General features: G+C 31.5%; 29 protein-coding genes and 1 tRNA gene. 17 read left to right on the top strand and 13 right to left on the bottom strand.

Annotated features, from left to right (window positions below; all coding sequences use genetic code 11):
* Window positions 1-66 precede the first annotated feature (66 nt).
* Window positions 67-273, bottom strand: a complete 207-nt coding sequence (locus HY951_15065) for a hypothetical protein (GenBank protein MBI5541384.1) — start codon at window positions 271-273, stop codon at window positions 67-69.
* A 307-nt stretch (window positions 274-580) separates the two neighbouring features.
* Here HY951_15065 and dndC point away from each other — a divergent pair, with 307 nt between their 5' ends.
* The 5 genes from dndC to HY951_15090 are packed head-to-tail and all read left to right on the top strand — an operon-like array spanning window position 581 to window position 7871.
* Window positions 581-1936: a DNA phosphorothioation system sulfurtransferase DndC gene (gene dndC / locus HY951_15070; protein MBI5541385.1), complete on the top strand. Its 1356-nt coding sequence runs from the start codon at window positions 581-583 to the stop codon at window positions 1934-1936.
* Complete coding sequence (gene dndD, locus HY951_15075; GenBank protein MBI5541386.1) at window positions 1917-4034, top strand: DNA sulfur modification protein DndD; 2118 nt, start codon at window positions 1917-1919, stop codon at window positions 4032-4034. The genes dndC and dndD overlap by 20 nt, the downstream gene beginning before the upstream one ends.
* A complete protein-coding gene (locus tag HY951_15080) occupies window positions 4024-5601 on the top strand; it encodes a DndE family protein (GenBank protein ID MBI5541387.1) in 1578 nt (525 codons plus the stop codon). Before dndD ends, HY951_15080 begins: the two co-directional genes overlap by 11 nt.
* Window position 5602: 1 nt before the next feature.
* Window positions 5603-6946 carry an ATP-binding protein gene (locus tag HY951_15085; GenBank protein MBI5541388.1) on the top strand — a complete coding sequence of 448 codons (1344 nt, stop codon included), beginning with the start codon at window positions 5603-5605 and terminating at the stop codon, window positions 6944-6946.
* Window positions 6939-7871: a hypothetical protein gene (locus HY951_15090; GenBank protein ID MBI5541389.1), complete on the top strand. Its 933-nt coding sequence runs from the start codon at window positions 6939-6941 to the stop codon at window positions 7869-7871. Before HY951_15085 ends, HY951_15090 begins: the two co-directional genes overlap by 8 nt.
* An 8-nt stretch (window positions 7872-7879) precedes the next feature.
* Here HY951_15090 and HY951_15095 read toward each other — a convergent pair whose 3' ends face one another.
* From HY951_15095 to HY951_15105, 3 genes are all read right to left on the bottom strand, one after another.
* A complete protein-coding gene (locus HY951_15095; protein MBI5541390.1) occupies window positions 7880-8050 on the bottom strand; it encodes a hypothetical protein in 171 nt (56 codons plus the stop codon).
* Between the two features lie 141 nt (window positions 8051-8191).
* Window positions 8192-9457: a site-specific integrase gene (locus HY951_15100; protein ID MBI5541391.1), complete on the bottom strand. Its 1266-nt coding sequence runs from the start codon at window positions 9455-9457 to the stop codon at window positions 8192-8194.
* 237 nt (window positions 9458-9694) lie between these two features.
* Window positions 9695-9781 (bottom strand) — tRNA-Ser (locus HY951_15105).
* A gap of 379 nt (window positions 9782-10160) precedes the next feature.
* Here HY951_15105 and HY951_15110 point away from each other — a divergent pair.
* Window positions 10161-10433, top strand: a complete 273-nt coding sequence (locus HY951_15110; protein ID MBI5541392.1) for an HU family DNA-binding protein — start codon at window positions 10161-10163, stop codon at window positions 10431-10433.
* A 57-nt stretch (window positions 10434-10490) separates the two neighbouring features.
* Window positions 10491-11159 (top strand): RNA methyltransferase, encoded by a 669-nt coding sequence (locus tag HY951_15115; protein MBI5541393.1) that lies wholly within the window; start codon window positions 10491-10493, stop codon window positions 11157-11159.
* Here the strand turns inward: HY951_15115 and HY951_15120 are convergent.
* Window positions 11154-13958, bottom strand: a complete 2805-nt coding sequence (locus tag HY951_15120; GenBank protein ID MBI5541394.1) for a S8 family peptidase — start codon at window positions 13956-13958, stop codon at window positions 11154-11156. The two genes, HY951_15115 and HY951_15120, sit on opposite strands and share 6 nt — an antisense overlap.
* 179 nt (window positions 13959-14137) lie before the next feature.
* Here HY951_15120 and HY951_15125 point away from each other — a divergent pair, with 179 nt between their 5' ends.
* From HY951_15125 to htpG, 5 genes are all read left to right on the top strand, one after another.
* Entirely contained in the window at window positions 14138-14869 is a 732-nt protein-coding gene (locus HY951_15125; protein MBI5541395.1) for a response regulator transcription factor, read from the top strand.
* Between the two features lie 54 nt (window positions 14870-14923).
* Complete coding sequence (locus tag HY951_15130) at window positions 14924-16105, top strand: aspartate aminotransferase family protein (protein MBI5541396.1); 1182 nt, start codon at window positions 14924-14926, stop codon at window positions 16103-16105.
* A 130-nt stretch (window positions 16106-16235) separates the two neighbouring features.
* Window positions 16236-17129 carry a hypothetical protein gene (locus HY951_15135; protein MBI5541397.1) on the top strand — a complete coding sequence of 298 codons (894 nt, stop codon included), beginning with the start codon at window positions 16236-16238 and terminating at the stop codon, window positions 17127-17129.
* 74 nt (window positions 17130-17203) lie between these two features.
* On the top strand, window positions 17204-17740 hold the full coding sequence (locus HY951_15140; GenBank protein ID MBI5541398.1) for a response regulator: 537 nt from the start codon (window positions 17204-17206) through the stop codon (window positions 17738-17740).
* 174 nt (window positions 17741-17914) lie between these two features.
* Window positions 17915-19963 carry a molecular chaperone HtpG gene (htpG, locus tag HY951_15145; GenBank protein MBI5541399.1) on the top strand — a complete coding sequence of 683 codons (2049 nt, stop codon included), beginning with the start codon at window positions 17915-17917 and terminating at the stop codon, window positions 19961-19963.
* A gap of 95 nt (window positions 19964-20058) precedes the next feature.
* On the opposite strand, the gene HY951_15150 is transcribed toward htpG, so the two are convergent.
* Entirely contained in the window at window positions 20059-20586 is a 528-nt protein-coding gene (locus HY951_15150; GenBank protein MBI5541400.1) for a hypothetical protein, read from the bottom strand.
* Between the two features lie 317 nt (window positions 20587-20903).
* On the opposite strand from HY951_15150, the gene HY951_15155 reads away from it, so the two are divergent.
* The 3 genes from HY951_15155 to HY951_15165 all read left to right on the top strand — a co-directional run bounded on the left by HY951_15155 (window position 20904) and on the right by HY951_15165 (window position 33075).
* Window positions 20904-21491, top strand: a complete 588-nt coding sequence (locus HY951_15155; protein MBI5541401.1) for a hypothetical protein — start codon at window positions 20904-20906, stop codon at window positions 21489-21491.
* 13 nt (window positions 21492-21504) lie between these two features.
* A complete protein-coding gene (locus HY951_15160) occupies window positions 21505-27585 on the top strand; it encodes a gliding motility-associated C-terminal domain-containing protein (protein ID MBI5541402.1) in 6081 nt (2026 codons plus the stop codon).
* Window positions 27586-27867: 282 nt separating this feature from the next.
* On the top strand, window positions 27868-33075 hold the full coding sequence (locus HY951_15165; GenBank protein MBI5541403.1) for a T9SS type A sorting domain-containing protein: 5208 nt from the start codon (window positions 27868-27870) through the stop codon (window positions 33073-33075).
* Between the two features lie 139 nt (window positions 33076-33214).
* Here HY951_15165 and HY951_15170 read toward each other — a convergent pair whose 3' ends face one another.
* The 5 genes from HY951_15170 to HY951_15190 form a co-directional block, all read right to left on the bottom strand.
* Entirely contained in the window at window positions 33215-35488 is a 2274-nt protein-coding gene (locus tag HY951_15170) for a bifunctional (p)ppGpp synthetase/guanosine-3',5'-bis(diphosphate) 3'-pyrophosphohydrolase (GenBank protein MBI5541404.1), read from the bottom strand.
* A 112-nt stretch (window positions 35489-35600) separates the two neighbouring features.
* A complete protein-coding gene (locus HY951_15175; protein ID MBI5541405.1) occupies window positions 35601-37073 on the bottom strand; it encodes a gliding motility-associated C-terminal domain-containing protein in 1473 nt (490 codons plus the stop codon).
* Window positions 37074-37113: 40 nt separating this feature from the next.
* On the bottom strand, window positions 37114-38397 hold the full coding sequence (locus tag HY951_15180) for an insulinase family protein (protein ID MBI5541406.1): 1284 nt from the start codon (window positions 38395-38397) through the stop codon (window positions 37114-37116).
* Window positions 38398-38399: 2 nt separating this feature from the next.
* Window positions 38400-39638, bottom strand: a complete 1239-nt coding sequence (locus HY951_15185; GenBank protein MBI5541407.1) for an insulinase family protein — start codon at window positions 39636-39638, stop codon at window positions 38400-38402.
* Window positions 39639-39718: 80 nt separating this feature from the next.
* Window positions 39719-40345: a hypothetical protein gene (locus HY951_15190; GenBank protein MBI5541408.1), complete on the bottom strand. Its 627-nt coding sequence runs from the start codon at window positions 40343-40345 to the stop codon at window positions 39719-39721.
* Window positions 40346-40466: 121 nt separating this feature from the next.
* On the opposite strand from HY951_15190, the gene gcvP reads away from it, so the two are divergent.
* Window positions 40467-43367: an aminomethyl-transferring glycine dehydrogenase gene (gcvP, locus tag HY951_15195; protein MBI5541409.1), complete on the top strand. Its 2901-nt coding sequence runs from the start codon at window positions 40467-40469 to the stop codon at window positions 43365-43367.
* Window positions 43368-43440: 73 nt separating this feature from the next.
* On the opposite strand, the gene HY951_15200 is transcribed toward gcvP, so the two are convergent.
* The gene (locus tag HY951_15200) at window positions 43441-44256 is read right to left on the bottom strand and encodes a TonB family protein (GenBank protein MBI5541410.1); all 816 of its coding nucleotides are present in this window, start codon (window positions 44254-44256) and stop codon (window positions 43441-43443) included.
* Window positions 44253-45002, bottom strand: coding sequence for an energy transducer TonB (locus tag HY951_15205; protein ID MBI5541411.1), 750 nt, complete (start codon window positions 45000-45002; stop codon window positions 44253-44255). The genes HY951_15200 and HY951_15205 overlap by 4 nt, the downstream gene beginning before the upstream one ends.
* A gap of 163 nt (window positions 45003-45165) precedes the next feature.
* Here HY951_15205 and HY951_15210 point away from each other — a divergent pair.
* On the top strand, window positions 45166-45696 hold a 531-nt coding region (locus tag HY951_15210; GenBank protein MBI5541412.1), incomplete at its 3' end, for a thioredoxin family protein.

Genomic DNA, 45696 nt, shown 5'->3' on the forward strand with positions numbered 1-45696 from the left:
TCATCCCGAACAGCCAGTAAATACCATAGGCAATACCGCCAAGAACTCCTATTTTGAAAATGGTTTTCATTTGCGGATTTGGTTTTTGATGTAATCAATAAGAAGTTTTACCCCAAAGCCTACAAGGGCTGATATTGCTGCATAAAAAGCAACTTCAAACACACCTTGCAGGGAGATATTTGCAAATACATTATAATTTGATAAGGCTTTACCAACTCCTCCGAAGATACCGGAGAACGTTGTTATGACTGAATTTTGATCGTTGTGTGACATTTCTTTGTTGTTTTTCCCGATGTCGGGCGTTTATGTCTACAAAGTTCTGGCAGGGCGAAAGTGCGCTTTGATGATTCTTGAAAATTCGTGAATGAAAATGATGAAAAATGAATGTAAATGAAAATGCTTGAAAATGGATGAAAGAAATTGATAATTCTTGAATGAAAATGAACAAGATTGAGCAGAATAATTCTTTGTTATGAAATTTATTGTATATTTATATGTTATTATTTCAGATTACCAAACAGTTGCAATCTTGTTGGCACTCAAAGAAAAAGTATTAACTTTGAAAGTTTAATACGGAAATATGTCTAAAAGAATTAAATATATAATTTCAGAACTTGAAGACCAATATTTAATGGACGATGACTTTCAACGTCCTTGGATTATTGGTTTTAGTGGAGGGAAAGACTCTACTGCTCTTTTGCAATTAGTCTGGCTTGCTCTTAAAGAAATACCTCATGAATTAAGGAATCGAAAAATTTATGTGGTTTGTAATGATACATTGGTTGAAAATCCAATTGTTACAGATTATGTATTTGAGATTTTAAAAAAAATCGAACAAGCTGCTGTTGAACAAGGTTTACCAATCGAAGTACAAAAAACTATACCTCGTTTAGAAGATACTTTTTGGGTAAATATTCTTGGCAGAGGTTATCCTGTTCCAAATAATGCTTTTCGCTGGTGTACTGACAAAATGAAAATTAAACCCACTTCAAGATTTATCACAGATCAAGTAGCTGAAAACGGAGAAGCAATTATATTAATTGGAACAAGAAGTGCCGAAAGTGCAACAAGAGCAAAATCAATTAAAAAACATGAAATAAAAGGAAAGAGACTAACAAAACACCCTCACCAACACAACACATATGTGTATTCCCCAATAAAAGAGTTAATGCTTGAGGAAGTTTGGTATATCATAAATGCAATATCTTCGCCTTGGGGTGCTGATAATTCAAAACTTTTTCAAATATATGTTGATGCAAGTGCCGATGATTATGAATGTCCAACAATGGTTACAGATAAAAGCCATTCGTCCTGCGGACAAAGCAGATTTGGTTGTTGGACTTGCACTGTCGTAAAAGAGGATAAGTCAATGACAGCAATGGTTAGTAAAGGTTATCAATGGTTAAAGCCATTATTGGATTTAAGAGCAAGTATGGTTGAAGAAAGAAACATATCTAAAAATAGGATGCCAACAAGAAGAAACGGTCAATCTGCTATTTCAGAAGAAGGACATTATCAAGGAAATTATACACCTAAATACCGAGCAAAATTATTAGAACAAGTTTTAATTGCCCAAAGAGAAGTACAAATTGAAAAAACACATTTAGAACTTATAACAAATCAGGAATTAGTTGCAATTCAAGTTATATGGCATCGTGATTTATGTTTTGAATATAGAGTTTCAGATATATATAACAAAGTTTACAATAAAGAACTTGATATGAAGAAAAATGACGAAAAAATTCAAAAGGAGATTGCTTTACTTAAAGGAGTTTGTAGTGACCAAGCTTCTGATTTTGATTTAATACAAGAGCTTTTAATAATGCAAAAAAATAAAGCACTACTGAATCGAAAAAGAGGTTTAAAAGATGATATGGAAAGAGTAATTGAAAAGTACCTTAAAAAAGAGACAAAAAATGTACATAAAAGAAATTGAACTGAATAATTTCAGGATTTATAAAGGGAAAAACAAAATATCGCTTCTCCCTTCTGAAGATAAAAACATTATAGTAATCAGCGGAAAAAATGGTTTTGGTAAAACAACCTTTTTAATGTCATTAGTTTGGTGTCTCTATGGAAAGCAAATGGAAAAAGTTGATGAATTATATGAAAAAGAAATTAAAGATAAAGGAAATTATACAAAATACATTTCAAATAGCTTAAATAGAAAAGCATACGAGGAAGGACTTTCGGAATTTTCAGTTTCGGTTACATTTTCTGGTGTTAAAATACCAGATGTTACATGCAATGAAGTTACTATTAAACGTAGTTATAACATAGTATCAAATACTTCTGATAGGGTGGAAGTATTAATAGACGGTTATCAAAATCAACTGATTGAAGATTTAACAAAGGAAAATCAAAAAGGGGAAGAGATTTTTATTAGAGACTTTATATTACCAATTGAGATAGCAAAGTTTTTCTTTTTTGATGCTGAAAAGATTGTTTCACTTGCTGAAATTAACTCAAATAATCAAAGAAGGCAGTTAAGTAAAGCATATTCAGAGGTTTTGGGTATTCAAAAATATGAGGATTTAAAAGCTAATCTTGAAGAAAAACAAGATGAATATAGGCGACATTCTGCAAAACCCGAAGAAAAAGAAGAATTAAATCAATTGCATACAAACATTGAAAACACAAAAATTGAAATTGAAAAACTTGTTGGTGATATTGATGACTTAAAACACGAAAGAAATCAAAAAGAAAAGGAAACGGAAGATCTACAAAGACGCCTTATTAAAGAGGGTGATAAAATGACACTCGAAGAATTGAACTTATTAAAAGATGAACAATCTAAGTTAGAACAAAAGAAAATAGATGTTCAGGAAAGTTTAAAAGACTACTTTGATATTATTCCGTTTGCTCTTGCAGGTGAAACTTTAATGAATATAACAGAGCAATTGATAAATGAAAGAAATTTAACAGAACAAAAATATAAACAAGATGATGTAAATGCAAAAATCACGCAAATACGTCAAGACATTGAAAAAAGAAGAATTAATTTAGATTTTGTTTTAGATGTTAAAACAAGAGATTTTTATGAAGAGCAAATTAAACTTCTTGTTAAAAAGTATTTCTTTTCTGACGTCCCTGATGTTCCTGATAACTTTAACGCTTTACATGATTTTTCAAATTCTGAAACAAATGAATTGAATCAGTTGGTTAATTCTATTAAACATAGTTTTAAAGAAACTTTTTCAAGATTAAATACCGAATACTCATATTTAAAAAATCAATTAGATTCAATAAGTCGAAAAATTAGAGATGCAGAAAAAAGTGCAGAAGATGAATATATTTCCGAATTGAGAAGAAAAAAAGAAAGCTTAGACAAACGTATTCTATCTATTAGCAATGAACTTGAAACTATTAATCAAAAAATAGGAGAATTTAATAATCAAATAAAGATTTTCAAACAAAGACAAGAAATTTTAAGAAAAAAGATTGATGATTCAAGTGAATATTCTGAAAAAGAACAAAAGACAAAACAATTAATAACAAAATTACAAAACTTTATTTCTCTTTTTAAAGAAGAGAAAAAGAAATCTTTAGAAAGTAAAATGCTCAAAGGTTTACATACTTTAATGCATAAAAAAGATTTTATTAAAAGAATTGAAGTTGATATTAGTATTACTGGCGAAGATATTGATATAACATTGTACAATAAGAGCAATAAAATATTAGACAAAGGTTCTTTGTCTATGGGAGAAAGACAAATGTATGCTTCAGCTTTATTGAATGCTTTGGTTGATGAGTCAGATATCGAATTTCCAGTATTTATTGATAGTCCAATGCAGAAATTTGATGAACAACATGCTGAAAATATTATTAAGTATTTTTATCCAAATGTTTCAAAACAAGTTGTAATTTTTCCGTTAATAAACAAGGAATTGACTGAAAAGGAATATCATCAATTGTTGCCAAAAGTTTGTAGAACTTATCTTATTAATAATATATCTAATGAAAAATCAGTATTTATTGAAACAGAACCAGATAATTTTTTAACTATCTACAACGAAACTTACAATGCAAATTAATATAAGAACTTCAGAAAAGAACCAAGAAGTAGTTAGAAAATTAACTTCTAAATTACCTAATGGAACTAAAGAAAATGTTATTGCAAGGATAGCTTTAGGTTATTCTTTGCAAACAGGAAAAAAATTTACAGCAAACGATAATATTATATATGATTCAAAAGGTAAGGAATATAAAGATCATATTTTATTCGATGCTAAATACCGTGATTTTTTTATTGCAATGATTTGTCAACATTATGGAATATATAAAACTAATGACAATATTCCTAAATATGTTAAACTTCATATTGATCATGGACTTGAATTAATGGATGGAATCTTTCAAGATAATTTTAATTATACTTTTTTTGACTTCTTAGCAGAGCATATAGAGAAAGGGGCTTTGTCATTAACTGACTTGGTCGTTTCACTTGATGCAGTTAAAAACAATCAACAACATATTGAAAAATCTTATTATTCAAATCCTATTAAAATTGAAGTTGGTAAGAAAATCGACAATGGAGACCCTATACATGTAAGTTTAAACAATACGAGTAAATATAATAATTGTCATATTGCCGTAGCTGGAAATTCCGGAACCGGTAAAACACAATTTGCATTAGAGTTTCTCTCGCAAATTAATGAACAGTCAAATGGTCATGTTAATTTTATTTACCTCGATTTTAAAGGACTGAAACAAGAAGACATTAAAGAGTTAGAGCATTTTTTTAATTCCACAAAAACTGAATTTATAGATGTTCCACAAACTCCATTTCCAGTAAATCCATTGACATTTATTGATAATGTAAATGAGGTAAATAAAAACATGGGAATAGATAAATTTGTTGACATTGTTTGTAAATACTCAAATCTTGGAATTAAACAGAAAGGAAAACTGAGAGAAGCTGCACTTGAAGCCTTCATTGAACAAAAAGGAGGCACATATCCATCAATAAAAAAGATAAATGACCATTTACAAGAAATTGTAGGTGATAAAAAAGATACTCTTACCGAAATAATGGATGAATTAAGCAGATATAAGATATTTATTGACGATCCAAAAAATCAATCAAATTTTTTCGCAAAAAATCTATATCTTTCTTTATCGGGAGATTTATCAAATTCTGTTCGTTTTACCTCACTGTTTTTAATTATAAATTATATATACAACACTTTTATGAACATGGATAACAGTCCTGTTGAGAAAAGTATAAAAGCAATGAGGTATGTAATTTTAATTGACGAAGCACATGTGATTTTTAAAGAAAAAAAATATCAAAGTATTTTAGAAAAGATGCTTCGAGAGATAAGGTCGAAAGGAGTTGCTGTTGTTCTTTTATCGCAAGGAATTGAAGAATATAATCAACCCGATTTCGATTTTTCAACCATGTGTGAAATTGCATTTTTACTTGATATTAAAGATAAAAACTTAAAAGTAATGGAAAAATTTTTAGGTCTGTCGGGTAATAATAGCAAACAAATTGCAAGAAGTATGGAAAAGATTGCAACAGGTCAAGCAATTTCAAATAATAAGGAATTTGACGTTGCTAAATTATTTAAAGTTAATCAGTTTTGGGAAAGGAAATAATATGAATGAAAATATAATTCAAGGAAACCCCACTAAATCATTCTTTATTGGAATGATTACAAGGGATATTTCAATTAGAGATGCAATTATTGATTTGCTTGATAATTCAATTGATGGTGCAAATAATATTGACCCTGACAATTACGATGGTTTAGTTGTTGAAATTAACATAAATAAGGACGGATTTATAGTTAAAGATAACTGTGGTGGATTCTCTTTAGAAACTGCACAAAAATATGCGTTTAGATTTGGCAGACCTGACGATGCTCCAAAAACAGGTGGTTCAATAGGTCGTTTTGGTGTTGGAATGAAAAGAGCATTGTTTAAAATTGGTCAGAATTTTATTGTTGAATCAAAAACAGATTCAGACCATTTTAATGTCAGTGTTGATGTTAAAGAATGGAAAGAAAAAACGATAACAATCAAGGACAAAGATGGTAACACCTCTGAATTTGATGATTGGAATTTTAATTATAGCTTAATTAATGGGACAGCTTCAAATTTAAATAAAAACGGTACTTATATTCACGTATCTAATTTAAATACTGAGGTTGGTAGCTTTTTCAGTGATAATGGTTTTTTAAATGATTTACAAGAAGATATAGAGCGGTTATTAAATTTTAGTTTAGAAAAAGGGTTAACAATAATATTGAATGGTGTTAAGTTGCAAAAAAAAGGGATTGAAATATTTAATGATAAATCTAAACCATATTTTTTTGAAACAACTTTTAATAATGTTAAGATTAAAATTTTTGCAGGGTTAAGCTATGTTGGAGACCCCAATTCTTCAGGATGGTATATATATTGTAATGATCGTTTAGTTGTAGTTGCTGAGAAATCTGAAATTACTGGTTGGGGAACATTAAATATTCCTCGCTGGCATGTTGATTATGTCATGTTTAAGGGGGTTGTGTTTCTTGATTCAGAAGAAACAATGGACTTGCCACTAACTACAACTAAAAAAGGAATTGATGCCACCTCAGAAGTTTTCAAAAAAACTTTGTTTTACATGAGAGAAGGAATGACATCAGTTTTAAGCTTTTTAAAAGAAATCAGAAAATTAGATGATGCAAACGAATATAGAAAATTACTAGGGGAGCAGGAAGATAAAGTAACTGTACACAGTTTAAAAAAGGTCGTTTTTGAAAAAATAAGAACTTTTATTTTCCCAGTTATTGATTACGATGTAATAGCTGCAAAAAAAGAACAAGTTAGAATATCTTTTTCTGTACCTTATATTCTTGCAAACAATATAAAAAACAAAATTGGAGTTAAGAATTTCAAGGAAGTTGGTGAATATATTTTTAATTATTATGTAAAAATGGAAGAGTTTTCTGATGAATAGTCCAAAGAAATTAAATTATGAGATACGTCCGTTTAAATTTACTGAACGGAAAATGCTTTTATCGTGTTTTCAAAAAATTTGTAATTACTATAGAGGCGATTATCAGTATATTGGCTTTGGCGGTTTAGCGTTTACCGATTTTAAGTTATTCCATAAAGAGCTTCATATTAACGAATTAATAAGCATTGAAGGAGGAGAATTCTCAATAGAGAAATTACAATTTAATTCTCCCTTTTCATTTATCAAAATAAAAAAGTCCTTTTCAACAATCGCATTAAATGATATTCCCTTAAATAAAAAAACAATTGTTTGGTTAGATTATGATGGTACTTTAGATAACTATTTTTTTGATGACTTAACATTGCTATTTGGCAAGTTAATGGCTGGCAGTATTTATATAATAACTTGCAATAGAGAACTTAAATTTAGCGAGACAGGGTCTGAATATACGAAAGAACAATTTAAGGAAATATTTGGAAATAAGACCCCTTATGATATTAGTAATATTGACTTTTCTTCTGAAAACAATTATAAGACAATAAGAACCCTTTTGTTAGATCAAATATCTAAAATAATAATTGAAAGAAATAAAAATGAAAATCCTTTACGGTTTAACCAACTTTTTAATATTCTCTATGAGGAAAATAAAGGAGCTAAAATGTTTTCTTTTGGTGGTGTGCTAATGAGTGAAAATGAAAATATAACTGATTTAGATTTGAAGGATTTCGATTTTATTTCTCTAAATGACGAACCATATAGATTGAAAATACCAAATTTAACAAGAAAGGAAATCGATTTAGTAAATAATTATTTATTTTCTAATGAACAGAAATTATTATCAAAAAAGATTGTAAGTGAAACTGATATTGAAAAGTATAAAAAAACATATAAATATTTGCCAAATTATTATGATATAAGACTTTAATTATTCTTTTACGGTTTATCCAAAAACTCATAGATCATTTCAACTTGCCATGCAAGAAGTGGTCTTCTTTTTACTAATTTCAGTTTTTTTTCAATCGGTTTAATCCATTTGCGGAAAGTATTATGACAAATGCCGTATTCTTCTTCTAACTGCGTTTGTGTTTTTACTACTTTTGACATAAATATTTTCTTTTTATTCAAAAATACGGTGATTTGTTATTATTATTTCACTTGCCGTTTCTTATGCCTGAAATTTCAAATATTTTCACTTTACCTCAAAGATTAAAATAAAAAAAGCCCTGATTTCACAGGGCTTTTAATTTAATTTTGACATATGGGCGGAAAATGTAAACTCACCTTTTCGGTAGTAAATTTATCTTGTATTTTTTCCATATCAATACCAACTTTTTTATCTGAGAGTTTAGCATAATGTTGTGTCATTTTAATAGTGCTATGACCAAGCATTTTTGAAACGCTTTCAATAGGAACATCATTATTTAAAGTAACAGTTGTGGCAAATGTGTGTCGTGCAGTATGTGTTGAGATATGCTTGGTAATTCCACATATGTCTGCTATTTCTTTCAAATAAGCATTCAATTTTTGATTTGTATAAACCGGAAGCAAAACATCGTTGACAATGCAATACGGATTGTTTTTGTATTTTTCTACAATTTGCAATGCAATAGGTAAAAGTGGAATATGACTTATCATGTCTGTTTTCATTCTTCGGGTATGAATCCACAAACGTCCATTTTCATCTTTTACAACATTTTCTTGTTTCAGATTTTTAATATCAGAATATGCAAGACCAGTGAAGCAACCAAATAAAAATACATCTTTTACGAATTCTAAGCGTTCTATGCCGATTTTTTTATTCAGAAGACGTGCAAGTTCATCTTCGGTTAAAAACTCCTTATCGACCTTCTTTAAGCGTAATTTAAAATTTACAAATGGGTCATGTTTAAGCCATCCATTCCGAAAAGCGTTAAGAACAATTTTCTTAAAGTTTTTGATGTACTTCATTGTCGTATTATGAGCACAATTACGGACAGTTTTAAGGTAAAGTTCAAAACCCTTAATAAAGTCAGGATTCATCTTATTAATAAGCATATCATTTACCTTGTACTTTTCTTTAATGTAACTGCTTAAATGAAGTAAACAGGTTTCGTAACGTTGTACGGTTGCAGGTGCAAAATCCTTGTTCTTTAATGATAATAGTTTAATTGTTTTATTATGATCCTGAAATAATTCAACAATTTTCTTTTCATCATTAATAATTCCGAGATAAGAATTTTTTATAGTCCGAGCCGTAATCTCCCTATCCTTTTCCCTTAGCATTTTAACATGTTCGTTTAAACAGCCAACTACATGCTGCAAATGAGCATTTAACTCTTTTGCATCTTTTGATGTTCCGGCTGCACCATTTTTAGCAACACTCCATTTTTCGGGATAAATGTTACGAAGTGTAGCAAGTTCTTCATGCGTGTCATCTACTTTAATTTTTAAGTAAATTGGCACTTCCCCTGATTTAAGGGGTTTTGTCCGCTTAACGTAGAACGAAAAAGCGATTTTGTTTCTGGTTTCCATAAATCCTCCTTTTTTATAAGTTAAAATTACGTTAACCAGTTCGTTTTTAAAAATGAAAATATGTGAAAATCAGCGAATAAGCACCGGATTAGCTGGACTAAGGAAAAATGAAAAAGTCCAGCCAGACAACCAGTCGGATTAGGTTATTTCTTTCAAAAACTCCGCAGGGATTAAAAAGAAAAAAGCCCATGTCCGTTGGACTTTCGGGCTTTTTCAAGGACTTGCTCTTTGTGCTTGCGGAGAGAGAGGGATTCGAACCCCCGGTCCGATCGCTCGAACAACGGTTTTCAAGACCGCCGCATTCGACCACTCTGCCATCTCTCCAATGAGAATGCAAAAGTAATATTATGCTTTAAATATTCATATATAATTTCGTAAAAATATTAATTTTCATGAATAATTTTGATGATATTTACATATTATTCTACTATAGAGCAACTTATAGTAATGTTTTTTATACATTATATAACCTTTAAATGAAAATTACATACTTAAACCCATATATTACGGGTATCTTAAAATAAATATTTGCTACAACCCTTACAAACATTACATAAATGCATTTGGTTATTAACAAATTCCTGCATTTATCAACAATTTTACTTTTTTTTGACGAATATATTTGCATAACAGTCATACTGTTTTACATTTGTGTACAAATTTTGTTTTTAGTAATTATCATTAACCCTTAAATTCAAATTTTATGAACAAAGCTGAATTGATTGATGCCATTGCTGGCGACACAAAAATGACAAAAGCTGATGCAAAAAAAGCTATTGATGCTTTCATCGCTTCAACAACAAAAGCCCTAAAAAAAGGTGACCGTGTTGCTTTAGTTGGATTTGGCTCATTTGCAATTTCAAAAAGAAGTGCAAGAACTGGCAGAAACCCACAAACGGGTAAAGAAATTTCTATTCCTGCTAAAAAAGTAGTTCGTTTTAAACCAGGAAGTGAATTAACTGGCACAATCAAGTAATTTATTAAACTTTAGACTGGAGGGAGTATTTTATACTCCCTCTTTTTTTTTAGCTCTATGGAAAATACTCAAATAATTGAACTTTTATCGAAATTTGTTACAGAACAAAGGCTTAATACATTTAAAAAAGTTATTGAAAATAGAACAAACTACGTTACTGTAGTTTTAGAAGATATTTTTCAATCTCACAATGCCAGTGCTGTATTAAGAACCTGTGATTGTTTTGGAATTCAAAATGTAAATGTCATAGAAAACAGGAATGAATTTAAACCTAATCCTGAAATATCTTTAGGCGCATCTAACTGGCTTACAATAAACTCTGGGAATAATAAAGCAGCAAACACTAAAGAAACTCTATTAAAATTAAAAAAAGAAGGTTATAGAATTATTGCAACAACCCCACATCATAACGCAATACAATTAAATGAATTTGACATTAAGAAAGGAAAATTTGCATTACTTTTTGGAACTGAACTTACTGGTTTAACTGATGAAGCACTAAATCTGTCAGATGAGTTTGTTAAAATTCAGATGTATGGATTTACTGAAAGTTTTAATATTTCAGTTTCGGCAGCAATTTTTTTATCAAATTTAATTGAAAGAATAAAAAACACAGAAATAAACTGGCAAATTACAGATTCAGAGAAAGAAAAAATTCTGGCAGACTGGCTTAAATGCTCAGTAAAATCATCAGATTTAATAATTAATACAGCCCAAAAATTATAGTTTTACAACTATCATTTTTGAGAATACCTCCGAATTCGTATTTAACTTAAGCATGTATACTCCATCTGGTAATTTGCTTTCAATATAAATTCTGTTTTCTCCCGAATTAATTTTTATTTCATTTAGTGCAAATACTTCTTTACCCTGAATATCATATATTCTTACAACAGCCCTTGAATTTGAATTTGAGTTAAAAAATAGATTTAAACTACCGCTTGATGGGTTTGGATAAACATTTAGAAAATCTGTTTTATGTTTATTCTCAGTAATACCTGCATAAAGAGAATCGTAAAGTATTTGTGCATTTGCAGCTGCCTGCTCAATATTATATAGACTATTTGAAACTAAAATTGCAAAACTTAATCTGATTGAATCATTAGCCCCTATACCAAAAGGACCAAAACTAATTAGATTAGAAATATCATTTCCATTTGCAGTACTACCGGCAGAATCGCGATTAGATTTTAATGCCTGAAATAATTCAACATTCGTTAATCCATCATAAATATTAATTCCTCCATTACCTGTTGGAATATTATCAAAAGCATAATTATAGCCATTTTGCTCAGAAAGCAGCTTTATCCCTGTATATAAGTTCGTTAAACCAGTATACCAAGAATAAGCAAGACGCAACGACTGATTATAAAGTGACTTATTTCTGAGCAAATTAACAATATCCCAATCACAAAAAATTCCAGCATATAAGCTATCTAGGCTTTCATTTTTATTATTATAAATTGTATAATTTAGAAATACAAAATCAGATCTTTCAGGAGTACACCACTCAATTGCTTCCATCTTAACTTTTACATCTAATTTTAAAGAACCTGCCAACGAATCATTAAAAACAGCTCTCCACTGTTCTGAAGCATTTGCCATTGGACTAACAGGATGTAAGCCTTTAGATATAGAGAAATCATTACTTCCTTTAAAACATTTTAATAGTTTTGAGCTATTCTGTGCAATTGTAAAACCACCCTCATATAATTGAGTATCTCCATCATTATAGCGAACACCTGAGCCTTGTAAAGGGTAATAATTATTATAACCTAACTTGCCATTTGAAGTTAATGTAAGTGTAATGTTATTTGTATCAATATCAACATAACTTTTATTTATAACAATCTTAAATAATTGTTTGTCTGAATACAATGAATCTGTATACTGTATAGTAAATATAACTTCTTCATCATGCTCAGAATTTTCATCTACATAAAAAACAAAAGGCACAGAATTATTAGAAATGGTTTGCAATTTATTAATAACACCAAAATTATAAGAGTTGTTAATAAAGTGAACATTGTTACTATTTGAACTAATATTAACTTGCAAATTAGCTGTCGGTGACAAGTAATTTATAAAATCTCCAAGCATTTGAACTGTATCACCCGGCTTAATAAAATCACCTGAATTACTAACTAATCTGTAATTCATAAATTTAACTGAAGGTGGAAGTGAATCAGTTATTGCTCTGTATAAATTAATTCTTCCCCTTCCAAGCATTCCTGCATATTGTAAATTTCCAGGAATAGTATCTATATTATCACAAGTCATTCTTAATATTTCGCCTAATTGAATTGCGTTAATAGTATTTCCATACCATTTTTTTACAAGTGCAGCGCATGATGCAGTAATAGGTGAAGCAAAAGATGTTCCCCATCCAAAAGTATAACCATTATTCTTTGTCGTTAAATAAACATTATCACCTGGAGCACATAAATCTATTTGATTACCATATTGTGAATGATTCCATTTTAAATCAGTCTGATTTGTAGCAGCAACGCAAATTACATTATCAAACGCAGAGGGATATAAAACTTCATTATTAATATGTCCAGAATTTCCACCTGCAGCAATTACTAACGCGTTTCTGTTATATGTTGCATAATTAATAATATCCTGACCGAAAGGATGAGGGGTTTGCCCACCCCATGAACAATTAATAATCGAACAATTATGATCGGCAGCATAAACAATAGCTTCATAAGCCCTTATTAAAACTCCCGTTGAGTCAGTAATTTTTACAGGTAAAAATTTAGTAAAATAGCCTGGAGCTGCGATACCTTTTCCGTTATTTGTTCTTGCTGCAGCAAGACCACAAACATATACTCCATGAGGATCATTATTGAATCCATCTTCATTCCACTCAGGACTATTGTCATTATTACCCATATCCCACCCCCTGAAATTATCAACATAACCATCATGATCATCATCAATTCCATTAATGGGGTCATTATAATTATAATAAATATTATCTATCAAATCTTCATGCGCATTTTCGACCCCTGTATCTGTTATACCTATAACAATATTACTGTCACCTTTACATAGATCCCAAGCTTGAAATGCCTTAATATTTGTTAAGCAATATTGAACAACGACACCAGGATCATTAGTAGACACAAGTACCTTGGGTAAGTAAACCGGCTGACAATATTCGGTTTCTGACAAATTAGCAAATGCAGAAACAATTTTTGAAATATTGATGGTTGTATCAAATGTAAGTTCATATAAAGTTGTTAAATCAACCAATTTATTTCCATATTTATCTTTTGATGTTGTTGGAGCAGATACAAAAGGAAACGATTTATTTAATTTACAATTAAATGAAGTTATTAAATCGCTGTACTTGGTAATATTAATTTCAGTTAAATTACATGAAGATTTGTATTGAGGTTTAATTTTAAGAATAATTCTACCTTTTACAATAGGATCAGTTAATGTAGTGTTATCATTCTGAGAAAACAAATTCAAGGATAACAGTACTATAAAACAAATACTTATATATTTTTTCATTCTTAAAAAATAATTTATAACCAATTTACGAATGTTCCGTAAAAATAGAGAGTTTAATTTTAGCAAAATAGCTTTTTTTGTTCACGAGAATATTGTTATTAATGACAAAAGCATTTTTAAAATTGACTAATTCAAAATTATAGTTTATTTTTGTAATAATAAAGTAAATTTACCCTGTTATGAACTGTATTATTGTAGATGACGACAAAATGTCGCGAAAAGTTCTTGAAGAATTCGTAAAGCGCACTGATTCACTGAACCTAATTAACACATACTCCAATGCTGTTGAAGCAATTAATTCTTTAAAAAATTGTCAGGATCCTATTCACCTGATTTTTCTTGATATTGAAATGCCTGATATGAGCGGTATCGAATTTTTAAATACACTTAAAGAAGTTTCATCTCAAATAATAATAGTTTCAGCCAAAGACAAATACGCAATCACAGCTTTTGAATATGATGTAACAGATTATTTACTTAAACCTATTACTTACGCTCGTTTTTACAAAGCTGTTGACAAGGCATTTAAACGCATAGATGACATTATCTCAATTAAACGTCCATCAGATCAGAAAGAAGACATTGATGAAATTTTCATTAAAAAGAATTCTACTCTTGTTCGCTTAAAATATGACGATATACTTTATATTGAAGCTCTTGAAAATTACGTAATTGTAAACACATATACCGAAAAATTCACAATTCATTTTACAATGAAGTCAATTGAAGATAAATTACCTGTAAAGAAATTTAAAAGGGTACATCGTTCATTCATTGTAAATATTAATAGAATTAAGGGAATTGAAGATAATTCTATCATTATTAAACTCGAAGAAGGAATTAAACTATTACCCGTAGGAAAATCATATAAAGATAAATTACTTAGCGAAATTAATGTGATTGTTAAGTAGTTCCTCACTCCTACAATAACTTCTTATTTAAAATTGTTAATTATCTTTGTGCCTATGCAGGCATTAAAAGAATTATTTTTTAAACATATTGCACAAACTTCCGATAGCCCAATATTATTAGAAATTGAACGCGCTGAAGGAGTTTATCTTTATGACAATACAGGGAAATCATACATCGATTTAATCTCAGGAATTTCGGTAAACAGTATCGGGCATTCTCATCCCCAAATAATAAAGGCAGCCACTGAACAAATAAATAAAAACTTGCACCTAATGGTGTATGGCGAGTATATCCAGCACCCTCAGGTAATTTTAGCAACAAAACTTGCAGAGCTTACAAAATATAAACTTGATTCTGTTTACTTTGTAAATTCTGGAAGCGAAGCCGTTGAAGCAGCATTAAAACTGGCAAAAAGATATACTGACAAAAAAGAAATAATCGCTTGCGAAAATGCATATCATGGCAGTACTCATGCTGCATTAAGTCTTATCAGTCACAAAGAATACACAAAAAAATTTGAACCGTTATTAGATGGAATAGATTTTATCAGATTTAACCATCCCGAAGATGCTGAAAAAATAACTAAAAAAACTGCTTGTGTAATAATTGAACCCGTGCAAGGCGAAGCAGGTTATATACCTGCAACACCTGAGTTTTTAACAGCAATTAAAGAAGCATGTAACAAAACCGGAGCTTTATTAATTTTTGATGAAGTTCAGACAGGAATGGGAAGAACAGGTAGTTTTTTTGCTTACGAACAATACAGAATAATTCCCGACATCATTGTTTTGGCAAAAGCATTTGGTGGCGGCATGCCACTGGGTGCATTTATAGCTCCAAAGGAAATTATACAATGCCTTAGTAATAATCCTGCACTGGGACATATTACAACTTTTGGCGGACATCCTGTTAGTTGCGCAACTTCATTGGCTGCAATAAATATTATTGAAGAAGAAAAACTAATCAGCCAGATTGCAGAAAAAGAAAAAATCTTCCGACAACTGTTAAAACATAACAGAATTATAGAAGTTCGTGGTAAAGGTTTAATGCTTGCAATTCAACTCGACAACTTTAACACAGTAAAAAAATGTATTAGTTATTGCTTAGAAAAAGGAGTAATAATTGATTGGTTTTTATTTTGCGATTCTGCAATAAGAATATCTCCTCCTCTTGTAATTTCAAAAGCAGAAATTGAGTTTAGCTGTAAAACTATAATTGAATCACTAACATTTTAAAAAATTAACTTATCTCATTTTCCAAAATAATAGTGATTAAAATGACGTTAGTAATTATCTAAAAATACAATAATAGATTATCATACTAATTTCGTATTTTCGAATAAGTTTATTAGGAGTCATAAAAAACATGCAAGCAAAAAAAATTTATTTATTAATATTTTTCTTTTCTTTTTTATTTTCAATAAAAAACACAATTGCTCAGGAAACCGGATTTCATGAAAATGAGAACACATTGAAAGTTCTATTCGATTCATTATTTACGCGTGACGACACAAGGTTTTTAAGAACAGACTTTGAAAAAAACTCCTTAAATGATACTATTCAAAAAATATTTTCTAAAACACTTTTGCAAAAAAACTCTTTCGATTACCCTTTCGACTCTTTAAAACATACAGGTAAGATTTATTCTGCTGACAAAAATGTTAGACTCATAACATGGAACACTAAATTTAGTGATGGCAGTTTTAAATACTATGGATTTGTTCAGTATAAAAACACGAAAAAAAACATTGTTAACACATACACTTTAACCGACAAATCTGATTCAATAACAAAGCCAGAAAGTATGGCTTTAAGCTATTACAATTGGTTTGGTGCACTTTATTATGGAATACATGATTATACTGAGGGAAATAAATCTTTATATATTCTTTTTGGTTGGGATGGTAACAATTATTACACAAATAAAAAAATAATTGAAGTATTGTCATTTAATAATTCAGGGAAACCAATTTTTGGAAAATCTGTCTTTAAAATATCTAATAAACTTCAGAAAAGAATAATTTTCGAGCATTCTATTAAAGCCAGTATGACTTGTAAATATAATGACGTAGTTGAAGCTATTGTTTTTGATCATTTAAGCCCATCAAAACCTTCCGAAAAAGGGCAATTTCAGTTTTATGGACCAGACGGGTCTTTTGATGGTTTGCAACTTGTTAAGGGAAAATGGGTATTGGTTTCGGATATATTTGTAACTAATCCTAAAGTAAAGAAAAAGAAGATTAGTCAAAAAACACCTTAAAAGAACAAAGTTTATCATTTTTTTTATCAAATTTTTTACTACTTTACCATCCCCTAAAACTTTCTTAAAAGGAAATGGTAAACATAAAAGAATCAGACATTAACATATACCTTGTTGACGATGATGAATTGCTCAATAAGATACTAAGAACGAAATTTGAGCAGACTGGAGATTATAAAATATACTCCTTTGCCAGTGGAGAAGAATTTATTGAATTCATAAATAAAAATCCATTTAACAAAAGACAGATTCATATTGCTATATTGGATTACCTTTTTAAATCCAATGCTAACCCACAAGGAAAGAACGGAATCGAGATTTTAAAAAATATCAGAGTAATTAATCCTGACATTGAAGTAATAATGCTATCCGGCATTGACGATATCGATATTGCTACTCATGCTATTAAATGCGGAGCTGTATCTTTTATCAAAAAAAATGAAAATTCATTTTTAAGAATTCAGAATAATGTAAAATTTATTATTAGCGAAAAAAGACTTAAGCTTACAAAAAGTCAAAGTTTTTCTACTAGAGTTCTTTTTTTAACTTTAACAGTAATTGTAGCTTTATTAGGCATTTATTACGTTTTAACTGAATTTATTTTTAATTAAATCAGATTTTATTCTGCATTTATTCTACAGAAATTTTGACACATTATAAAATCGCTGCAATTAGCTATATTTAAGAATTTCAATTAAATTATTAATACCACTGACGTTCTGTCATACTTTATCACATGGCATATAGTTTGAAAATTGCCACACAAACTTTAAAATTCATATATTATGCAAAAAGGTTCAATTGGTGTATCCACCGAGAATATTTTTCCGATTATAAAGAAATTTCTTTACTCTGAACATGAAATTTTTCTTCGCGAACTAATTTCAAATGCAATAGATGCAACAAATAAGCTTAAAACTTTAGCATCACATGGCGAATACAAAGGCAATGTGGAAAACTTAAGAATTAATTTAAGTGTTAATAAAGATAATAATACTTTAACAGTTGCCGATAATGGTATTGGAATGACAGCTGAAGAAGTTGATAAATATATAAATCAGATTGCATTCTCTGGCGCAGGAGAATTTCTTGAAAAATATAAAGACAATGCTAATATTATAGGGCATTTTGGTTTAGGATTCTATTCTCTTTTTATGGTTGCAAAAAAAGTTGAGTTAACAACTTTATCATATAAAGAGGGATCAAAAGCAGTAAAATGGTCATGTGATGGCTCTCCTGAATTTACTCTTGAAGATACCGAAAAAACTGACGTTGGAACAACTATAGTTCTTTATCTGGATGACGAGAACAAAGAGTTTACTGAAGAATCTAAGATAAATGAACTTTTAACAAAATACTGTAAATTCCTGCCTGTTGAAATAGCATTCGGAAAAGAAAAAGAATGGAAAGACGGTAAATATGAAGATACAAACAAAGATCATATTGTAAACAACACAAGACCATTGTGGATTAGAAAACCATCTGAATTAAAAGAAGAAGATTACAATTCATTTTACAAAGAACTTTACCCAGCTTCTTTTGACGAGCCACTTTTCAATATTCACATGAATATTGACTATCCGTTTAACCTTACAGGTATTTTATATTTTCCAAAAATTAAAAACAATTTCGAAATCCAGAAAAACAAAATACAGCTTTATTGCAATCAGGTATTTGTTACAGATCAGGTTGAAGGTATTGTTCCCGACTTCCTGACATTACTTCATGGTGTAATTGATTCACCGGATATTCCGCTAAATGTTTCAAGAAGCTATTTACAAGGCGATCCTAATGTTAAAAAGATATCATCACATATTTCAAAAAAAGTAGCTGATAGACTTCAGGAATTATTTAAAAATCAACGCCCCGAATTTGAGAAGAAATGGGATGATTTGAAAATATTCATTCAATACGGAATGGTTTCAGATGAAAAATTTTATGAAAGAGCTGAGAAATTTGTACTTCTAAAAAACATTGACGATAAATGTTTTACACTTGAAGAATATGAAAAACTAGTAAAAGAAAACCAAACAGACAAGCATAAAAATGCAATCTATTTATATGCTACAAATAAAGAAGAACAATATACATATATTGATGTAGCAAAAAATAAAGGCTATGATGTTTTGTTTATGGATGGTCAGCTCGACCCACATTTTATAAATCAACTCGAAGGCAAACTTAAAAACACAATGTTTAAGCGCGTTGATGCCGACACAATTGAAAAATTAATTGAGAAAGAAGAAGTTAAAAAAGTTGATTTAACAGAAGACGAACAAATGGAACTTCGTCATATGTTTTTAGGTGCTTTACCTGAAAGTGATCGTTTCTTTGTATCATTCGAAGCACTTTCCGAAAACGATTCTCCTGTTTTAATTACACGCTCAGAATATATGCGAAGAATGAAAGACATGTCAGCATTAGGTGGTGGACATGGCATGTACGGTGCTTTACCTGACAGTTACTCATTAATACTAAATGCAAGTCACCCATTAGTAACAAAGCTCACTAAACAAAAAAATAAAGATTTAAAACAATCTCTGCAGGAATTCTCAACTGAACTTAATCCTCTTAAATTAGAAAAGATAAAATTGGATGAAACCATAAAAGGTAAAAAGGAAGAAGAAATTTTATCAACTGAAAAAGATAAAAAAGAGGAGCTTTCAAAACAAATTGAAGAAATTGAAGGCAAAAAACGAACAGTACTTGAGGATTTTGGAAAAAGTAATAAAATTGTCAATCAGCTAATTGATCTTGCACTCTTATCACATAATTTACTAAAAGGTGAAGCACTAAACAAATTTGTAAAAAGAAGTGTTGATTTAATAAAATAATATTTCATACCTAACAGGTTTAAAAATCTTTCAGGTATATATTAAATGAAAAAGCAAGCGAGAGCTTGCTTTTTCATTTAAATCTAAAGAGAATATTATTTATAAAACAAAGTATAAACTTCATTTTTAATGTAAACAATAGCTGTTTTTACAGGACTGGGATTAGTATTTACCCATTGTTCCATAATTTGTTTAGTAAGTTCTATTGCAGGAGCATCTTTATCAACATTTTCAGCAGAAATATTAATCAGCTTAATTACATTTTCTTTTGCACTGTTAGCAACCTCCCATGCCCTATCTGACATGTAAATTTGCTGCGAAAGATTGTGTTCAAACTCTGCACGTATTAAACTTAGCATTTCCATCTGTAGTTGAAGACTTTGCATTCCTGGGGCTTGCAATCTAACAATTAATGAATTTGGAGAAATTCTTTCCAGAAATAAAATAATCCTTTCATAAGCCTGTAACCTCACGGGTGTTATAAGTTTTAAATTTTGTTTATCCGTTTCATGAATTCTTCTTTTATTTTCATTATCAAGAAACATTTTCAGTACATAAAATACTGTAAAAAAAACAATTCCTCCTGTTACGATTACTAAAATAATTACAAATAATAAATTCATATTTGATGTTTTTTTGAATTATACAATATTAAGAATTAAAATTAATAAAATTTTGAATAAAAATTAATACACAAATACAATGATTAAAGGCGATTCATCAAAAAATACAAAAGTTAATTCAAAAAAGATTATTTAAAATTTGAAACTTTCAATTCACGTAAACGTTTAAATACCTGTCTTTTCTTTTTAATAATGAGTAAAAATACTTAATTTTGATAAAAATATTTTTAAAAATAGACAACCTTTGAATAAAACCATCGTCAAAAACTTATTAGTTTTTGAAATATATTTTTTTTGAAAATCTTAAACCTACTAATATGAAAAAAATCCTTTTTGTTGTTTTTGCATTAATAACCTACAGTTTTGGGTTTTCTCAAAATTCAGACGTAGAATTTAAATTTGTAAAAACCAATCCTGAAAATAAAACTAAAACTGCTATTTTTACAATACTTGGTGTTAAAGATGCAATACAGTCAGAATTAATTTCTACAAAAATTAAAAACATACCAGGAGTAGTTTCGTTTAAAATTTTCTATAACAGAAGGTGCGAACTAACTACAAAAAATGAATTAAAAATTAATGCAGATTTAATAAGAAAAACTTTACTACAGGAAAATGTCGACTATGATGTTTCTTATGTAACAGTTAACAACAAACTTACTCATGCAACTTTAATGGAATGGAAAGACAGTTATCCAATTATTGGTTATACCCCTAAACCAGTTCCGGGAAATGAGTGGGTTTACCCTTCAAGTTATCCTGTAATTACTTCAGATAAAAGAAGTAAAACTGAAGAAGCCAATTTACTTAAGGAAAAACAAAATTGGATTGAAACACATCCTGAAGAATATAAAAAGATGACAGGATTGGAATATCTTGATTACTCAATAAAACTTAATAAATAAATATTATCAAGCTATGAAAAAAATAATAACCCTTATATTTTTGGTTTCATTAAGCCAGATAATTTTTAGTCAGACATATCAAATCAATACCTATAACGGTCAGACAATTAACACCTGCTCAGGAACTTTTTATGATTCAGGTGGCGATGCAGGTAGCTATGCTGTAAGCGAAGACTATTCAGTAACATTTCATTCCAATAATGGCACTCAAATATACATCAGTTTTTTTAATACTGCTGGTACCTTTGATACTGAAGCGAATTATGATTACTTAGATGTATATGATGGACAAAACACATCTGCTCCATATTTAGGAAGAGCCACTGGAAATGAATTTTTTAGTGTAGCTTCACATTCAGGTTACCTACACTTTGTTTGGCATTCAGATGGTTCAGTTACTGCTACTGGATGGAAAGGTATTATTAGCTGCGTTTCTACCGGAAGTGGTTCACCTAGTGATCAGGATTGTTTAGGTGCAATTCCAATTTGTGGTAACTCTTATTATACAACTCTTTCATACTCTGGATCTGGAAATTATGGATATGAACTTGATGGTGTATCTTCTTGTTTAAGAGCAGGAGAAAAAAATGATGTATGGTATGTATTTAACGTTCAACAAGCAGGAAATTTAACATTTTCTATAATCCCAAACAGTGCTTCTAATGATTATGATTGGGCAGTTTATAATATAACAAATAATACATGTAACGACTTATTTTTAAATGATGCTCTTGAGGTTAGTTGTAACTATTCTGCCTTGACAGGTAGTACAGGATGTGCTACCGGAAGTACTTCGAATCATCAGAATGGAAGTGCATCCAGCACTAACTGGAATGCACCTATACCGGTTGTGGTTGGGCAAACATATGTAATTAATGTAAGTAACTGGAGTACTACGGGGCAATCCGGTTATACAATTGACTTTAGTTCAAGCTCCGGAACTGTAGTTGATGTTACACCACCATATTTGCAACAAATTACTAGTTCTCCTGCATGTGGTCAGAGTACAGTTACTTTTAATTTTAGTGAAAGAGTTTTATGTAGCTCTGTCCAAAACGGTGACTTTACTGTTACCGGACCAGGTGGACCTTATTCTATTACAAGCGTAAACTGCAATGCAGGAACAACTGAAAGTGAATCATTTACAATTACACTTAATCAAAATTTAACTGCTGGAGGTAGCTATAATTTAAACCTAGTAGGTCAGGTATCTGATGCTTGTAATAACCTTATTAACAGCAATAGTTTATCATTTTCTGTTTCCGGCGTAAGTGCAACTGCTACAATTAACAGTCACGTAAATTGTAGTGGTGGAAATAATGGAAGTGCAACTGCAGCTGGTAGTGGTGGTACACCTCCATATACATACTTATGGAGTAATGCAGCAACAACTGCAACTGTATCAAGTCTTACTGCTGGAACTTATACAGTTACTGTAAGAGACAATTTAGGATTATGTAACACCACAGCATCTGTTGTAATTACCCAACCATCTGTTTTAAGCTCATCAATTGTAAGAACCAATGTTAACTGTAATGGAGGAAACAATGGAACTGCAACAGTTAGTGCTTCAGGAGGTACTGCAGGATATACATACCTATGGTCAAACTCACAAACAACAGCTACAATTAGCGGATTAATTGCTAACAATTACTCTGTAACAGTTACTGATTCTCATTCATGCACATCTGTATCTTCAACAACAGTTTCACAACCTGCTGTAGTATCTGGTTCTATTTCTGCACAAACTAATGTTAATTGTAATGGTGGCAACAATGGATCTGCTACTGTACTTGCAGCTGGAGGAACTTCGCCATATACTTATCTTTGGTCAAACTCACAAACAGGAGCAACAGCTACAACTCTTATTGCAGGAACTTATACTGTCACAATTAGAGATGTTAACAATTGTACTGGTACTCAATCAGCAACGATCAACCAACCTACAGTATTAACCGCAACCTCATCAGCAACAAACACAAGTTGTAATGGTGGAAATAATGGAACTGCTACTACAACACCTTCAGGAGGAACAAGTCCATACTCATATATTTGGTTCCCAAGCGGTCAAACAACAGCAACAGCAACAAATTTAACTCCTAATAACTATAGTGTAACAATTACTGATTCACATGGATGTACTCTAGTTAAAACTGCAACTGTCGGACAACCTGGCGCAATTGGTTTAACAACTAGCAAAACAGATGCTACATGCGGAAACTCTAATGGAAGTGCTACTGTTAGTGCATCAGGAGGAACACCTTCTTATACCTATGCTTGGTCAAACAGTGGATCAACAGCAACAATAACAAATCTTTTAGCAGGTTCTTATACTGTTACTGTAAGGGATGCAAATAATTGTTCAAGTGTTTCCACAGTTTCTGTAAATAATACCGGAGCTCCATCTGTTTCATTAACTGCCTCTTCTAATGTATCTTGTTTTGGTGGCAGTAATGGCAGCGCAACAATTTCTGCAACAGGAGGAACCCCTGGTTATTCTTATCTGTGGTCAAACGGAGGAACCGGAACTTCTATATCAGGCGTAGTATCTAATAGCTATAGTGTTACTGTTACAGATGCTTTAGGTTGTCAGGCATCAACTTCAGTAAACATTACACAACCGACTGCTGTTTCTGCAACAGTTACAGGAAATGTAAGTCCTTTATGTTTTGGTGGGACAAACGGAACTGCAACTGTTAGTGCTTCAGGTGGAACACCAGGTTATACATATTTATGGTCAAATAGTGCAACAACTGCAACGGCAACAGGACTTGGTGCAGGATCATATTCTGTTACAGTATATGATTCAAGAAGTTGTTCTTCTACTTCCTCAACTAACATTACTCAACCATCGCAGCTTTCTTCTGTAATTTCTTCAACCACAAACGTAAATTGCAATAGTGGTTCTGACGGATCTGCTTCAGTTACTGCTTCAGGTGGTACAGTTAGTTATACATATTTATGGAGTAATGGAGGATCAACTGCAACAATAACTAATCTGGCTACAGGAAGTTATTCAGTTACAGTTACTGATTCGCACTCATGTACATCAACTACATCAACAACAATAAACCAACCTTCAGCTTTATTATTAACAATACCATCTGTATCAAATGTTGCTTGTAATGGTGGAAGTAATGGTTCTGCAACAGCAACTACAACTGGTGGAACTGCAGGATACACATATTCATGGTCAAATGGAACACCTACTGCAAACAATTCCGGATTAACTGCCGGAACCTATTCTGTTACTGTAACAGATAGTCACAGTTGTACAGCAACCAGTTCAATTAACATTTCAGAACCAACACTTCTTTCTGCTTCAGCCAGTCAATCACAACAAATAAGCTGTTTTGGTGGAAATAATGGAACAGCTTCGGCATCTGCTACAGGAGGTACTCCTTCTTATTCATATCATTGGTCAAATGGAAGTAATAACGCAAATACAGGTGGCTTAAGTAACGGAGTATATACTGTTACAGTTACCGACATAAACCTTTGTACGTCAGTTGCTACTTTAAATGTAGTTGAACCACAATTAATATCACTAAACTCAGTTACCGATTCTGTACTTTGTTATGGATTATCTACAGGACAAATTGATTTAACTGTTTCTGGTGGAACTTCACCTTTCTCTTATCTATGGAATGATAATTCAACTAATGAAGACAGATCAAATATTCCAGTTGGAACATATACTGTTACAGTTACCGACAATAATATTTGTACTTCTGTATATTCTGTTTCTGTTTATCAGTCGGCAAATTTAACAGCTACTTTTACAATAGCTGATGCTCACTGTGGTTTAAATGATGGAAGCTTAACTGTTAATGCTACAGGTGGAACACCAGGGTACTTATATCAATGGGATGCAAATGCTGCAAACCAAACAACAGCACTTGCCTCAAATCTTATCTCAGGTAGTTATAATGTAACTATTACTGACAATCATTCATGTAATTTTGTGTTTACAGGAAATGTATCTGACTTAAATGCCGCAGTTGTTGCATTTGATGTTACAACAAATAACCTTTGTTTTGAAGATTCACTTGGATTTGCACATTCTGTTGTTACAAGTGGTGGCACCTCGCCTTTCACTTTCTTATGGTCAAATGGAAGTGTTACAGACTCAATTTATAATGTAGCAGCAGGGACATATTCTGTCACTGTAACTGATGCAAATGGCTGTATTACTATCCAATCTGTTAATATTACAGAACCATCAGAATTGCAACTTTCTATCAGCTCAATTACTCCTATACTATGTTACGGAGGAAACAATGGAAGTGTAACTATTAATGTTACAGGTGGCACAAGCCCTTACTCTTATTTATGGAGTAACTTAGCTACAACCCCAACAATATCGAACTTAACTGCTGGCACATATCAATTAACAGTTACCGACTTAAATAATTGCATAAGAACATTTAGTGGCCCATTTACTGAACCAACGCAAATCAGTTCAGTAATTTTAGAACCAACTTTGCCAAAATGTTATAATAGTAACAACGGACAGGCAATAGTAATAGCAAGCGGTGGTACAGCACCATTTAGTTTTATATGGAATGATGCTTTAAATACACCTAATGATACAGTATCTACATTAGCAGGTAATGCAGATTATATTGTTACGATTACTGATATAAATAGCTGTACCCATACAGATACAGTTCATATTAATGCTCCTATTCAACTTAATATTACAGGAAATACAATTCAAGCTAACTGTAGTGCAAGTAATGGTTCTGCTAACATTGCTGTTACCGGTGGAACTGCACCATATACATACATTTGGACAACAGGTTCACAAAATGATACAATTATTAATTTAGCATCTGGAAATTATACTGTAACAGTATATGATTCCAATGCTTGTAGCGCTACATATACTGCCAATATTAACAATATCTCTGCCGGAACAGTTCAGGTTACTCAATTAACAAATGTACTTTGTTACGGAAGCTCAACCGGATCAATAACAGCAACAATGTTAGGCGGAACCCCTCCTTTCAGCTTTATCTGGAGTTCAGGAGAAACAACAGGCACTGTAAGTAATATGAGTGCAGGCAGTTATTCAGTAACAGTTTCAGATAACAATAACTGTAGCGACGATACAACAATAACCATAACCCAACCAACAAGCGGATTAAGCTCAAGTATTACTTCAAATAATATTTCTTGTATTGGTAGTAACAATGGAACATTAATAGCAAATGCATCAGGAGGTACAACACCATACACTTATTTATGGACAGGTGGAAGCACTAATTCTACTGTTACAGGATTACCTTCAGGCATATACAACCTAACCGTAAGCGATGCTAACAACTGTACTTCTACAAATATTGCAACAATTAGTCAACCTACTGCATTAAGCTATTCAGTTACTTATACTAATCCAACATGCGGAAACGGCACAAATGGAACTGCCTCAGTTATTAATACAAATGGCGGAACACCTCCATACACTTATGCATGGACAGGTGGAATATCGGATTCAATAGCTACAGGTTTATCAGCAGGAGTATACACCGTTACAATTACTGATTCGCATATGTGCGATACTGTGTCGATTGTTACATTATTTGATCCATTATCATTTGTTATTTCTGATACTGCAATCGGACTTGATGCAAATAATATGGGATATATTACACTAACTGTTACAGGAGGTCAATTACCTTACACTTATTTGTGGTCAAATGGAAATACAAATGCAAGCAATACTAATCTTCCTGCAGGTGATTATATAATAACAATTACTGACGCAAATACATGTGCAATGGTTGACACATTTACAATTGACATTCCACTTGAAATACCTACAGTTATTACACCTAATGGCGATGGCAAAAACGATGATTTTGAAATTATCGGAATTGCGGGATATTCTGATGTATCTATTGAAATATTTAACCGTTGGGGTGATGTTCTTTTTAGCTTTAATGGTACAGGAATGGAATATACAGATGCAGCAAAAAGATGGAATGGTATATTTAACGGAAATGATTTACCAATGGGAGGATATGTATACATTGTTAAATTAGGAGAAGATAAAGATCCGGTTACCGGAGTAGTCTCAATAATAAGGTAAAACAAAACACTTTTATATTAAAAAAGGCTTCATTTTGAAGCCTTTTTTAATTGATAGTAATCACAGATTAAAATAGATATTTTATAATATTCTATTATTTGTTGTTTCAAATATATATTTTTAATAAATTGCACCATCACAGATATACATTCTTCATTATGAATTTAATTTCCAACATTTTCAGTTAATCAATACCGACAGACACCTTTTTATATATTGCTAACAAATTAAATATTAAACTATAGTAAGAAAATAAAATCCATTTATTAAATATTCATAATAATGCAGATATTACAATTAAATAAAATAACACAATACAGTAAGAGAAGTTTAATTATTGCTTTATTAATGGCAAATTCCTTAAACGTTTTTTCTCAAGGAGATACACCCTGTGCTGCCACTAATCTTATAGTAAATAGTAATTGCTCCTATACACTTGGAACAACTGTTGGTAAAGCATACCAGGCAAATGCTAATAATGGTGGTACACCAACATGTGCTTCGCCTGGAGCTCCAGATGTGTGGTATCAGTTTGTTGCTCCGGTAAGTGGAAGTGTAACAATAACAACTGATGTTGCAGGTATTACAGATGGTGGAATGTCTTTGTATAATGGACCTTGTGGATCTCCAACTCAAATAGTTTGTGACGATGATGGTGGTCCTGGATTAATGCCAATGATAACTCAAACCGGACTTACACCTGGAGTTTCTTATTGGATTCGTTTCTGGGCATATGGTGGTACAAATACAGGGACATTTAATATTTGCATAACACAAGGTCCAACTCCTGCTACAAATAATGAATGTGCAGTTGCAACAACGCTTACAGTAAATCCTGATTACTTGTGTGGAATTGTAACATCTGGTACTGTTTTAGGTGCTACTGCATCTGCAAATGCAATTGCTCCTTGTGGAGGAACTGCAAATGATGATGTTTGGTATTCGTTTGTTGCTACTAGTACAAGTCATAGGGTGTCTCTAACTAATGTTTTAGGATCTACTACAGACATGTATCATGCAATATATAGTGGTTCTTGTGGAGTGCTAGTTAATATTTCGTGTAATGATGGTGATCAAAGTGACTTGACAGGATTGACAATAGGTGCGACATATTACCTAAGAGTCTATACTTCTACTGCTACTATAGGACAAACAAGTACTTTTAATGTTTGCGTTGGTACAGCTCCACCTCCTCCAACGTGTCCTGGTGGTTTAGGAACTGGTGTTACAAATATTGCAGCATTGCCTTATAATTCTGGCGCACAAACAACTTGTGGTGCAATTAATGATTTAACAAGCTCTAATATTGCTACAATTTGTGGAAGTTCTTCATATTATGGAGGGGAAGATGTTGTGTACGTTTTTACTCCAGCAACAACGGGAAGCATAACGATTAATGTTGCTTCATCTGGAACTTATATGGGTGCGATGTTATATGATGGTTGTCCATTTTCTAGTGGAACTTGTAGCTGGTCAGCACAAAGTTCTGCAGGTAATCAAGATGGTTGTGTTAGTGTTGTTGCTGGTCATACTTATTATTTAATTATTGATTCCTGGGCATCACCTAATTGTAATCCTTATACTTTAAATATTTCTGCAATATCTGTTGGTGGTATAGTAAACGATAATTGTTCTGGGGCTACACCCCTTCCTGTTAATGCTACATGTATCTATACAAATTCAACTAATACTTGTGCTTCAGCGACAATTGGTATTCCGGCACCTGGTTGTGGGAACTATGTTGGTGGTGATGTATGGTTTTCTGCAGTTGTTCCGGCTAGTGGTAATATGCAATTTGATGGACAAGCTGGTACGATGGCTGATGGCGCTATGGCATTGTATACTGGTACTTGTACATCACTTGCTTTAGTAACTTGCGATGATAATAGTAGTTCTAATTTTGGTATGCCTAATATTACAAGAACAGGATTATTACCTGGTTCAACAGTATATATTAGATTTTGGGAATATGGAAATGATGCTCTTGGTACTTTTGGTATTTGTGCTCATACTTATGTTCCGCCAATTCCAAATAATCAGGATTGTTTGGGTGCTATTCCCATTACTCAAAATACATATAGTTGTACTTATTCATATTCCGGAACAGGAAATATTTTAGGTGAAATAAATCCTGTATTATCATGTTTAGGTGCAGGTGAAAAAAATGATGTATGGTACACTTTTACTGTACAAACAAGTGGAAATTTAAATTTCACAATCAATCCGAATAATAATACTAATGATTATGATTGGGCTGTTTTCAATTTAACTTACAATAACTGCCAGGATATAAAAACCAATGCTTCACTAGCAGCTAGCTGTAGTTTTATCGGAAGCACAACAGTCTACAATAATGCTTCTTGTACAACAACTATTCCTAGTGAACAAGGGAATACAGGTCCAAATGGATATTTTCTCGGTTGCAACACTCTTAATGAACCTGTAATACCTGTAATTGCAGGAGAAACGTATGTTATTAATGTTAGTCAGTATTCTGCTTCAGTTGATGGTTATACTATTGATTTTGGAGCATCAACAGCTTTACTATTTGATACTATACCATCACCATTTAGCTCAATAAATACTCCAATTCCTTGTGGTGCAACTTCAATAAATGTAAGCTTTAGTAAAAACATTAAATGTAATACAGTAAGTATTGACGATTTCAGTCTTATTGGACCTGACACAAATTATACAATAACTTCAATTTCCTCAGCCAATTGCGTTTCAGGTGCAACATACGATAGTATATTTACGATAACAATAAGCCCTCCCATTTCAGCTAACGGCATATTTACTTTATCTTTATTACCAGTAATCGTTGCAGGTTCAATTTCTGATACTGCTGGAAACATATTGCCTCCTGATAGTTATTATTTTACAATTAATAATTTAACTTCAACAACAAGTCAAAGTAATGTTTTATGTTATGGAGCTTCAACGGGTCAGGCTTCTGTATACGGAAGTGGAGGCACTTCATTTTATTCGTATTTATGGTCAACAGGGGCAACAACTCAAACAATTTCAGGGCTAGCTGCAGGAATTTACGCTGTTACAACCAGCGACATAGGTGGATGTCCATTTATTTCAACTGTGACAATAACACAACCTTCTGTTTTGGGAAATACTTTTACATCTACAAATCCAACTTGTTATGGTTTTTGTGATGGTGTATTAAGTACCAGTATTACCGGAGGAACATTACCTTATTCATACCAATGGAACGATCCTATTTTACAAACAACTCAAACTGCAATTGCATTATGCACAGGATCTTATAGCGTAACAATCAGCGATGCAAATAACTGTACTTTAGTTGCAACTAATTTAATTGGTCAGTCACCACAAATAACAACATCTGCGATAACTGGTGATTCTCATTGTAATCAATCAGACGGTGCCATAACACTAACTGTAACCAATGGGGTTGCACCTTTTACATTTATATGGTCAAATGCTGCAAATACTCAAAATTTAGCAGGGGTGCCAGCAGGAAGTTATTCAGTTACCATAACAGATGTTAATGGATGTACAGGTACAGGAACATATTCAATAAATAATCTTTCTGGTCCAGTTGCTTCAATAACCCCTTCAACAAACATTTTATGTTTTGGTCAATGTATTGGTGAAGCTATTGCTGGAGAATCAGGCGGAACAGCACCATTTACTTATTTATGGGATAATTCTCAAACAAGTCAAACTGGAACTTCATTATGTGCAGGAATGCATTCTGCAACAGTTACTGATGCGCATGGGTGTGCTGCTATTGCATATATTTCATTAACACAACCACCATTACTTACAACAGAGATAAACAACTCGACAAATGTTAGTTGTTTAAATGGAAACAATGGATATGCTCAGATTAATGTTACTGGAGGTAGTCCAGGATATTCTCTCATCTGGAGTAATAGTGAAGTAACTGAATCTATCAGCAATTTAATTGCAGATGTATATTTTGTTACGGTTACAGATATAAATGGATGTACTTCCTCTTCACAAGTAACTATAACTGAGCCTCCGGCATTATCAGTTTCATTATCCGAAATAAATGAAACTTGCTTTAATTATTGTGATGGTCAGATATTTTCTACTGCTACAGGTGGAACTATTCCATATACATATACATGGTCAAATAATCAGAATACAGCAAACATTGACCATTTATGTGCAGGAGCATATATATTAACGGTTGTTGATATTAATGGTTGTTCAAACACGGCTAGTATAGTAATTACAAGTAATCCACTACCCATACTTATTATTACTAACCCATCAGAAGTCTGTTCTCCAAATGTAATTGATATTTCATCATCAACAATAACAACAGGTAGTTCTATGGGCACATTAAGTTATTGGCAAGATCCATCAGCTTCTATTTCATTAATTCCAACTTTTTATACCGCTATTGATACAAGTGGGACTTATTATATAAAATTAGATTCAGCGGGATGCTACGTTATTGAACCAATAACAATTAACATAAGAGAAGATTGTGTATGGCCAGGAGATGCTGATAATGATAAATCAGTTTCTAATTTTGATTTGTTACCAATAGGTTTATATTATGGTCAAACAGGTTTTGCTCGTTCTATTCAAAGCAATACTTGGCAAAGTTTTCTTTCTGATAACTGGGGAACAATACAACAAAATGGATTTGACATTAAACATATCGACTGTAATGGCGATGGGTCAATTAATAATTCAGACACTCTGGCAATTAATTTGAATTTCTCGTTTTCACATTCAAAAGCAAATAAAAATTTAAGCTATAAAACGTATCCAGATTTGTACTTTGTTACAACAAATAATACTTATTTTCCTGGCGATTGGGTTAATTTAGATATTATGGCTGGTAATTCTTCAAATCCGGTAAATAATTTATATGGAATAGCATTTAATATAAATTTTGACACGTCATTAATTCAACCAGGAACCGGATGTGTAAATTACCCCAATTCCTGGTTCGCAACACCAGGAACAAATTCTATAAAATTTTCTTCAATAAACGAATCGTCAAATACAGTTTATGCTGCAGAAACAAGAATTAACCATATTAGTATTGATGGATATGGGTTAATTGCTACTTTCAGGTTCAAATTAAAATCTACAATTTCATCATCAACAATAATGAATTTTTACTTTTCAGATTACTTATCATATAATTCTTCTGGAGATAGTTTATATTTTAATTTATTATCTGATACTATTCAAATATCCACAACCCAAATAATAGTCGATGAAAATACTGAATCTGATCAGCTTTTAATTTATCCAAACCCAAACAATGGAAAATTTACAATAGAATTTACAAATCCAGAAACAAAAAGCAATAGAGTTACGATAACTGACTTTACAGGTAAGATAATTTATGAAACTACTTTAAAAACTGAAAAGATTATTTTCCAAGAATTTGAATTAGCTTCTGGCGTTTATTTCGTAAAAGTAACAGGCAATAAAGTTTACAATAAAAAATTAATAATTAAGTAATTTATATTTTATACTGTTTGCATATTATTAAGTTTAATATAGGGTAAATTTCAATTACGTGAGTAGTCTCAATTATAAGATAGAAAAATAATTAAATAAAATAAAAAGGCTTCTTTCGAAGCCTTTTTTATTTTAAATCCTATTCAGATAATTCTTCTTCTATTTTCTCAACACGTTTTACGGAATTGATTCCTTTAATTTTCTTAAGATCCCTTATTAAAGCATCAAGGTCATAGGTATCATGAATATACAAATCAATAAATCCTTCAAATACTCCATCAACTGCATCAAAATATATTGTTCGCATATTAACATCCAGTTCTTTTGAAATTAGTGTTGTTAAATTATTTACAACTCCTATATTATCTAATCCATTAATCTTTATGCGAACAAGAAATGAAAGCACCTTTTTAGTAGTCCATTTTACAGTAACAATTTTATCACCGAAGCTGGACATTAACTTCTGAGCATTCGGGCATTTCTTTTTATGAATTATAACATTTGAAAGATCAATAAGATAACCTACTACTTCATCACCTGGTATAGGATTACAACATTTAGCTATACTATAATTTTGCTCCTCAGAGTCTTCATCAACAATAAATGGAACTTTACGATTTACAGGCTTTAACTCAGGGTTAGAATTAATAGTCGGAGCCTCACTTGTTCTCTTTAACAATGGTAATCTTGAAGTAGTTTTTGTTATCTGCAGTCGCCAATATCTTATAAATTTATTTCTTGTTTTACGATTTATTACTTTCTGAACATTTTCCAGATCTATTTCCTTTGCACCAATTTTATAATAAATATCTTCTTTTGAATATAATTCATAACCAATCATTAATTTCTTAAACAACATACTGGTTATAGGGATCTCAAGTTCTGCAAATTTTGCTTCCAGATCAGCCTTACCTTTTTCAATAAGTTCTTTACGCTCGTTTTTAAATTTATCTTTAATTCTTGATTTTGCTTTAGCTGTTGTAACAAAGTTCAGCCACTCTTTCTGAGGTTCATTTTTGTCACTTGTTAAAATCTCAACCTGGTCGCCACTTGCTAATACATGACTAAGAGAAACAAGTTTGTAATTTACTTTTGCCCCGATAGCTCTATCGCCTATCTGAGAATGAATATCATATGCGAAATCTAATGCTGTACTTCCCTTAGGAAGTCTTTTTAACAAACCCTTAGGAGTAAAAACAAAAATTTCTGAGGAAAATAGATTCATTTTAAATTCATCAAGAAATTCTAATGCATTGGCATCGGTACTTTCTAACAATTCTCTAATTCTTTTAATCCATTTATCCAATTCTGTTTCATCGGTACCCTCGCCTTTATATTTCCAATGTGCAGCATAGCCTCTTTCTGCAATTTCATCCATTCTTTTTGAGCGAATCTGAATCTCAACCCACTTCCCATCGGGACCCATCACTGTTGTATGAAGAGCCTCATAACCATTAGCTTTTGGCGTACTTACCCAATCTCTTAACCTATCTGGTTTTGGCTGATAAATATCTGTAACCTGAGAATATAAACTCCAGCATTGTGTTTTTTCCGGTAATGAGGGATCAGGATCAAAAATTATTCTAATTGCAAAAAGGTCAAATATTTCTTCAAATGCAACGCTTTTAACCTGCATTTTATTCCATATAGAATAAACTGATTTTGGTCTGCCGGTAATACTATATCTAACTCCGCTTTCATCAAGTTTAGTAATTATTGGTTCGCTGAAACGATCAATATATAGTTGCCTTTCTTTTTCGCTTGCTGTGAGTTTCTTTTGAATTTCATCAAATACTGCAGGGTGTTGAAATTTTAAACTTAAATCTTCTAATTCAATTTTAATAGCATATAAGCCTAATCTGTGAGCAAGTGGTGCATATAAATATAAAGTTTCAGCAGCAATCTTTAATTGTTTATACTCTGGCATCGAATCAAGGGTACGCATATTATGCAACCTATCAGCAAGTTTAATCAAAATAACTCTTACATCATCTGAAAGTGTAAGTAGCATTTTTCTAAAATTCTCAGCTTGAAGAGATGTGCTTCCCTGCTCAAATACGTTTGAAATTTTTGTTAAACCATCAATTATACGCGCCACTTTTTCACCAAAAAGAACCTGCATATCCTCAAGGGTATAATCTGTATCTTCTACAACATCGTGCAACAATGCACAAACAACAGAAGTTGCTCCCAACCCTATTTCCTGAGCAGCAATTTTAGCTACACTAATTGGATGGTAAAAATATGGTTCACCTGACCTTCTGCGCATACCCTGATGTGCTTCATTTGCCAGATCAAAAGCTTTTCGAATAAGTTCCTTATCTTCTTTGGTTCTACAACGAGGACATGATTTTAGAATTGCGCTATATTCTTTTTCTATAGCAACCTTTTCTTCTTCGGTAAGGAATTTCATTTTTGACACAAAAGATTTTTTATCTATAATGCAAAGATAAAAAAGTTAGAAGATATTATACAGAAAGTTTAAAGGCAAAAATTGAAAGTAAAAAAGCAAGAAATGTAATGACTTATGGGTAAAATAAAAACACATATCCTGACTTTTCTTTTTTATTACCAGAGTTATCAGTATAAAAAAGTGTATAAACATAATTTCCTGCCGGAACCTTTCGTCCATTGATTTTCCCATCCCAACCTTTAAGCGGATCTTTTGTTTCAAAAACCTTTCCTCCCCATCTGTCAAAAATATTTAATTCATATTGAGTAGGATCAACAAAAGAAACGATTGGCAAAAACTCAGCATTTAACACATCACCATTGGGAGTAAAAGTATTTGGAACAAACACTCTTGAGAACTGAGTTGAACAAGACAAATTAGATTTACCTACTCCTTTTACACCATAAGGGTTATTATCGCCTTCAACAGCTTCTATAAAATAACAGAATCTACCTGATGCTCCGGTTCTGTTAGTTGCATATAATGAAATATCATCTACAAATACGGTATCTAAAATTGTAGTTCCAGCAAATACCGGCAAATCATCATCAACAACTCTGTAAATATTATACTTTTCAACTCCACCATGCCAGTTATAATAAGGATTCCATACTATAGTTTCTGTAGCATCTTCATTTGATGTAACATTAAGGGTAATATTTCTGGCAATATTTGATTCCACTTTATAATTTCCACATTGATCATATGCAACAAGCTTATAACACCATATTTTTGAAGCATCCACATTATCAAAAAAAACTAAATTTAATGCCATATAATTTTGAAATGTAGCAATAGGTATAAATGATCCGTTATTACCTTCTGCTCTTATAAGCTTATAATTTTTCTTAACATTATACAAAGTATCAAGTGTAAATGACACTTCTATTCTGTTTTCGTTAACTACCGTAGCATAATCTGCATTAATAAAATGTGGAAAATCCGGCAGATTAGTAAAAAAACAAGTATTATTTGATGTAGATGTTCTTCCATTATTACTTATAGCTCTGATAAAATAACAATATGAAGTATTATCATTAATTGTTTCGTGAAAATAAACCGAGGTATTACCAGGAACTGAAGAAAGATAGGTCCATGGACCATAATTCTCGCTAAAATATATTATATATTCATTCACTCCTTCATTCCAATTTAAATATTTATTCCAGTTTAATCTTATTGCCATCTGACAATTTGCACTATCCTGATAAGGAAATACATACATTGTGTTATGATATTGCCCAAGTCCAGTCATAGGACTTCTAAGCCTGACTTCATCCTGAGAAGCAATTCTGTATAATTCAGGATGAAAATTCCCAGATGCTCCAGTATCTAAATATGTTGTTGCGGGAGCTAAAACAGAGTCGATAATTTCCCAGGATGTACTTATTGACCTGTAAATAATATAATATTTAACATCTGCAGAATCGCTTGGAAACCATGAAATACGAACATCACCATTAACAGGATTTGCAACACTAACAGAATCTAATACAGGAGTATCAGGCGGAGTAATATCTTGTGAGAATACTGATTTCGCTAACAATAAAAAAAATAATATAAATAAAAAGCGAAACATACAAATTTTACATTTTTCCAGCAACAACTTCAAACATTGATTCAGGTTGAAAATATTTCTCTGCTAATTTCTTCAAATCATCAGGTGAAATATTTTTAAGTACCATTAAATAATTCTCAAAATATTTTTGATCCAGACCAAAATCAATCACAGAGCGAAGAGCATCAGATTGAGCAAATGGTCCGTCAAACATTCTAACAAATTCACCTAACATATAATTTTTTACTCTTCCCAATTCTTCTGTTTCAACCGGTTCATCTATCAAACGATAAATTTCTTTGTAAATTTCATTTATTGCGGAATTCGTTGACTCTGCTCCTACCTCACAAACAGTTGTAAAATATCCTGCATCCTTTAATGAAGCAATTGCAGAACCTACCCCATAAGTATACCCTTTATCTTCTCTAAGGTTTGACATTAATCTAGAGCCAAAATAACCACCCAATATTGTGTTAAGAATCTGCACACCTGCATAATCTTCATGATGTTTATTTATTAAAAGCTTTCCTATTCTAATTGATGACTGAACTGCATCAGGTTTCTCAACATAATGCTTCTTATCTGAAGATGGAAATACGGACTGAGTAATAAATGAATTATCAAAATCCTTATTATCATTAACTTTAAAATTAGTTTCTAATCTTTTCAAAACATCATCTGTAATTTTGCCCGAAATTATCACCTTACAATTATTTTTATGATAAAGACGATTATGAAAGTCTTTTAGTTGCTGCGAACCTATTAAATCATAATGGTTAAGTTCAGCATTTCTTCCATAAGCATGATCTTTTCCAAAAATAACCTCATTAAATTTCTTTGCCGAAAGCGTTTTAACTTTCTGCTCATCAATCTGGTAACGCTGACGCTTATTGTCAATTAAAACAGATAATTCATCATCAGGAAATGAAGGATTTAAAATTATATCAGTAAATAAATCTAGAGTTTTATTAAAGTGTTTTCCAAGTGTATAAAGTGTTGCTTCTGCAAAATCGCGATCAGCATTAAGATGAAGATAAGATCCATAATAATCAAATTCTTCGGCAAGTTGTTTTGAAGTTCTACTAATTGTTCCTTCATTTAACATTAGATTTGTAAAAGCAGCAACTAAAGGAATTTCTGAATATTTTGAACCAGCATTAAATACTACTTCCATTCTAATTACATCTTCAGTTCCTGCATTTAAAACATAAACTGGAATAGTATCATGCAACATAAAAATAAAAGGAGTATTGATATTTATTTTATCAATTAACTTAAAATCAGGAGCAATATTTCTGTTTAATCTTTCCATTTCTAATTCTTTATTGACTTGTAATACAAAATGCTGGAATTTTCAATTCTTAAGTACTTTTTTAAAGCTACTTTTAAATCATTAACAGTTACTTTTTGATATTCCTCCAGCTCAGTATTTATCAAATTGGCATCGCCCATCATTTCAAAGAATGCAAGTCCAGTTGCCTTGTTCAGAATATCAATATAACCGAAAACAAGAGTTGCTTCTGCTTTATTCTTTACTTTTTCAAGTTCGGTTTCCGATAAATTTTCAGTTAATTCATTTAATATTTTAAACACTTCATTTTCTGCAACTTCGAAACCAACTCCTTCGTTTAATCTGCCTTCAATAACTAACAAACCGGTATCAATACTACCCATAATATATGCTTCAACATCGCCAAAGATTTTCTTTTCCATTACAAGCGTTCTGAATAGTCTTGATGATTTTCCGTTTCCTAACAAATCAGAAATAATATCCAATGGTTTATAATCAATATCCATTCTTCCAGGCATTTTAAATGCCATATATATGGCATCCATAGGCACTGAACGCTCAAGAACTAATCTTCTGGTTTCATTTTGTTCAGGTTCCTGTGGAATTACAGATTTTGAAATTGCTCTTTGCGGTATATCACCAAACCATTTTTTTGCAAGCTTTTTTATTTCCTCGGTATTAACATTTCCAGTAACAACCAAAATTGCATTATTAGGTGCATACCACGAAAAAAAGAAATCTTTTACATCCTTCATCTTAGCTCCCGAAATATGTTCTTCTGATATACCAATAGTTGACCATTTATAAGGATGTACAGTATAAGCCAAGGGTCTTAAATGAAGCCACACATCACCATAAGGCTGATTTAAATAGCGTTGTCTAAATTCTTCAATTACAACTGACCTTTGAACTTCAAGACTTTTATCAGTAAAAGCAAGACTTAACATTCTGTCGCTTTCTAACCAGAATGCAGTCTCAATATTTTCAGAAGGTAAGGTTAAGTGATAATTTGTAATATCATTTGTTGTAAATGCATTATTCTCGCCTCCTACCCATTGCAAAGGTTCATCATAACTAGGAATATTTACAGAACCTCCGAACATCAGATGTTCAAAAAGATGAGCAAAACCAGTTCTTTCAGGATTTTCATTTCTTGCACCTACCTGATATAGTATATTTACTGCAGCTAAAGGAGTTGTATTATCTGCATGAACTATTACACGCAAACCATTGTCGAGCACAAATCTGTCAAACTTAATCATTGTAAATACGATTTCTGCGAAGATAATGAGAAAAAAAACTTAATAATAATTTATAGGAGTGAATTAAACCTTTTAGTAATTTAAGGATTAATCAAAAATGCAGACGCTACCCCAACAGCTAACCCAATTATACCTCCGACAATAGAATGAGAAATACGTTTTTGTTTACCAACCTCACTATATCCAGATTTAAAATATTCATCATCGGCATATTGAGGATATTTTTTTATAATTTTTTTCTCGCTTGGATTTATCATTCCTGTAACTGCACTATTAGCAGTTGGAATTAATGGTGAATAAAAAAAAGGAAGATTTAAAGCCATTGGAAATAAATAAAAGCCACCTATACCCGAAACTATACCGGTTAATGTGGCACCTGTAGCGTGATAATTTTGTGAAGCTTCATATTCACCTTTCATAAAACTTCTCATTTGCTCAACAGAAAAAGGAGTGTTATCAATATTTGTAGCTTCATAAAAAATTCTTTCTGATCCGTTTTTCTCATGAATAGAAAAGACATATTCCAAACCTATATTTTTTTCTTTATTTCTTTTATTCATGTATGTCAACATTCCATCTTCAACTTTTAAAGTATAATTAGAAGTTATTAATCTCTCTCCGCTTAAAAACCAGATAGTATCCTGAGCTTTAACAATATCAAAACTTACAATTAACAGTAGAACAAATATGTATGAAAATAATCTCACTATTGACAACTTTTTATATTATACGAACAAAATCATGAGCTAAGTTACAAAAAAGTTTATTTCTTCTTTTTACCTTTACGCTCCTTTTAAAGTTTTGTAAAACTAATATAAATTAAACAAAATGGCAACCGAAAATTTTATTATTAGACACAATGGCCCTCGTGATCATGAAATTGAAAAAATGTGTACAAGAATTGGTGTTAAATCTATTAACGAACTTATAGATAAAACTGTACCTTCGAATATAAGATTAAAGTCACCATTAAAAATGGCTGATGGAGTTTCAGAATTCGAATATTTAAACAATCTTCGTAAAACTGCTTCAAAAAATAAAATTTTTAAATCATATATTGGTAAAGGTTACTATGGTACAATAACACCATCTGTTATACTTCGCAACATTTTAGAAAATCCAAGCTGGTACACATCATATACTCCTTATCAGGCTGAGATTTCACAAGGCAGACTTGAAGCATTATTAAATTTCCAGACAGTTATTATTGAACTCACAAAAATGGAAATTGCAAATGCGTCTTTATTAGACGAAGCAACTGCAGGTGCAGAAGCTATGATTATGATGCATAATACACGTAGCCGCGAGAAAGCAAAATCAGGTGCAAATATATTATTTGTTGACAATAATGTTTTTCCTCAGACACTTGCTGTAATTCACACGCATGCTACTCCTCTTGGAATTGAAGTTGTAACTGGCGACTTTGCAAATTTCTCATTAAACGAAAAATGTTTTGGCGCAATTATCCAATATCCAGCTTCAAATGGTAATATTTACGATTATAAATCTTTTGTTGAAAAATGTCACACATCAGGAGTTATGGTTGCTGTGGCTGCAGATATTTTAAGTCTAGTGTTATTAACTCCTCCGGGAGAATGGGGCGCTGACATTGTTTTCGGTTCTACACAAAGATTTGGTATTCCAATGGGTTTTGGTGGTCCACATGCTGCATACTTTGCCACACGCGAAGCATTTAAACGCACAATGCCAGGAAGAATCATTGGAGTTTCTGTTGACACAAAAGGTCGCACAGCTTTAAGAATGGCACTTCAAACCCGCGAACAACATATAAAACGCGAACGTGCTACTTCAAATATTTGTACAGCTCAGGCATTATTAGCTACTATGGCTGGAATGTATGCAGTATATCACGGACCTGAAGGGTTAAAAAGAATTGCTAATCACGTTCATTCAATTGCAACTTTAATTAACAATAAACTTATTGAATTTGGCTACAAACAAGAGAACTCTGATTATTTCGATACTCTTATTGTAAAACTTCCAGCAAATATCAGTTCTGATAAAGTTCAGAAGATTGCACTTGAAAAAGAAGTAAACTTTAATTATATCGATTCAAATACAATTGGTATTTCACTTGACGAAACAGTTACACTTTGCAGACTTAACAAAATACTACATATTTTTGCTGAAGCAGCAGGAAAACAACATACAAAATTAACAGAATACCCTACTGCCACATCTCTCAAAAATAATTTAAAACGATCAGATAAAATATTAAAACAATCAATATTTCAGGACTATCAGTCAGAATCTGAAATGATGCGTTACATAAAAAAACTGGAACGTAAAGATTTTTCATTAACACATAGCATGATTTCATTAGGTTCATGTACAATGAAATTAAATGCAGCAACAGAAATGCTACCTTTAAGCTGGCCCGAATTTTCCAACATACATCCTTTTGTTCCAGCTAATCAGGCTGAAGGATTCTTTGAATTAATGGAAGAATTAGGCACAATGTTAAAAGAGATTACCGGTTTTGCCGCAATAAGTTTTCAGCCAAATTCTGGTGCTGCAGGCGAATATGCAGGATTAATGGTTATAAGAAAATATCACGAAAGTCGTGGAAATTCAAATCGTAATATCGTACTCATTCCAACATCCGCACACGGAACAAATCCTGCAAGTGCTGCACAAGCAGGCATGGAAATAGTTTTAGTTGATTGTGATGAACGTGGAAATATTAATGTTGGTGATTTAAAAAAGAAAGCCGAATTACATAAAGAAAATTTAAGCGGTTTCATGGTTACTTACCCATCAACACATGGTGTATTTGAAAGTGCAATAATGGAAATGACTAACATTATACACCAATACGGTGGTCAGGTTTATATGGATGGAGCAAATATGAATGCTCAGGTTGGCTTAACAAGTCCGGCTCATATTGGCGCAGATGTTTGCCACTTAAATCTTCATAAAACATTTGCTATTCCTCATGGTGGAGGTGGTCCCGGTGTTGGTCCTATTTGTGTAGCAAGTCATTTAGTTGATTTCTTACCACAACACCCTGTAGTAAAAACAGGCGGATCAAAAGGTGTTGAAGCAGTTGCTGCAGCTCCATTTGGTAGTGCAAGCGTTCTTACCATATCACATGCATATTGCACAATGATGGGAGGCAAAGGATTAACTGAAGCCACAAAATATGCAATACTAAATGCAAATTATATTGCTGCATCATTAAAAGATTATTTCGATATTCTATATACTGGAGAAAATGGATTTGTAGCTCACGAAATGATTTTAGATTGTCGCAAGTTTAAAGATATGGCTCACATAATTGAAACCGACATTGCAAAACGATTGATGGATTATGGTTTCCATGCCCCTACCCTTTCATTCCCTGTTCATGGCACTTTAATGGTTGAGCCAACCGAAAGTGAATCACTACAGGAATTAGATCGTTTTATTGATGCAATGAAGAGTATTTACGATGAAATTATTGAAGTAAAAAATGGTATTGCAGACGAAAATGATAACGTGTTAAGAAATGCACCTCATCCTGCTTGTGATTTGTTAGCAAATGAATGGAATCATAAATACACTCGCGAAAAAGCTGCTTATCCACTAAAATGGGTTGCAGATAATAAATTCTTCCCAACAATTAGCAGAATAGATGATGCTTATGGTGATAGAAATCTTGTTTGCACTTGCGCTCCTATGGAAAGCTATAGAAAAGAAGCTTTTGAATTAAAGACTGTGGAAGTTTAAGAATACAAATTAATATAAAGAGCACTTAGTTATTCTGTGCTCTTTATATTAATGATTTATTTTTTTTAAAATTTTATAATGTAAAAATTACAGGTTGAGATATTTTCACTTTTACGTTATTTCCACCTTGTACACCTGGTTTAAATTTCGGAAGATTTTCAATTATTTTTTTAGCTTCAATATCCAAATAATGATTAACTCCTTCAGAAACTGAAACAGACTCAACATTTCCTTCCTCATTAACAATAAATCCAACCAATACTTTTCCTACTAATTGTTTTTCTTTTATATATTTAATTTCCTTTATCTTGGACAATATATAATTATTGAGATCAATTGAACTTTTAAGATCATCATTTGTTTTAAGAAACAAAGGTTTTTTATCTACTTTATAAAAAAGATAATAACGAATTCCATTTTCATCATATAACTTAAAATCTTCTTTACGGTTTCCATTTTCATAAATTCCTTCCTCTTTAATCTTACCATTAGGATACCAAAGTGTATAATTGCCATGATATTCACCTGCAACATAATTATGTTCACCTGATTTTTGCCCATTTAAATAAAAATTTGTAAAAAGACCATCAATTTGCCCCATTTTATAATTGCCGATTGCTGATTTTTGCCCATTTCTATACCAATAAATTGAACTTCCTGTTTTACTACCATTCTTCAGGCTAACAATCTGTTGCTTCTCACCGGTTATATAATAATCCTCTTGTTGACCGGTATAATTTACATCTACTTTTCTTATTCTATAAAAAGAAGCTAGCTCTTTTGAACATTGTTGCCAATCAAGATCAAAGTAGATTGTATCAATTTTTTGCGAAAATAACAGATTGCCATTTAATAATAAAATAACAATAATTACATTACATTTACTCATTTTAAACTTTTCTTAAATTCTACCTTCGCCACAGTTCTAATTTTAACACATTTACCATCCTTAACTGCAGGATTAAATTTAGGCATGTTTTTAACAATTCTGATTGCTTCTTTGTCTAAGAAATAATTTACCTCATCATATATTGCCACATCAACTACTTTTCCTTGTTCAGTAATTGTATAATATACTTTTATAACACCCTGTATATCATTTAGTTTTGACCACTTGAATAATTGAGCGTGCTTATTCAAATATTTTTTAATTGCATCGTAAGAATCTTTTTTACTATTTGTATTTTCAAAAAAAGGGTATTTTTCAACTTGTACTAAGGAATATATAATTTTACCACTTTCATTATAGTGCTTATCATTATCATTTCCTATTCCTTTTTCATAAATCTCTTCACTTTGAATTATTCCATTTGGATACCATCGAATTAGCTTTCCATCAAGAAGACCATTTTTATAACTTCCCTCTATTGCCTTTTGTCCATTTTTATACCACCAAGTAGCAGGTCCGGAATAACTTCCGTTAAGAATACTCTTTACAGAATACTTTTGACCAGTCCATACAAATACTGTTTCAATTCCACTATAATTACTATCCAAATTATTAACCTTATAAAAGTATGAAATATCTTTAGAGCATTCCTCAAACCATTTATCTATATATGAAGTATCAATAGATTGTGAAAATATAACAGAAGTGAATAACATTAAAATCGTAGTTAAAACTGAAGTCTTCATCAATCTAGTTATATAATTTTTTGTAATAATATACAAAAATTATTTAGAATTAAAATAATAACAAAAGTAATAAATGATTAAAATTATACAAACTTCAAATAATTAATTAATAAACCACAGTTAATATTTTTTTTTTAAATTTGTTAACTAAAAAAAAGAAAGAATGAAATTCAAAATCCTAACAATTAGTTTAATTTATATATTTAGCATAAGTATTGCACAAAATAAGAATATACAATTTGAAACAGGTTCATTTGCCGATTTAAAAGCAAAAGCACAAAAAGAGAATAAACTTATTTTTATTGATGCATACACAGTTTGGTGCGGACCATGTAAATGGATGGCAAAAAATATTTTTACCAATGATACAGTAGCCGATTTCTATAATTCAAAGTTTATAAACGCACAAATTGACATGGAAAAAGGTGAAGGAGTTGAAATAGCCAAGCTTTACAATGTACATTGTTATCCGAGTTTATTATATATTGATGGTGATGGCAAATTAATACACCGGGGAGCAGGATCATCAAATGCACAAAGGTTTATTAATCTTGGAGAAAATTCTTTAATTCCTGAAAAAACATTTTCCCGATTTGAAAGCCAGTACGAATCAAAAAGAACTGATGCAAAATTTTTATCTGAATATTTATATGCAATTTCTGAAACCTGTTTGCCATATAAAGATGTTTTAGCA

Source organism: Bacteroidia bacterium, from assembly GCA_016218155.1.
Classification (GTDB): domain Bacteria; phylum Bacteroidota; class Bacteroidia; order Bacteroidales; family GWA2-32-17; genus GWA2-32-17.

Bases quoted from the DNA above. Each gene is read 5' to 3' on its own strand.
- HY951_15065 (MBI5541384.1), bottom strand. From the start codon at position 273: ATGTCACACAACGATCAAAATTCAGTCATAACAACGTTCTCCGGTATC.
- dndC (MBI5541385.1), top strand. From the start codon at position 581: ATGTCTAAAAGAATTAAATATATAATTTCAGAACTTGAAGACCAATAT.
- dndD (MBI5541386.1), top strand. From the start codon at position 1,917: ATGTACATAAAAGAAATTGAACTGAATAATTTCAGGATTTATAAAGGG.
- HY951_15080 (MBI5541387.1), top strand. From the start codon at position 4,024: ATGCAAATTAATATAAGAACTTCAGAAAAGAACCAAGAAGTAGTTAGA.
- HY951_15085 (MBI5541388.1), top strand. From the start codon at position 5,603: ATGAATGAAAATATAATTCAAGGAAACCCCACTAAATCATTCTTTATT.
- HY951_15090 (MBI5541389.1), top strand. From the start codon at position 6,939: ATGAATAGTCCAAAGAAATTAAATTATGAGATACGTCCGTTTAAATTT.
- HY951_15095 (MBI5541390.1), bottom strand. From the start codon at position 8,050: ATGTCAAAAGTAGTAAAAACACAAACGCAGTTAGAAGAAGAATACGGC.
- HY951_15100 (MBI5541391.1), bottom strand. From the start codon at position 9,457: ATGGAAACCAGAAACAAAATCGCTTTTTCGTTCTACGTTAAGCGGACA.
- HY951_15110 (MBI5541392.1), top strand. From the start codon at position 10,161: ATGAACAAAGCTGAATTGATTGATGCCATTGCTGGCGACACAAAAATG.
- HY951_15115 (MBI5541393.1), top strand. From the start codon at position 10,491: ATGGAAAATACTCAAATAATTGAACTTTTATCGAAATTTGTTACAGAA.
- HY951_15120 (MBI5541394.1), bottom strand. From the start codon at position 13,958: ATGAAAAAATATATAAGTATTTGTTTTATAGTACTGTTATCCTTGAAT.
- HY951_15125 (MBI5541395.1), top strand. From the start codon at position 14,138: ATGAACTGTATTATTGTAGATGACGACAAAATGTCGCGAAAAGTTCTT.
- HY951_15130 (MBI5541396.1), top strand. From the start codon at position 14,924: ATGCAGGCATTAAAAGAATTATTTTTTAAACATATTGCACAAACTTCC.
- HY951_15135 (MBI5541397.1), top strand. From the start codon at position 16,236: ATGCAAGCAAAAAAAATTTATTTATTAATATTTTTCTTTTCTTTTTTA.
- HY951_15140 (MBI5541398.1), top strand. From the start codon at position 17,204: ATGGTAAACATAAAAGAATCAGACATTAACATATACCTTGTTGACGAT.
- htpG (MBI5541399.1), top strand. From the start codon at position 17,915: ATGCAAAAAGGTTCAATTGGTGTATCCACCGAGAATATTTTTCCGATT.
- HY951_15150 (MBI5541400.1), bottom strand. From the start codon at position 20,586: ATGAATTTATTATTTGTAATTATTTTAGTAATCGTAACAGGAGGAATT.
- HY951_15155 (MBI5541401.1), top strand. From the start codon at position 20,904: ATGAAAAAAATCCTTTTTGTTGTTTTTGCATTAATAACCTACAGTTTT.
- HY951_15160 (MBI5541402.1), top strand. From the start codon at position 21,505: ATGAAAAAAATAATAACCCTTATATTTTTGGTTTCATTAAGCCAGATA.
- HY951_15165 (MBI5541403.1), top strand. From the start codon at position 27,868: ATGCAGATATTACAATTAAATAAAATAACACAATACAGTAAGAGAAGT.
- HY951_15170 (MBI5541404.1), bottom strand. From the start codon at position 35,488: ATGAAATTCCTTACCGAAGAAGAAAAGGTTGCTATAGAAAAAGAATAT.
- HY951_15180 (MBI5541406.1), bottom strand. From the start codon at position 38,397: ATGGAAAGATTAAACAGAAATATTGCTCCTGATTTTAAGTTAATTGAT.
- HY951_15185 (MBI5541407.1), bottom strand. From the start codon at position 39,638: ATGATTAAGTTTGACAGATTTGTGCTCGACAATGGTTTGCGTGTAATA.
- gcvP (MBI5541409.1), top strand. From the start codon at position 40,467: ATGGCAACCGAAAATTTTATTATTAGACACAATGGCCCTCGTGATCAT.
- HY951_15200 (MBI5541410.1), bottom strand. From the start codon at position 44,256: ATGAGTAAATGTAATGTAATTATTGTTATTTTATTATTAAATGGCAAT.
- HY951_15205 (MBI5541411.1), bottom strand. From the start codon at position 45,002: ATGAAGACTTCAGTTTTAACTACGATTTTAATGTTATTCACTTCTGTT.